We start from the raw sequence: 57,671 nt of genomic DNA, 5'->3' as shown, positions 1-57,671 counted from the left end.
ATTTAAATAAAATACTTAATTAAGCTAAAATGTTTTACCCTTTTCGTTAGAAATCATATAGTAGATCAGGGGAAATTTACCATTAAAAACGTAAACGGTCGTGAACAGAATAAATGAAGTTCATTTAAAAATATTATTATTAAATGTCTAGCTAGAGCACCTTAACAAAGGCGCTTTTGCTTTTATATTAGGAGGAAATTGATGATTCAGTCGCTGCCTTTTCCGATAACAAAAGAAGATTCCTTTTACGATAAGCTTTCTGAGTGGATAGGAGATGTCTTTTATGACATTTTACCAGAGAAAGGCTTTGAATTAAGAGATGAACAAATATTTATGGCTTTCCAACTGGAGAAAGCTTTTAAAGAAAAACAAGTAATGTTTGCTGAAGCAGGAGTAGGAACTGGTAAGACACTAGCTTACTTGCTGTATGCCATTTGTTATGCGCGCTATACGAATAAACCAGCGATCATTTCTTGTGCTGACGAAACGCTCATCGAGCAGCTAGTGAAAGAAGAAGGAGATATTCAGAAGCTTAAAGAAGCACTCGGATTAACTGTTGATGTACGTTTAGCAAAATACCATGATCAATATTTATGTCTTAAAAAGTTGGAGCATGCCGTTAATATAGTGGATTCGGAAGGGATTGATCAGGTTTATGATTCCTTGCCAAAATTCGTACATGGCAATGAGTCTATGTCGGCATATACAGCTTACGGCGATCGAAAGCAATACCCGTATTTAAATGATGAAGAATGGTCACAGATAGGCTGGGACCAACTGCAAAATTGTTTTACATGTGATGTACGGCACCGCTGTGGTCAGACACTTTCACGTGACCATTATCGTAAATCCAGCGATTTAATTATTTGTTCCCATGATTTCTTTATGGAGCATATTTGGACAAAGGAAAAGCGAAAACGAGAAGGGCAGCTACCATTATTACCTGAATACAGCTGTGTCGTTTTTGATGAAGGTCATTTATTGGAGTATTCTGCTCAAAAAGCACTCACGTATAAAATTGGTGAGGCGACGTTAGCAACTGTACTAGAGGCACTAGTTGCAAATGAAGTTCGTGAAGAAACGCTTTATATGATAGAAGATTTAATCGATATGAGTGAAAATTTCTTTGCCGTCCTACATGAACAATCAATACCTGTTACTGGTTCAAATCGCTCTGAAATACCAACGTCAACTGAAATTCATTCATTAGCAGTAAAGCTCCATAAAAAAGTGGAAGAACTTGAAGAAAGTCTCGTATTTGAAGCAGAGCTTTATACAATTAATGAATATGACTTGAAGGTGACGGAAGAGTATTTAGAGCAATTGAACTATTCCTTATCATTATTTCTTAAAAATAAACAGGCGATTACGTGGTTTGAGCAAACTGAAAATAGTAAAACATTGGTCATTATGCCTAGACTTGTTCAAGAAATTTTGTCAGAAGAAGTGTTCACGAAGAAAATTCCGTATATTTTCTCATCAGCAACCCTTTCAAATGACGGTTCATTTAATTATATAGCTGACAGTTTAGGAATCAGTGAGTCTAGTCATTTTTCAGTTTCATCACCGTTTGAATATGATGAAGTGATGGATATTAAGTTGCCTGTTTTTGCAACAGATGATGCTGATGCAAAACTAGCGTATACAATTAACAGCATCAAAGAAACAGAGGGTAGGACATTAGTACTTTTCAAATCAAAAGAAGAACTCCAGTGGTTTAAAAGACAGGCTGTATCAACTCCTTATTCGTTCTATTTTGAAGGAGATATAGAAATCAGTGAGCTAGTAAAGAAATTTCAAGAGGAAGAAACTTCTGTTCTGTTTTCTTACCATTTGTGGGAAGGATTAGATATACCAGGCGATTCACTACGGAATGTCATTATCTTTTCGTTACCTTTCCCGCCGCATGATCCTGTTTTCCAGGCGAAACGTGAAGCTTGTGCTGATCCATTTGAACAAGTAGATTTACCGTATATGCTGTTACGTTTGAGACAAGGAATAGGACGATTAATTCGGACAAATGAAGATTCAGGTACGGTTCATATTCTTACTGAGAAAAATCTTTCAAAATCAACTCTTGATAAAATTGTCGCTGTTTTACCGACATCATTAAAGTGAATTCATATAAAACGCCATCATTTTACTATGAAGGATATACCATGAAGCACGCTATACTCACATAATCTCAATGGTGGTGGTGCGGAGCTGGAATTTTGGATGCTTTCTAGATTAAAAAACCTTGGCTAATTTTTGAATAAAATAGGGGATTTTTACAATATCCAGTCGATTAAAAGAAGAAGTGAAATTTTTCTGTTCAAATTGAATTACAACTGATATAATTTTATTACAATAATAATTTCCAGCTACACTCATATAATTGCAGGGATAGGGCTTGCTAGTTTCTACCGGATTACCGTAAATGATCTGACTATGAGTGAGTCACATATACTTGTTGCTAATCATGCAAGCCGGTTCTATTTCTATTTTCGCTTGCCTATGGTAAAAGCTCAAGAGTCGTTGTCTCACTCTATTGTTCAGAGTCAGGGGATGATTCTTGGGCTTTTTATATTCTGAAATTACATGGGTAATGAGTGAAGAAGAGCTTAACGAATTGGAGGAGCAAAGACATGCAATTATTAAAAACGAAAATTCTAGAAGAGGGACAAGCTTTATCCGATAACATTTTGAAAGTTGATTCTTTTTTAAACCATAGAATGGATCCCGTTCTGATGCACGAGATGGGTAAAGAATTCAAACGGAGATTTCAAGATGAAAAAATCGATGTTGTTCTTACTATTGAATCATCTGGGATTGGGCCTGGTGTGATGGCAGCTCTTGAACTTGAAGTTCCAATGATTTTTGCTAGAAAACGGAAATCAGTGACGTTAACCGATGATCTCGTTACAGCTAATGTATATTCGTTTACAAAAAAAGAAGCAAATGAAATTGCTATCTCTAATAAGTTTATTAATAGTGGGGACAGAGTACTGATCATTGATGATTTTCTGGCGAATGGGCAGGCGGCTTTAGGATTAATGGAAATTTGCCATAAAGTAAATGCAACTGTAGTAGGAATTGGGATTGTAATTGAAAAAGCATTTCAAGATGGTGGAGAAAAATTGAGAGAACAAGGCGTACGGGTTGAGTCACTTGCAAGAATTGAAGCACTTAGTCTTGGTGAAATTACATTTGTAGAAGAGCGTGAGGGAGCAATCCATGAGTAATCATCCGCTTAAAACGGCGTCACTAGGAATTCAGCATGTTTTAGCCATGTATGCTGGCGCTGTAATTGTGCCTCTTATTGTTGGTGGAGCGTTAGGTTTAAGCGTAGAACAATTAACATACCTTGTTTCGATTGATATCTTCATGTGTGGAATTGCGACCATATTACAAGTTTGGACAAATCGCTTTTTTGGAATCGGCCTTCCTGTAGTGCTAGGCTGTACTTTTACGGCAGTTGGCCCAATGATTGCAATCGGCGGACAATACGGTATTACATCCATCTATGGTTCTATTCTTATCTCGGGTCTCGTCGTGATGATGATAGGGAAATCATTCGGGAAACTCGCCCGTTTCTTTCCGCCGATTGTGACTGGTTCTGTTGTTTTGATTATAGGGATCACACTTATCCCCGTTGCGATGAATAACCTAGCTGGAGGACAAGGAGCTAAAGATTTTGGCTCGTTAGAAAATATCGTACTTGGATTTGGTACACTTCTATTGATTATCATTTTGTATAAATTTTTTACTGGATTCTTACGATCTATTTCTATATTAATAGGATTGTTAGTAGGAACAGTAGTTGCTTCGTTTTTTGGGAAAGTTGATTTTTCACCAGTAGCAGATGCATCTATTTTTCATATGCCACATTTGTTTTATTTCGGGATACCAACTTTTGATATTCCAGCTATTTTAACAATGGTTTTAGTCGCGATTGTCAGTTTAGTTGAGTCAACTGGTGTTTATTACGCATTAGGTGATATTACAAATCGAACTATCAGAAAAGAAGATTTAACGAAAGGATATCGTGCTGAAGGGTTAGCGATTGTGTTAGGTGGCCTGTTCAACGCTTTTCCTTATACTGCTTTCTCGCAAAACGTAGGGCTAGTTCAGTTATCTGGTGCTAAAAGCAAGAATGTTATCTATACTGTAGGGGTCATGTTAGTTGTGATTGGACTAGTTCCAAAAATGGGAGCTCTAACCACAATAATTCCTACAGCCGTTCTAGGTGGAGCCATGATTGCCATGTTTGGGATGGTTATTGCATCTGGAATTAAAATGCTGAGCCAAGTTGATTTTGCTAGACAGGAGAATTTATTGGTTATTGCTTGCTCTGTGGGAATGGGGCTTGGTGTAACTGTTGTCCCTGATATTTTCTTGAAATTACCGGAAAGTTTACAGATCCTTACAAGCAATGGAATCGTAGCAGGAAGTCTATCGGCTATTTTCCTTAATATTTTATTCAATATGATTCCATCAAAACGAAATATCAATAATTCTGTGGTACTTGAACAAAAGGCTTCTTAACCTACAGTCTAAATAATGAAGAAGAGGAGGGTGTCTTACAAAAGTTATTTTTAGGGCAGCCTCCTTTTTCACGCATTTACAGGCAATATCAGTTTCGTTTCCATTCCACTTTATTTCAATTAAAATAAAGTGAAGTGGAAACAATTACCACTCTCATTCATATCTTATAAGAATAAGTATACGAAAGAGAGTGGAGTATGTGGAAAAGAAATACTGCAAATACTGCAGAACATTGTTAACCATAGAATCAATTTGCGAAAAATGTGGGAGAAATGAGTTTCAAGACATCATCATTGAAGTTCAAAAGCAAAATCGCAGATTTAATTCAGAAAATCAGCTTTAGTTTCTTGGCACTATTTTTCACACGTGAGTGACACCGTCTGTTGCTTGCTTTTTTTGTATTGGCTATGTTAAAGCCCATTGTTGATTTTGGCATTTTGTTGATTGGAGTGGAAGGCGTGAGACTGCTTCGTGAAATACGAGTCAAAGGGAGATTGCACAGGCAAACATCGCCGAGGACGCTCCCGTACCGCCCCACGGAAAGCGAGTGCCTCTCGCTGCAATCAACAGGCAAGTTTAACAGAGTCTTTGTATTAAAAAACAGACGAAATTAAAATTCGTTTGTAATCATTCATTCTTTTAAAGGAAGTATTATGATTCAATCATTAATAGAATGTGAATCGATCTATCAGCCTCAATCGTTATTGGTAAATGTATGGCTTTTTCAATGCCGTACATTTTTGTTTCACCAACTAACACAGTTGGCGGGGAGATGTCCATAATGATATTGTCAACTGTTAGTTGGGTAGATAAATTTCCAGCAATCATGTTTCCAAACTCCGCAGCAAAGGATTCAAGCATTTCTCCTTCTAACGTCATTCCGAACATCCTTTCACCAATTAGACTAATTGCGTCTGAATTTCCTTCGATTATTAACCTGCCACGGACATCGCCTGTCATTCCAATTATGACACAAATGCCCTGTTGTAAAAATGGTTCAGTAACTAATAGTGGTTTGTTCATCTCGAGATTGAGCGGGATAATCGACTTTACTGCTTGAATAGTCCCATTTAAAACGGACGTAATCTGTGTGGTAACACTCATCTTTTTTCCTCCATAACACAATATAATTCATGATACCATTCTGATAGGTATTTGGAACTGAAAATTTTACAAAAAGCAAGAATTTTGAATAATAATAAAGGATTATGTCGTATTTTTAGTTCTAAAGAATGATTGTTTTTTAAATAATGATACCCAACGCTAGGAATAGAGAAAGAATATTTGGGAATGATAACCATCATCCTTGGAGGTGGAAATATTGCCATATATTCTATCAACATCACATATCCAACTTCCTTATTTATTTGCTCAAGAAAAATTAATGGAATTTTCACGTGAAATATTTGGTTCTTCTTTTAAAGACATTGATCGATTATTGAGAGCTTTTAAAAATGGACAAGTTGATAGCCGTTATTTTATTAAAGACCTAGAATGGTTTAAACGAGATCACTCATTCGAAGAAAGAAACAATGCTTTTATTGAAGGTGCTGTGACATATGGAACTAAAGCCATTCAAAGCTGTTTATCTAATGGAACTTTTTTAAAACACGAAGTAGCCGTACAAGAAATTGAAGCGATTTTTTTCGTAACAAGTTCAGGCATAGCAACACCAACTATAGACGCGAGAATTATGAATAGACTCCCCTTTTCTCCTTATACGAAGAGAATACCACTATGGGGATTAGGATGTGCTGGGGGGGCGTCAGGGCTGTCTCGTGCTTTCGAATATTGCAAGGCATTTCCAAAAGCAAAAGTGCTTGTTTTATCTGTTGAGCTATGCAGCCTGTCTTTTCAGAGAAATGATCGGTCGAAAAGCAATTTAATTGGCACATCCTTGTTTTCGGATGGAGTAGCCTGTACGTTTATTTGCGGTGATGAAGTTGCACGTAAAAATATTAGTAAAGTAAAACGAGTTCCCAAAATACTGTCTACACAGTCCACATTAATGCCAGATTCATTAGATGTCATGGGCTGGGACGTAAGAAATGAAGGTCTTCATGTTATTTTTTCAAAAGATATACCGACGATTATTAGCAATTGGTTGAAACCGAATGTAGAGGTTTTTCTCGATAAAAACGATATGAAGCAAAGTAATATTCGTCATTTCATTGCCCACCCAGGTGGTAAGAAAGTAATTGATGCGTATTGTGAATCATTAGGTTTTCATGAAGAGATGGTGAAGATTTCAATGGAAGTGCTAAGAGAGTATGGCAATATGTCTTCTGCTACTATTCTATACGTGCTGGAGAAATTTATGGAACAAGATATAAGCGAAGGGGAATATGGGCTTGCGGCTGCACTAGGTCCTGGCTTTAGTTCAGAATTACTATTATTGAGGTGGGAAGAATGACATTTCTGATATTGATAACCCTGCTCGCGGTACAGAGACTGAGCGAACTTGTGCTGGCGAGATATAACGAAGATCGTTTAAAGGCGAAAGGGGGACTTGAGTTCGGCAGTTCACATTATCCTTGGATTGTGCTTATGCATTTGGGGTTCTTTTCATCATTCATTGCAGAGGTCAATCTTTTTGATAAAGATGTCTCGGTATTATGGCCTTTTTGGCTGTCGATTTTTTTATTAGTTCAAATCGGCAGAGTCTGGGTCATCACGTCGCTTGGACCTTACTGGAATACAAAAATCATCGTTCTCCCAGATGCTGAGGTTATTGTAAAAGGACCATATAAATATGTGAAACATCCTAATTATATCATTGTAGCAACAGAGATTCTTGTCATTTCACTTTTATATAATGCTTATTTCACTGCCGCACTGTTCACATGTCTAAATGCATGGGCAATGTCAGTTAGAATTCCAATCGAAGAACGTGCATTGAAGAATTTAACAAGTTATTCCGCCGTTTTCCTAAAAGATAAAAAATAATTTAAAATCTTATTGAAAATGATTATCGTTCGTGATAGTATTGCTTTAATAAGATGAAAATGATTATGATTATCAATTGAGACAACTATAAATTTTAATAAACTTTATTTTTTAAGGATGGTGTATAAGATGGTATGGTTTTTTGTTTTGCTAACAGTTGTTACATATAGCTTTGTAATGAAATATGTGTTAAGTCGTATTGGTAGCCCTCAGAAGGCACAAAAAAATCTAGCACAGAAACATATCGTAACAAAGAATAACCAAGCGTACATCCCAACACCGACAACCAGGTAATATACTTGGTTGTTTTTTGTTGTTTAGGATATGAGATATTATTTTATTGATATATCTTATGCTCTTTTGTTCTTAATCCTCTATTTAACACTTATCCAAATATATGAATAATGAACGAAATCGTTTACAATAAGAGACATGCGTAAATCGCAATTTCCATTTGATGATACATAGAATAAAGTGAAACTTTCATCAGGGGAATGTAGGTCCCCCCTGATGCTTAGTCCCGTTCTAGTGTCGCTAAATCGCAAGCTAACGCTTCTTTAAAGCGACACTACGAACTAAGGTTCAACGAATTCAGACTAAGTGGCGCGTCCTGCGGCAACGTCTGAGTGACCCACATCTTGTGGGTTTAAATCAAACCTATGCTCTAGCATCGGTCAGTTTCACTGTATCTCACCAAACAGGGATTTACAGGCTGAATATCCACGCACTATGCGATTTAAAATAAAAGTGTGGAAATTAAAGCTAATTAAATCGGGATAATTTGAGTTATAAAAACGATGTTTAAGGGGAAGAGATGAATGGCGTACACTGATACAAGACAGACTTACAACATAACGGACTTAATGAATCTATACGAAAAACTTTCTGAAGAGGGAGATCAAACAAATGCAGAGAAAATAAAAGAACTAATCCTAAAATCTCATAAAGAAGAGTTTGTGATAGCGTTCTGCGGTCATTTCTCAGCCGGAAAATCAAGTATGATTAATTTTTTATTAAATCAACATTTGTTGCCTTCAAGCCCAATTCCAACAAGTGCAAATACGGTGAAAGTCCAAAAAGGTGAAGACTTTGCAAAAATTCATTTTCGTAAACGTAAACCTATAATATTTCCTGCTCCATATGATTACACTGCCGTTAAGACATTTGCAAAAGATGGTGACGCTGTATCTTCCATTACTATTAGCTCGCAGGATTTTCCTTTACCTAATACTTGTGTGATTATGGATACGCCTGGTATCGATTCAACAGATGACGCTCACCGAATTTCAACTGAATCCGCTCTTCATTTAGCGGATGTCGTTTTTTATGTGATGGATTATAATCATGTTCAATCAGAAGTGAACTTCCTTTTTACTAGAGAACTGACTGAAGCGGGTAAGTCTTTTTATCTTATCGTCAATATGATCGATAAACATGATGAAAACGAACTCAGTTTTGAAGCATTTAAACAGTCTGCTCGTGAGGCTTTTGCAGCTTGGGACGTAATATTCGATGGCATGTTTTTCACATCCATCCGCGATTTGACGCATTCTCAAAATGAAATTGAAAACGTCCGGCAATTTATTGACACATTAGTTCAAAATAAAGAAAAAAATCGAGAGCATTCACTTTGTGTATCTACAAAAAGGGTCATCAATCAGCATCTTAGCTGGTTAAAGAATAAATATGAAGAGGCACATTCAGTAGAACTTGAGTCGTTATATAGCCTTACTGATACCGAAAGATTAGCGATCACAGATGATGTAAATCGGCTTCTTGAGGAAAAATATCAATTGGTCCGTAATATAGAACGCGTGAAAGAAAACTTTGAAAAAGCAACACAATCCATTGTCAAAAATGCTATTCTTATGCCTGCAGCAACTCGTGACTTAGCCAATCAATTTCTCGAATCCACACAGAAAGACTTTAAAATGGGTCTGTTTTTTACAAAGAAAAAAACAGACCTTGAGCGTCTAGAACGTAAAAAAGTGTTTCTAGCGGATATACAGGAAAAAGTTAAAACACAGATGGATTGGCATATTAAAGAGCTCGCTGTCCAAACTGTAGCAGCCTCTGGTCTACATGATGTGCTCATGGAACAAACTGCTCAGAGCCTACAAGTAGAGGTTCCAGAAACTTTATTAACCAGCTTACTTAAGGGGCAAGTCCAAATTACGGGTGAATATGTACTAAATTATACAGATGAACTTTCTGAAACAATAAAGAGAGATGCAAGAAGATCATGTGATCAATTTATGGATCAACTTACTCAAAAAATAATGGAACAGAACGAACAGCGAACTCAGGAATTAGAGAATGAATTGAAGCAGTTTTCGTCGTATCTATATGCGTTAGAGTTAGTCAACATGATGGAACGAGAGCTCCAAGAAGAAAAAGACCAACTTGCTGACATACTTGCAGGTAAAGCAAACGAACAAACTCAGGTAGAGCAAATACTGACAGCTTGGCTGAAAGAAGAAAATGATGTAGAAAGAAAAATCATCGTTCAAGAGAAAAGCAAACAGCAGAATCGGGCTGAAAAGAAGAAAGAAACTGAAGAAGTTTCTATAGATCAGGTAGAATTGCAAACAGTAACCAAGCAAATGAGCGCAAAAGATAAACTACACCAAACGGCTGTCAGTTTATCTGAAGTTGCAGATTTGATTTATCCTTTAAAAGGGTTTCAATCTTTATATAGTGAATTAAAGGAAAAATCCAAACGACTTGAAAATCAAACGTTTACTGTTGCCCTATTTGGTGCTTTCAGTGCAGGGAAATCGTCCTTTGCCAACGCATTAATGGGTGAAAGTGTACTTCCTGTTTCACCAAATCCAACGACAGCTGCGATCAATAAAATAATGGCAGCAGATCCTGTACATAAGCATGGGACTGCTGCTGTCAAGCTTAAAACAGAAGCGATGCTCCTTGAAGATGTGAACGTTGCACTTACTGTCTTTTCAGAAAAAGCAGCCAACTTGGAGGAAGCACATCAGCTATCTGAAGATATTATCCAAAGAAGTAGTAATTCTGAAACAGGTAAAACACAATTATCTTTTTTACGCGCTTTCCACGCGGGGCTTCCACTATACAAAAGTGAGCTTGGTACGACATTGACTGTTGATTTGGATGGCTTCCGTCAGTTTGCTGCCCAAGAGACGAAATCGTGTCTTGTTGATTTAATTGAATTATATTATGACTGTGATTTAACAAGGCAAGGCATGGTATTAGTTGATACACCTGGTGCAGATTCGATTAATGCCCGACATACCGGAGCAGCGTTTGAATACATTAAGAACTCTGATGCGATTCTTTTTGTTACCTACTATAATCATCCATTTTCAAAAGCAGACCGTGAGTTTCTCATCCAACTTGGCCGTGTGAAAGACTCTTTTGCAATGGATAAAATGTTCTTTATTGTTAATGCGGCTGATTTAGCAAATTCAAAAGAAGAGGTCATAGAAGTCAAAGACTATGTAGAAACTGAATTGGCGAGTTTTGGCATCCGTTTTCCGAAGCTTTTTGCACTTAGTAGTAAAGGGGCTTTAGGAGAAAAGCAAAAACAAAGTTCGTTTTCACATGCTTTTCTTCCAGACAGTGGCATCGCCCAATTTGAGGCGCAGTTTAATGCGTTTATAGAGCATGACTTAACGGATCTTGCTTTGCAGTCGGCTAAAGCTGGCATGGTTCGGACTGAGGAGCTAATGATGGATGTAGTAACTACATCCAAGCAGGATAAAGAAACGAAGCAAAAGGCACTGCTCGCTTTAAAAGAGGATCTTCAAAAAATTAAACAAATTGTGCAGGATATGAACGGTGAAACCGATAAACAACGTTTGAAAAAAGAAATCGATGAGCTCACCTTTTATAGCAAACAACGCGTGTTTTTCCGATTTGCTGATTTTTTCAAAGAATGTTTTAACCCTGCTGTGATAAAAGATGATGGTCAGGATAATAAAGTCGTCTTGAAGCAATCCTTAAACAGTTTATTAGAATCAATCGGTTTTGACTTTGCTCAAGAAATGCGTGCAACTGCTTTAAGAGCAGAATTATTTGTAACAAAGCTAGTATTAGAAAAGCAAAGCTCGATATTGGAACAAGTCCAAAAAGTAAAGAAAAACATTGCTTTAAAACCATATGAACCACAAAATGGTCCGATTATTACTTTTGACAAAGCGTTTACTGAATTAACAGCAACTGAATTTAAAAAAGAACTTTCATTATTTAAGAACCCGAAAGCATTTTTTGAGAAAAATGAAAAAGTCAAAATGAGTGATGCGTTAAAAGAAAGTCTTGATAAACCAGCTCTTGATTATGTAATTGAAAAAAGTGAGCAATTATACGAAAGCTACCAAGAACATCTTATGCAACAATTGGTTTCGTTGCAAAAAAATAGTGAAGCTGAACTAGCTGAAATTTTTGCAGGATTACAAGCAGCTCTTGAAGAAACGATTGATATTCCCCACTATGAACAACTTGCAGAAGAGATTAAGCTTTTAAATCAAAAATAAAGAACATGTAATGGTCTTTTCTTGTGTCCTTTTACTCTATTTAGCTTTATACAAGTAAAAATTTTTGGGGTTGTAAAGGTCAGAATTAGTACAAATTTACTTCATTAATAAATTTAAGCTTAAGAAAGTTGCGAGGGTCTGACCCTCGGAACTAATTAAAGGAGAATACGAAAAATGTCTTATTTAATTGAGCCAAACGAATTATTGAAAACATTACAAAATGAAGAGGTTAGAATTGTTGATTGTCGGTTTAATCTCGGTGATCCTTCGTGCGGTAAAGACCTTTATGACCAAGAGCATATTGCTGGCGCTGTGTATTTCCATCTTGAGGAAGACTTGTCTGGCAAAGTTGGAAACCATGGTGGCAGGCACCCACTCCCTAATCTAGCTGAATTTAAACAAAAGCTTGAAGAAGTAGGAGTATCGAATAACACAAGAGTGGTCGCTTATGATGGTGGGGAAGGAGCTTTTGCCTCAAGATTTGTATGGTTGCTTTCCTATTTAGGACATAAACATGTGCAAATTCTAAATGGTGGCTACTATGCATGGAAACAAGCAGGGGGAAAAGTGGACAAAGAAATTCCACATTATAATCGACAAACTTTTCATGTCTGTATTGATCCAACCATTCTTGCTACCTATGATGAAGTGAAAGAATATGTAATTCTCCAGCCAAAAGATGTCACTCTACTTGATTCACGAGAAGAAAGACGTTATTTAGGAATAGAAGAGCCTATTGACCATGTTGCAGGACATATTCCATTTGCACGAAATAAAATGTGGAATGAAGGTATAAAAGATGGTTCATTTATATCAGCTGAAAAACAAAGAGAAAGATTTGCTGAATTAAGTAATTCACAGAAAGTAATTGTGTACTGTGGTTCAGGAGTAACGGCTGCACCAAATTTTATTGCGCTTAAAGAAGCTGGGTTTGATCAAGTTAAGCTTTATGTTGGGAGTTTTAGTGATTGGATATCATATGAGGAAAATGAAGTTGTTACGAAAAGCTGAGATTTCCATATATCCCGCATTATTGGGCAGTAAGACCCCTATCTCAAGCTTATAAGAGGTACAATGAAGATAGGTGGTGGGACAAACTGCCCGTATAAGCCAGATTGGTGAGATACAGTGAAACTTACTTTTGTGGTCTTCAAAGAAGTTAACGCCCACAGGATGTGGATCACTCAGAGGAAAGAAAAGGGCGTGACGTACATAGTCTGAGTTCGTTGAACCTTAGTTCTAGTGTCGCTTTACCTTCGCTACGTGGAGGTATAGCGACACTAGAACGGGACAAACAATCAGTAAGGGATGTAGCAAGCCTACTACTGATGGAAGTTTCACTTTAAGATTACCAAACGATGAAACTAGTAATTATATTGAAATAATAGTAGAGTAGTGTATGAGGTGATTGTTTTGGATATAAAAGAAAGAGAACAGCTGCCATCCTTTTTACTTGTTGATGGAATGGCACTTTTATTTAGAGCATTTTATGCAACAGCAGTAACGGGGCAATTTATGATTAATTCAAAAGGTGTTCCAACGAATGCAGTTCAAGGATTTCTTAAACATATGCTTATGGCCATTGATCATTTTTCACCAAGCCATGTAGCAGTTTGTTGGGATATGGGAAGTAAAACCTTCCGTAACGATTTGTTTCCAGATTATAAGGCAAATCGATCGGAAGCACCAATTGAGATGGTACCGCAGTTTGAGTTGGCAAAGGAAGCTGTTGAAGCATTTAACATTCCTAACATTGGGGTTGCTGGATATGAGGCAGACGATTGCATTGGGACCATTGCGAAGTTAGCTATGAATGAAAGTCATGTATCGATTTTGACAGGTGATCAGGACATGTTGCAGTTGATTGATGATCGCATTTCAGTTGTACTGCTAAAAAAAGGATATGGCAACTACGAAGTCCATAATGGCGCTAGCTTTTTCGAATGGAAGGGTATTACACCAAAGCAAATGATTGATTTAAAAGCATTGATGGGGGATACTGCGGATAATTATCCAGGAGTAAAAGGGATTGGCGAGAAGACGGCATTGAAGTTGCTCATTCAATATGAAAATATTGAAGGGATTCTTAATAACATTGCATTACTTACAAAAGCGCAACAAACAAAAATTCAAGCTGCAGTTGACATGCTTCATTTATCAAGACAGCTTGCAGAAATCAAATGTGATGTCCCTGTATCATGTGCTCTTGAAACGAGCGTTTATAGGTTTGACCACGAAAAAGTTAGAAGGCTTGCAGAAGACCATGAGTTCAAAACAATACAACGAATTATCTAAAAAAAACCGCAATCTTAGCCTGTGCTGGATTGCGGTTTTTTATCTGTTAACGGGGTGTAAAATCTCCCACCTCAAGGCTTAGAGGAATCGAGGAAGCGTAGGTGCGGGATAACTGCTAGTAAAATCACGATTGATGAGATGCAGTGAAACTTATCGATACGCGAACAGAAGTTAAGTTTGGCTCCAAGGCGATGTGGGTCACTCAGACGAAAGACTAAAGGATGCGGCGTACTTAGGCTGAGTTCGTTGAACCATAGTTCGTACTGTCGATTGATCGAAGCGAAAGCGAAGAACTTAGCTACAGTAGAAAGGGAATAACAAGCAGTGGGGGATGAAGAATCCCCCTCTGCTTGAAGTTTCATCTTATTAAGAGATTATTTATGATTTTCATTCTTTGCTTTTTGTTCTAATTGTGATTTTGGACTTGTGTCGCCCTTGCCTCCACCAGAGTAACCTTGAGGATTTACGCCATGACCACGGTTGCGATTTTTGCTCAATGAAAACACCTCCTAGCTCTACTATTTCCAAAAACCTCGATAATAATTTGGCAACTTTTGTCGAAAAATGGATAGGCAAAAAGGTTGAATTAAGGTAATATGTAGAATGGATAAGGATGGAGTGGATGTTTGTGGGGAAAACGGTGGAGGAATATGTTTGTTTTCTAGAAGAAAAAGGCTTCTCATTTGGCGAAGATGCCATTGGCTTTATTTATTTTGGACAGCGTTATACAGAAGCAAGCGATTTCCTTGTTAATACAGCTATCGAAATAACTTTAAAAGCACAAAAAAGTTTCGACGGTAGCTTTTATATTTCATTGCTGGAAACCTTGAAGAGAAATAAGATAAATAGTCGCTCTAAAGCGGAACGATTTGCCCGTGAACAAGGATTGTTAAATTAGAATGGTAAAAATAAATAGAAATAATAGCGAAGCCGCCCTATTCAAGTTGGGCGGCTAATTTTTTTCGTGGAGGTAGCTCGGCACAGATCATACCAGTGAGAATGAACAAACAGCCAATTAGAGACACCGTAGTAAGACTTTCGCCGATTATAACAAATGATGTCAGTGCAGCAAATACAGGCTCCATTGCAAAAATCAGTGCAACTCTCGTTGGAGAGGTATAACTTTGAAAATAGGTCTGGGCAAAGAATGCAAAAGCTGTTGCAAAAAAAGCAGTAACTAGTAAAGCGCTCCAAACATCAGGTTTTAGTATGATGGCTGGATTCATTAGAACAGAAAAATCTTCGAATAAAAGGGCAGAAACAAAAGAAAGTATGGCTACTGCCGAGACTTGGATAATCGTTAATGGCAGGGCTGGATGAGACTTTGCATATTTTGCGGTCATAATGATTTGCATAGCAAAACTGATGGCGCAGAAAAATACGAGCACATCTCCCAAGACAATTGAAGAGCCTTTTGCAGCCGTTAAAAAGTATAATCCAAAAGTCGCTAATAGAACTCCTAGAATAGTTGGCAGTCGTAATTTTTGCTTCAATAACAGCAAAGAAAATAGCGGGACGAGTACGACACTTAAGCCTGTGATAAAACCTGCTTTGGCAGGCGTAGTCGTTAATAAACCAACCGTTTGAAAGGCATAGCCCAAAAATAACCAGATGCCGATTTTAATACCAGAAAAAAATAAAGATCTTGTCCAAATCGCATCGGTTTTTTTAAAATAAAAAATTCGAAAACCAATGATTAACACAATAGCTGCAATAAAAAAACGAATTGCATTAAATAAATGTGGTTCTAAGAAACCAATCGCATTTTGAACCATAACGAATGTTGAACCCCAAATGAAAACGACAAATAATAAAGTTAAATCAGCTACTGCCGCTTTTGTCATGACTCTGTACCCCCACTATTCATTCGAACAGCTCGTCTTGCTAACTCATCAGCTGACTTATTCTCGCTACTTGGAATCCATTTTAGAAAAAATAACTCCAATTTACTAGATAAATGGAGGATCTGATCTAATAATGGAGAATACCTTTTATTTTTTACAAAGCCTTTTTCAACGGCTTGATTAATGAGTTGCGAATCTGTACGAAATGAAACGACCTTATATTGGTTGCTCAAACAGATTTCCAACGCCTTAATCAATGCCCAGTATTCCGCTTCGTGATTTTCCATGTTTCCAAGAGGAATGCTATGCCGTTCAACCGTTCCATTATTATTAATAAAAATACCAGCGCCGCTCGGTCCAGGGTTTCCCGCACTAGCACCATCGATATGAACTTCAATCATGATGATAAACACTTCCTTACAGAATAATTTGCTGATGATATGTAAACTACTTAAGTAATGCACCCGATATTTCTTCTATTATAAGCATGAACCGATGAATTTCTGCGTAAAATATGAGAAAATAATATCGCTTTGGATGATGATACATCAGTTATTATAGTCTTTAATAAATGAATTTTGTATAAATTATTATAAAAGTTTACAAGGGGGGAATGATTTGAAGGTCACTATGCTATGGCAGTATCATTCGGCTAAGAAACCATCTGCCATATTTACCTCTGATTGGATCTCTGCTGAAGAAGCACTAATTATTACTGACGATCTTGAAAAAATAGGCCGCTTGAAGGAAATAGAGTTTAAAGATGAAAAAGGAACCTCTTGGTCAAAGAAGGAACTGAAAAAGTTATTGGCTGAAATCGAATATGAACCGCAAGATGTCACGGTCTACTTCGATGGTGGTTATCAGAAGGATTCAAAGATGACCGGCATTGGAGTCGCTATTTATTATAAACAAGGCAAAAAAAGCTTTCGAATTCGTATGAACAGTTTATTAGAGGAGCTAGAATCGAATAATGAAGCTGAATATGCCGCTTTTTATGAAGCTGTAAATCAGTTAGAGATACTTGACGTACACCACCAGGTGGTTACATTTCGAGGTGATTCCCAAGTTGTCCTAAATCAACTATCTGGTGAATGGCCTTGTTTTGAAAAAGTATTGAATGCATGGGGAGACCGTATTGAAGTAAAGTTGAAGAAACTTGGCATCACGCCGAATTACGAGCCAATTGTTCGTAAAAAGAATAGTGAAGCAGATCATCTCGCTTCACAAGCCCTGCGTGGAGAAGAAATATTTAGTCAACTACAGGTTGAAGGATAGGATCTATTGTTTTAAAAGTAAAGAAGGAGTAGACAAGATGAAAAGGAATGAATTATATAATGATGTGCAAGAAATTTTAGAACATCAGTGCAAAGGATGTTTTGTCCATAAACAATTTAAAAAAGAAAAAGGTAGAAGATTTGCTCATAAATTTTGTATTTCTCAGTGTACAGTTGGCGAGCAACTGCGAAAAGTAGGAAACAAGCTTCTAACATAAATGTGGTGGTACTACTTTCTCATTATCTATTGACAATTATCTAATTTTTTTGCATACTTAATAAAAACTTGAACGAAGATAGAGGATTAGTAAATGTCATTTATTGTGTCAGAGAGCGGGAGGGTGCTGAGAATCCCGTCACAATGAACCATTGAACCTGCTTCTGGAGTCCTGGGAGAACCCCGGGCGTATCCTTGGCGTTAACAAGAAAAGTGGGATGCAAAATAAAGCATTCAACAAAGGTGGTACCACGGAAACTAACCCTTTTCGTCCTTTCTTAGAGGATGAGAAGGGTTTTTTTATGCATAAATGATAATTTATGGAGGCAATTCTCATGCAAAAAAAGCGGATCGTTGTGAAAATCGGCAGCAGTTCTTTAACAAATAATAAAGGGCAAATTGATCAGGAAAAAATATCGGATCATACAGCAGCCATTGCTAAGTTGAAGGAAGCTGGACATGAGGTATTATTAGTATCTTCTGGAGCTGTTGCGGCTGGTTTTCGCAAGTTGGGCTATTCTTCACGCCCCGTTACTTTAAAAGGAAAGCAAGCTGCAGCTGCTGTAGGTCAAAGTGTACTTATCCAGTCGTATAACGAACAGTTTAGTGAATATGGAATCATACCTGCACAAATTTTATTAACAAGAACTGATTTTTCCAATAAAAGTCGTTATCGCAATGCTTCTGAAACTTTAACGGAATTACTTAGTAGAGGAATTTTGCCGATTATTAATGAAAATGATACCGTTTCAATCGAAGAACTTACCTTTGGAGATAATGACATGCTATCTGCTCTAGTAAGCGGACTAGTACATGCGGATCAACTTGTCATCTTGACAGATATTAATGGATTATATGACGCGAATCCGAATAAACAAGATGATGCCAAACGAATTGATTATCTGGAAAAAGTGACCGCTGAGTTCATGATGCTTGGAGGAGAATCAGATTCAAAGGTTGGCACTGGTGGAATGAAGTCCAAGCTCCATGCTGCTAAGACGGCTCTATCATTAGGGGTAAAGGTCTTTATAGGAACTGGTGAAGGCAGTGATAAACTAAAAAGTATTATTGATGGAAACGGAGATGGCACCTATATTGGCAAAGGTGCGCTCCCTACAATTGCGAGAAGCAAACAATGGATTTCTTTTCATTCCCATGTTTCAGGTGCTTTATTTGTTGATGAAGGCGCAGAAGAAGCGTTAGTTAAAAAAGGTAGTAGTCTGCTTCCAGCTGGTATTTATAAAATGATTGGCAGCTTTGATAAAGGCGATGTAGTTGAGGTATATGGATCATTAGGCTTACTTGGAAAAGGCGAAGTGCTCTATTCGGAAAACGAATTAAAAGCAGTCATGGGTAAAAGAAGTAATGAGATCGTTTTTCCAGCTATCGAAGTGATTCATCGAGATAAATGGGTAAAAATTAAGGAGGAAAAATAATGGGTGAAATTGCTGAAAAAGGAATTCGAGCCAAAGCCGCGAGTTATCAAATGGTCAATGTATCAACGATTGAAAAAAATGAAGCGTTAGCAATGATTGCTAAACAGTTAATCGCTGAACAATCCTATATAATGATGGAGAATAAGAAAGATTTGGAAGTAGGAAGTGAAAATGGCTTAACTACTGCGGTGCTTGACCGCATAATGTTAGATGAAAAGCGCATTATGGCAATGGCAGAGGCGATTCAATTGTTGATTGAACTTCCTGACCCAATTGGCGAAACATTAGAAACGATAGAAAAAGAGAATGGTCTGTTAATAAAAAAAGAACGAGTTCCTCTTGGTGTTATCGGAATGATCTATGAAGCTAGACCGAATGTAACGATTGATGCAGCAACTCTTTCTTTAAAAACGGGAAATGCGGTCATTTTACGTGGAAGCTCTTCAGCACAGCATTCTAATCAAGCGATCATAAAGGTCATACATCAGGCATTGAAAAATACGAAACTACCAGTAGATGCTGTACAATTAATAGAAGACACAAGCAGAGAAACAGCAAAAGAGCTTTTCCATGCAAGTGAATATTTAGATGTGTTAATACCTAGGGGCAGTAAAAATCTGATTGACACAGTTGTAAGAGAATCAACAGTACCTGTGCTCGAAACTGGTGCAGGAAACTGTCATATTTATCTTGATGAAAGCGCGGATTTCGCGATGGCAACAGAGATCATTGTAAATGCAAAAACTCAGCGTCCATCAGTATGTAATGCTGTGGAAAGCCTTGTTATTCAAGAAAAATGGTTAGAGCTTCATGGGAAAGAATTGTTGAAATTGTTACATGATACTGGTATCAGATTATTTGGTGATAATAAAGTTCTAGCGCATTATCCTGAAGTTAACCAAGCGACAGAAGCGGATTGGTCTACTGAATACTTAGACTTATCACTCAGCGTTAAAACGGTTGCCAATGTATTAGAAGCTGTCCAGCATATTAATACTTATGGCACAAAACATTCAGAAGCAATTCTTACAAATGATAAAGTCGCAGCAAAGTTCTTTTTAACAAATGTTGATGCGGCTGCTGTGTATCATAATGCATCTACTCGCTTTACAGACGGGTTTGAATTTGGCTACGGTGCTGAAATCGGAATTAGTACTCAAAAGCTTCATGCTAGAGGGCCGATGGGGCTGCCAGCACTGACTTCAACAAAATATTTCATATATGGTCAGGGGCAAATAAGATCCTGATAACATAAGCTCTATAATACTGGTCCGATTAATCAAACCATGATTAATTTATCAATTAAGAGGGTATTCAATTGGTATAGATCAGTAAAGGAGACTCACATATGGATAATCGAGTAATAGGCGTATATGAAACAGAAGAACAAGCGGTACAAGCAATTAAAACTCTTAAAGAAAAGGGATATTCAGATAATGAGATTTCAATCGTAGCTAAACATATCGATAAAATCAAAGACCATGGAGAAGAGATAGTACCCAAAGCAAGCCGCGGTATGATTGCAGGTGCAACAACGGGAGGGGCAATTGGTCTTACAGGTCTGTTTATCGGGTTAAGTGCGTTGGCGATTCCTGGATTCGGCCCTATTCTAGCTATTGGTCCAATATTTACTACACTTGCTGGTGCGGTAGCTGGTGCGGCAAGCGGTGCTGGAGGATTGCTACCTGCTCTAAATGCTCATGGTATCTCGGAAAAAGAAGCTAAGATGTATCAGAACGATTTAGAAACTGGAAGGATTTTAGTGATGGTTCATAAGGAAGAGAAACGTAACTAATCTAACATGATTGTTGATGCTAAAAAATCAAAAAAGTTTTAAGCGACTAACATGTTTGGACGCTGAAATCGGTTCTGGCAGAAACTAAACAACCTGAGTTCTTATCCAAATAGGACTCAGGTTGTTTCAATTTCTTCTTTTAATCACTGTTAAAGCAAAATGGGTGGAACAAAGAAAGAAGCTATCCTTGTCTAGTCTTTTATCCCACTCTTAACGGACAGTAAGACCGCTACCTCGAGATTCTGAGTATGCTAAAAGAAGAGAGGTGGGGAATCAAACTGCCCGTAAAGGGTGAGATTCAGTGAAACTTACCTTTGTGGTATTCAAAGGTAAGTTTGCGCCCGCAGTATATGGGTCACGTAGACGATAGACTAATGGACGCGGCGTACTTAGTCTGTGATTCATTAATCCTTAGATCGTACTGTCGATTGATCGAAGCGAATGCGAAGATCTTAGCAATAGTAGAACGGGACAAACAATCAGTGGGGGATGAAGCCCCAGACAGATTGAAGTTTCACTTTATTCCAATTATACGAATCCTTTTGTAGTCAGCGATCCAATGATCATCTATATATATAATTGGTTTTAAATGAATCTCAACTTGTGTGATAATATCCTCTTTTTTATTTTGATCTATCCCTTCAAACATCTCACTTCCGAACATATTCATCCAGTTCTTTAATCCATCATCTCCATCTAGTCGAGTTGGTCTAGCAAAGTGCTCGGCAAAGGTTACTTTAAATCCTGCTTCTTCCATTAAAGTTGAATACTCAGCAATGCTCGGGAAATACCATGGAAAATTTGCCGTTTGATAACTTATTCCACTTTCTTTGAATTGATTAATCATCTCATCGGTTATTGTTTTAACGTTTCCTTTACCTCCGAATTCTGCGATAAACCTACCGTCTTCTCTTAAACTGTTATAAATGCAATTTAGTGCTTGTTTAGGCTGTTTTACCCAATGAAGTGTGGCATTAGAGAAAACCGCATCAAATTCGTTCTTGTATTCTAAGTTTGTTGCATCTTGCACAAAAAACTTAAGCGTTGGGTACTTATTTTTTGCTTGCATTACCATATTTTTTGATTGATCTACACCAACAACATCCACTTTGTAATCATGTAATTTCTTTACCAAATCTCCTGTTCCGCAACCGAGGTCTAGAATCTTCTCACCTGCTTTTGGAGCTAATAATTCAATTAAACGATTCCCATATTCTGTTACAAATGAATGTTTACGATCATATAAATTGGCATTCCAACTGTCCTGGGCACTTGGCACTTTCCCCATAGTTACTCGCTCCTTTTAATTGGCTGTATATTTCTGTTAAATAGATTATACTTTAGAGAATAAATAATGGATATTAACGAAAAATGAGGAAATTAATAACGAACTGTTATTACGGGGGGGGGGGGAGAAATCCATGGAGATTAAATGGCTCAAAACATTTATCATTGCAGCAAAGTACGAAAATTTTCGCAAAACTTCGGAAGAACTTTTTCTAACACAGCCCGCTATAACGAAACATATAAAGAGACTAGAAGAGAACCTGAACATTGAATTATTCGATCGAAATGGAAAAAAAATTTCACTTACTTCAGCGGGTCTACATTATCTTCCATACGCAAGAGAAATAGTCGAAAAATACGAAAAAGGATTAGCCGATTTTGAATCATGGAAACAAGGATACAATCATAAGCTAATAATTGCGACAGCACCACAAATAGCCTCATCTGTATTGCCTGCCATATTACGTCGCTTTATGGATGAAAACCCAAATATAGAAGTATTTATTAACGTACTTAAATCATATGAAATTGGTGAGGAAATTAGTGTGGGAAGAGCAGATTTAGGTTTAACGAGAATCAAGCCGATCCAAACAAATATACAGAGCCATATTGTACACGAAGAGCCTGTCATTTTAGTAGGACCTAATGAAGATAAAGTGAAATTAGAAGATGAAAAAATCCTATTCGAAAAATACAGGGTCATCACTCATAATCATCCTGACTATTGGCGGAATTTGTTGAATGAAATTAAACGTCTTTATCCAACTGTTCGAACTATGCAAGTGAATCAAATAGAAATTACGAAACAATTTATCGAACAAGGACTTGGCATTTCATATTTACCATTTACAATGGTTAGGGATGAATTAAGAATGAATAAACTAATTCAAATAAAATCAGAACATATTCATCTACCTACATCCTCAACTTATGTCTTAACAAAAGTTGAAACAAATGAAGCGAATAAATTTATTCGATTTTTCAAAGGGGAAATGTCAAAGTTTTAGTCCGTTTTTTAAGTATTATATTCTTATCTCAAAAAAGTTTAATAATGATATAATATTGTCCCTTTTGAGCTTTATTAAGAAAGGTGTTTTGTCTTAAAACTACGTTTATAGGTTTAACAGGCTGTAATCTCTCCACATACAGAAGTTGCACTTTATCTGACATTTTGTATAATCTTAACTTTGTTTAAATAGGGAACTACTTGACAATAAAAATAAAATTTATTATTCTTTTACAAAAGTGATGAAAAAAATTCGTATAACTCCAATGATACGGTTTGGAGGTCTCTACCAGGAACCGATAATTCCTGATTACGAAGAAGGTACATGTACGTGTATTTTCTTCGTAATCAGGAATTTTTTTTTACCTTTTACTTCTCAAATAACAAAAAATGTGGAGGTTATTATGAAATTATCAGTGTTACCTAAAATTGAGCTTCATTGCCATTTAGATGGTAGTCTTAGACCTGAAACGGTCATTGATATAGCAAAGAGAGAAGGCATCAGCATTCCTTCTTTTGATCTTGAAGAAATACAGAGAGAACTCACGGCTCCAATAGAATGTGAATCTCTTGATGAATATTTGAAAAAATTCGCACTTCCTAATTTAGTCATGCAATCACAAGAAAATTTAAGAAGAATTTCCTTTGAGCTTTTGGAAGATGCTGCACAGGAAAATGTAAAATATATGGAGGTTCGATTTGCACCTTTACTCCACACAAAAAAAGGATTAGATGTAGAAGTAATCATACAAAGTGTCTTAGATGGAATGAAGGATGCCGAAGATCAATACGATATAAAAGGAAACTTAATACTTTCATGTATGAGAACGATGTCGGTAGATCATGCTTTTGAAGTCGTAGAAAAGGGTAAAAAATTCCTTGGAAAGGGAGTTGTTGCTATCGATTTATGTGCATCTGAAGAGGAAGGGTTTTGCAGAATTTTTGAAGCTCCGATTCGATTAGCTAAAGAATATGGCTATAGAGTAACAATCCATGCTGGTGAAACTGGAATAGGCACAAATGTACTAGAGGCTGTTAAACTTTTGGGCGCTGAAAGGATTGGACATGGCGTATTTATTAAAGATTGTGATGAAGCATATCATATAGTTAAGGAACAACAAGTTGTGCTTGAAATGTGCCCAACAAGTAATGTCCAAACAAAAGCAGTGAATAATTTTCGTGAACATCCAATCTATAATTTTCACAAAGATGGAATAAAAGTAACGATTAATACGGATAACAGAACAGTATCAGCTACAAATATGCTGAATGAATGCAATTTAATATTTAACGAATTTAATATGAGTCTTGAAGATTATAAACAAATTTATTTAAATAGTGTTGAAGCATGCTTTGCAGAATTAGAGACAAAGGAAATGCTGAAAAAGTATATATAATGGAGAAGATTAAACTGCCAGAACCAAGTAAATAGGGGTTCTGGCAGCTAAAAACCGAATTTCCCATTACTTATATGGAGTTAAGTACATAGAAAGAATCAAATAATTACACTTATTTAGAAAGCTCCTGAATTAGTTCTGAAAGTCTTATTAATCCTTTTTTTAGTTGGCCGGGCGATGCATAACTATAAGACAATCGAAGATGCTGTTGATCGTTTCGATCGTATACATTTCCAGGATTCAATAAAATCCCTTCATTCAAGGCTTTTTCAAATAATTTTCGGATTGAAATTTGTTTCTGAATCGAAAGCCAAATATAAAAACCGCCTTCAGGCATATTCCAAGTTGCTAAATCATGAAAATGTTTATGTAGTAATGCAATAGTAAAGTCTCTACGACATTTTAATTCTGCTCTAATCTTCTTGATGTGTTCATCATAAAAACCACTTGATAGCCACTCAGCTACGGCAAATTGAGATAATGAACTTGAGCCATAATCGGTTTGCATTTTAATATCTGATAAACGGTCGATTACAGGTTCTGGTCCTACAATCCAACCTATCCTTAAACCAGGGCCAACGGTTTTAGACATACTCCCCATATATAAGACAAGCCCCTGGTTATCTATAGCTTTTAATGGAATTGGTGGCGAACGTTCGAACCATAAATCCCCATAAACATCATCCTCGATAATCGGTAACCGGTCTTTTTTACAAACATTTAATAAATCTATTCGTCTATTTGCAGACATTAAAACACCTGTTGGGTTATGAAAAGATGGGATGGTATAGAGTAAAGCTCCGTTATGCTGCCTTTTGAACCTACCTATCGAATCCGTTAAAATCCCATCTTGATCCATAGGAATGCCAAGTAAGTTCATTCCTGCTGATTGAAAGACATGTACAGAGTTTAGGTAGGAAGGGGTTTCGAGAAGAATAGTTGACCCACGGTGTAATAAGCCTAAAGAGATTAATTGCAATGCTTGTAGCCCCCCTGAAACTATCAATATCGAAGAAGGAGACGCTATGATTCCCTTGGCTTTTAAATATTCACTTAATAATTCTCTTAAATGGATACTCCCTTTTGGTTCAGAATATCCTAAAGAAAATATTTTTGAACGACTTTGAAACATTTGTTGCATTTTTTCAGCAGGCAACAATTCGTGAGAAAGCTCTCCAGTGCCGAGTCGAATGATTTTGGGGTTCGATTCAGCTTTATTGATTTCTTGAATCATTTGTATGTTTGGCTGATAAGAACCGGACTTCACGTAACTATTCCAATCAGGTGGTGGAGTAGAAGCCAGAATACTCCAAGTATTATTTACAACAATTGTTCCTTTTCCTACTTTTGACTCGATTAATCCATCGGCAGTTAACTCTCCTAGAGCATAGACAATCGTACTGCGATTCACTTGAAATTTTTTTGCTAGATCCCGTTGTGTTGGGATTCTAGTTCCGACTGACCACTCGCCGTTCATGATTTTACTTTGAATATATTCGTATATTTGTTGGTGAAGTGGCGTCTGAGACGATTTATTTAATGCCCATTCATCAGTCATAAAAAATACACACCTCGCTTTATCCTAACTAACTCATTTAATTGCGGAACCTAGCCCCCTTAGGTCACTAGCTGTAATATCTGTAGCAAACTACCCGATGCTGTATTCCTTCTTATGGTTTTGGATGTTATAGCGTCTACGTTGCTCGGAAGACGTGAGTGATCCTAGTAGACGTTCCTTAAAGCAGTCGTCTCGCTATTCGAAGTAAAAGCCCGATAGATGAGATACAGTGAAACGTACCTTTGTGGTTTTCAAAGCTAAGTTTGTGTCCAAAGGATATTGGTTACTCAGATGAAAGACTATAGGAAGCGGCGCACTTAGTCTTCAGGTTCCTAGTGTCGCTTTACCTATGCTGTGCGAAGGTATTAGCGACATTAGAACGGGACAAACGAACAGTGGGATGAAGAAAATCCCACTGTTTGAAGTTTCAATTTATCTATCCATTATAATCGATTGGTTGGATATGATTCCAACCAATTGGTTGGAGACCTATTGAAATTTTTCTTATACAATGAAATCAATAATAAAGCAGGAGGAATAAAAATGTTAGAAGCAATACTTCATGGTTTTATCTTAGCGTTCGGATTAATTTTACCATTAGGAGTTCAAAATGTGTTTGTGTTTAACCAAGGAGCGGTCCAGCCTCAATTTTTGAGGGCATTACCAGTTATTGTTACAGCAGCCATTTGTGACACTCTATTAATTTCTTTAGCCGTTTTAGGAGTTTCTGTTGTTGTTCTTGAATATTACTGGTTAAAAACAATTCTTCTTACATCAGGTTGTTGTTTTTTAATTTATATGGGTTTTATTACATGGCGGAGTACACCAATTGTTAAGGAGCAGAATAAAAACGTTACGTTCACTCCTAAAAAACAAATCGCATTCGCTATGTCTGTATCGTTGTTAAATCCACATGCGATTTTGGATACAATTGGCGTGATTGGCACAAGTTCATTAAACTATATTGGGATTGAAAAAGTCGCATTCACTGTTGTATGCATACTGGTTTCCTGGGCATGGTTTGTTAGTTTGGGGATTATAGGAAGAATAACAGGGAAATTGGATCAATCGGGTCGCTTTTTGGCCATTCTCAATAAAATTTCAGCAAGTGTTATGTGGGGAACAGCAGTCTATATAGGATCTATTTTGGTAAAATAAATGTATTATATAAAGTGAAACTTCAATCAGTGCTGGGGGTTACTACCCCGTTAATTAGGAATAAATGATTTCCATTAACGAATGGATAATTCTACGATTCATCCATATACGAAAAGCGATTTTTGCGGTAAAGTTATTTGTAGTAGGATCTTGTTCAAAAAGGAGGGTGCACTGAAGTTGCCATCCGTGTTAATTATCGCCGAGAAGCCTGATCAAGGGGCAACTCTGGCTAAGCAATTTAAAACGAAAAAAAATCAAGGGTATATAGAAATTTTACCAAATGAGCTTTTTCCAGAAGGAGCTTATGTATCATGGGCGATTGGCCATCTAACAGAACTGATTTCACCTGAAAAATATAAGTCAGAATGGAAAAAATGGTCGCTTGATACGCTACCGATGATTCCTGAGAAGTTTCAATATGAAGTGACGAGATCGAAATATAAGCAATTTCAAGTAGTCAAAACGTTACTGCAAAAAGCTGAAGTGAAGGAAATCATCCATGCAGGAGATGCTGGTCGTGAAGGTGAATTAATCGTCCGTAATATAATCCAACTTAGTGGTTCAAAAAAACCAATGAAACGGCTTTGGATTTCATCACTTACACCAAAATCTATCTATGAAGGGTTCCAGCATTTATTAGCGGAACAAGAGACAAGGCCTTTGTTTCATGAAGCGTATACAAGAGCATGTGCAGACTGGACAGTTGGGATGAATGCTTCAAGAGTTTATAGTATACTCCTAAAGAAAAAAGGAATGAGCGACGTATTTTCAGCAGGCCGAGTTCAAACACCAACACTTGCTTTAATTGTGAAAAGGGAAAAAGAAATTGAACAATTTGTATCGAAGCCTTTTTGGGAAGTCATAGCTGACTTTAATATCGAAGGTGGAAAATATCAAGGGAAATGGCAGAAGAATCAGGAGACTCGGATTGACAATCAAGAGATGGCTGAGAAAATCGCTGCCTTTTGTAAAGGGAAAGATGCAAAAGTCACAGAAATGGCAACAGATCGCAAAGAATTTCTGCCACCGCTACTTTTCAATTTGTCTGCATTACAGGCAACCGCAAATAAAATGTATAAATTTCCGCCCAAAAAAACGCTTGATGTTTTACAAAGCCTCTATCAGAAAGGCATCGTATCCTATCCCAGATCAGACTCTAATTACGTAACAAAAGGAGAAGCGGAAACCTTTCCAGAAATCATGGACAAATTGAGTAGATTTGCCGACTATTCGAAGTATTTTCCACTGCCACAGCCATCAATTCTCCATAACAAACGCTTTGTCAATGAAAAAAAAGTGACCGATCATTACGCAATTATTCCAACCGAACAGGTGACTGATCCAGCACGCTTGTCGGATGATGAACGAAAAATGTACGATTTAGTCGTCAAAAGACTGATCGCTGCTCATTATGACAAAGCTATTTTTGATTATACGACTATAACGACAATGGTTGATCAACGGGCTGAATTTGTTTCAAAGGGTAAACAGCAAATTCAAGAAGGTTGGCGAAAGGTCATTTTTAATAATGAGAAAGAAGACGAAGATATATTGCTTCCAAATGTCGAAAAAGAAGCTAGTGGTAAAGTAGTAAAGTGTAAAGTGAAAGAAGGAAAAACACAGCCACCAAAGCGTTATACAGAAGGTCAGCTCATTACACTTATGAAAACAGCAGGAAAGCATCTTGACAATGAGCAGCTTGAAAAAGTATTAATGAAAACAGAAGGTCTCGGAACTGAGGCAACAAGAGCTGGGATTATTACGATGCTGAAGGATCGTAAGTATATTACTGTGCAAAAAAATCAAGTCTTTGCGACAGATAAAGGGAAAGTATTAATTGAAGCGATTGGTGATAAAATCCTTGCATCACCAGAAATGACGGCCAAATGGGAACAGCGGCTTAGAGAAATTGGTGAAGGTAAAGCAGCTGCAGGAACATTTATGGAAGCCGTTAAGAAATTATCATCTAAAATCATATCTGATGCAATAGAGGCTTCAAATGAATGGGATTTCTCTCAATTTGATACAGAATCGATTCAACGAAAATCTACAAAAAGAAAGGGTTCTGCATCTTTGGGTAATTGTAAATTATGCGATGGAAAGGTAGTCGACAAAGGTAATTTCTACGGCTGCACAAATTATTCGACAACAAACTGCACATTTACCGTTTCGAAAAAAATACTTAACAAAAACATTACACAAGCAATCTTGAAAAAATTACTGAAAACAGGAGAAACAGATGTAATAGAAGGATTTGAAAAAGGAAACAAAACATTTCATGCAGCCTTGATTTGGGATGAACAATCAAAAAAAATTAGCTGGAAGTTTCCACAAGAAACGAATATCAATCAGTAAAGTCTTTCGTTTCATACTTGTTTAAGTAAGTTTAATATAGTAGAATTTTTTGTATATGTATAAAATTTTTCATACATTTTAGAGTTTAACCTTATACATATCTCATTTACCATCGTCTAGAGTGTGTCTTTTTGGTTTATACGTTATGGTAGAATAATTAATTGATGGTAGCCGAGACCTGAGACGATTGCAAAAATGATAAGAAAGTATAAGGTTTTTAATGAGTTTTGGTGTTTAGCGAAATCATCCTACATGACAATCCATTCTGGTGAGGAAAAGTCTACTCCTCATCTTAGTTAGCTTGTCTAATTTTAGAGTACACAGGATGCACTAACTTCGGCAACGACTCCTGGAAGAAATGGATTTAAGTCGAAGTTCCTTTATTGGCGCTATTCACTTTTCTTATGAATGGGAGGATTAATAAATGCCTACACCGAGCATGGAGGATTATATCGAGCAAATCTACTTATTAATAGAAGAAAAAGGATATGCTCGGGTTTCTGATATAGCGGAAAACCTGTCTGTTCATCCTTCCTCAGTTACGAAAATGGTACAAAAACTTGATCAAGAAAAATATCTAGTTTATGAAAAATATCGCGGACTTGTGCTTACTGCAAATGGAAAAAAAGTAGGGAAAAGGCTCGTATATCGTCATGACCTGTTAGAACAATTGTTACAGATTATCGGAGTAAAGGAAGAAAACATTTATCAAGATGTTGAAGGGATTGAACATCATTTAAGTTGGGATTCCATCGACCGAATTGGTGATTTAGTTGAGTATTTTCAAGAAGATCCACAACGAATGGAACAACTAAAAGCCATCCAAAAGAAAAATGAAGACGCAGAAAAATAAAAATAATTTAGGAGGTCTGACCTCGTACTTTACATACAGTATATTTATGTTTACTACTTATACTGTTATCGTATTGGCGAAGTCAGGCCACTTTCTGTTTTAATGACCTTATTATCAGTAGGCTATGTTAAAGTTCATTGTTGATTTTGGCACTATGTTGATCGGAAAGCGAAAGCCTTTCGTTCTAATCAACAGGCAAGTTTAACAGAGCCAATAAGTAAATGTTCGAATAAACTGAAACCTTTTTTACCCCTTAACGTAAGAATAAGTAGCTAAATTACAAACTAGCGTGTATTATTTTCAGCAACATTATTAGAAACACTTAAAGAGATGAGGTGGAAGCGTGACAATACATAATTGGCTTGATGATGCTTGTAAACAATGGGATCAATTTGCGCTTGATTGGTCAAAAAATTCACTAGAGATGTGGGAAACGGGAAGTAGACAGAGTATTATCCCTTTTTTTATAGAGTATGTTCCATCTGGGGCGAAAGTAGCTGATTTAGGTTGTGGCGATGGTTATGGGTCAATGAAGCTTGCTAGCTTAGGTTATCATGTTACTGGTCTTGATTTATCATCTGAAATGATTGAAATCGCTCATGCAAAGACGCAAGGAATGGATCATATCTCTTTTGTTCAAGGTGATTTAGCAAAACTACCTTTCCGGAATCAAGAATATGATGCTGTATTGGCAATAAACTCGCTAGAATGGACAGAAAATCCACTGCTTGCCCTAAAAGAGATGCATCGTGTTGTAAAGCAAGGTGGATATGGCTGCATAGGAATATTAGGGCCGACAGCTATGCCTAGAAAGAAGCATAGCTATCCAAAAATCCTTGGGAAAGATGTAATTATGAATACTTTGCAATCATGGGATTTAGAAAAATTAGCCTCGGACAATGGTTGGGAAATCATAGCAGATAAAGGTATTCCGAAGCGTGGTGTGGATTATACCAAACTTAATTATTTAGCAAAAGATTTACAGCAATCGCTTTCATTCACATGGTTATTTATGTTAAGAAAAAAATAATGGAGTTGATTAAGTTGGAAAAATTCAGAATCAATCAATTCATTGACGAAACCAAACAAGAAGATAAAGGGCAAGGATTGTTTGAATTGGAAACACCGAGAATACTTGAAATTAATCTTGAAAGCCAAATTTGGGCAAAGATGGGATCGATGATTTCTTACCGTGGCAATATTAAGTTTGAACGTGAAGGTATTCTTGAACATGGAATTGGGAAGCTATTTAAGAAGGCTTTTACAGGCGAGGGTGCACCCCTTATGAAAGCGACAGGGCAGGGGAAGCTATACGTTGCCGATCAAGGCAAGAAAATCTCAATATTAAATTTATATAATGAATCGGTAACAGTAAACGGCAATGACTTACTTGCATTTGAACCTAGTATCGATTGGGATATTAAGCTCATGCGAAAGGTTGCTGGATTATTGTCAGGAGGGCTTTTTAACGTGACGCTGAAAGGGACAGGAATGGTAGCCTTTACGTCTCATTATGAACCTCTAACTCTATTAGTTGAACCGGGAAATCCGGTATACACCGATCCAAATGCAACCGTTGCTTGGTCTGGTCACCTTGTTCCTGAGTTTGTTACAGATGTTTCATTGAAATCCTTTTTTGGTCGTGCGAGTGGTGAATCCATTCAAATGAAATTCCAAGGGAATGGCTTTGTAGTTGTACAGCCTTTCGAGGAAGTGTATCTTTCTCAACAAAGCTAAAAAGTGGGTTGGATATGATCCCGCAATAATGGGCAGTAAGTTATCAACATGAGGCTTAGAGAAATCGTAGAAGCATAGGTGAGGGAAAGGAAAACCCGAATGATGGAAGTTTCACTTTATTTTACTCTTTCTATGGTATAATGAATATAGAGAGGGAGTGTGACCGGTGTCCAATAAGAATAAGTTCCAACCAGGCGAAATTGTCAATCTTGGAGAGACTGGTGAAGAAGTAACGATCATGAAGTTTCAATATGTTCCGAAAATGAAAAAGTATACGTATGTAATCAAAGAAAAGCCGTCGACTTTTTATTTTGAGGAAGAACTTACAAAAATATGATGCAATGGATAGGAGACCAACTTAATACAAGTTGGTCTCTTTTAGCATGTGATTATTGGAGACGATAATCTTAATCCCATTCAAAAGGTGTCTCTTGATAGACATAATAATTGAGCCAATTTGAAAACAAAAGACTACTATGGCTTTTCCAACGATGAAGTGGTTTCTTTTCTGGATTGTCGTCTGGATAATAATTCTCAGGGATATCTGTTAAAACACCTTTGGCCTGATCACGTTTATATTCTTGCCCTAATGTACCAGCATCATATTCAAGATGACCTGTAATCATAATCCTTTTACCATCTCTTGATGCTAGTAACAAGATTCCAGCTTGGTCTGATTGGGCAAGTACAATCAGTTTTTCATTGCTTAATAATTGTTCTGAATCAATGTCCGTGTACCTCGAATGTGGTGCTAAAAATTGATCATCAAAACCGCGGACAAGCCGTTCGTTTGGCTGAAGAACATCATGTGTAAAAATACCAAAACATTTTTTTGGTAACTCGTATTTGTTTATTCCATAATGATGATATAGAGCAGATTGTGCACCCCAGCATATATGTAAGGTCGATGTAACATGCTGAGTTGTCCAATCCATAATCGCCTGAAGTTCTTCCCAATAATCCACTTCCTCAAATTCAAGCTTTTCAACGGGAGCACCAGTAATGATCATCCCATCAAATTTATTGTTTTTCACTTCTGAAAAAGTCTTATAAAATTGATCTAAATGTAGCTTACTAGTGTTTTTTGCTTCATGTGAGGTTAATCGTAAAAATGAAACATTTACTTGAATTGGTGTGTTCCCTAAAAAGCGCAAGAGTTGGGCTTCCGTTTTTTCTTTCTCCGGCATTAAATTCAAGATAAGTATATTTAATGGACGGATGTCCTGCTTAGTTGCCAGCTCTTCTTCCATTACAAAAATATTCTCCTGTTCGAGAATCTGTTTGGCGGGTAATAAACCGGGAATTTTAATAGGCAATATATATCCTCCTCCACTATTTTTTTGAAATTAGAAAATTCTAATAAAACTTATTATATAGAAGTTTCAGTTAGAAGGCACCATTTTTTGACTGAAATTAGCATAATGATAGAATATTGCTTGTACAAAGTTTTAAAGTCATTCCTGCAATAAGTGTCCCTATGATAAAATATGAGGCTAAGATAAAATAAATGAAGAGGTGTGTTATGGTATTTGATCCTACTGCATTTGATAATATGAAAGTTATAGTTGAAGGAGCAGTTTATGATCGAGATTTAGATGGTGATATCCTTGTAACGAATCGAATGGATTTAGTAAACCTTGCAGATTTATCACGTGAGTTTGTAATTGAAATGAAGTTGAAACATACATGTGCTAAAAGAAAGATCAGTGCAGGAATTACACTTATATCAAAATTAGAAAACCTGAGTGCTGAATTACTACCAAAATCTAACTATGAATCTGCTTCAGGCTCAATCCTCAAAGTGATGGTTGCAATCCAAGATAAGTTGGATGAAATTCAAACTAAACAAGTAATGAATGTCCTTACTCATATTTGGGGAGAAACTCGTCTCATTGAAAAAACGGATTCCGAAACGATAAATAACCAGGAAAAGCAAGTTTTCTATACAACAAAATATACTATTTCTTTTGGAAGATTAATTAAAGAAGAACAGATAGACGATCTTGTGGAAATTATTGATTATGTAATTGAAACGTTAGAGAAATTAGAACCTATATTCAAGTGAATTGTAAAAAATGGGAAAGTTAACATGAAATGATATACAATATATTTACTAGTTAAAGGGAGTGACATTGTATGTCTATATATCAATTTGACGTTAAAAAAATAAATGGCGAATATATTTCTATGGAGCAATTTAAAGAGAAAGTAGTAGTCATTGTTAATACTGCTAGTAAATGCGGCTTTGCAACACAATATAGTGAACTGCAGGCGTTATACGAACAATATCATGATGATGGCTTGGTCATACTTGGCTTCCCATGTAATCAATTTCTTTCACAAGAGCCTGGCGATAATCTTCAAATTGATTCGTATTGTAAATTGAATCATAGTATCACATTCCCGATGTTTGCTAAAATTGATGTGAATGGTAAAAACGCCCATCCTTTGTTTCAATATTTAACCGAACATGCTCCAGGAATGCTCGGTTCAAAGGGGATAAAATGGAATTTCACAAAATTTTTATTAGATCGTAACGGTAATATTGTCAGCAGATACGCTCCTCAAACGAAGCCTAAAGAATTAGAAGAAGATATTAAGTCGCTGCTCTTTTGAAACTGAATAATAGGAAATTCAAAATAGCCTGATTCTCAATCCGTCTGCTCAATATGCTGATACAGATTTCTGAGAATCAGGCTTTTTTAGAATGCCAAATTTTTTATAAAGGTAAATGATTATTCCTGATCCATCATATAATTAGAAACAATTATATACATTTGGAGGGCATTCAAATGACTAAACGCATAGCCTGGGTAATGGACAGTACCGGTTACTTGGATGACGATTTACAGAAAAATGATGATATCTATATCGTTCCGATGGTTGTCATAATGGAAGGAAAAGAATATCGAGATGGAATTGATATTATCCCTAAAGAACTTTATCGTTTGATGGAAGAAGAGAAGGTGGCAGTTACAACGTCTCAGCCTTCTGTTGGAACCTTTATAGAATTGTATCAGTCACTTGAAGAACGGTATGATTGTATCATTTCTGTTCATTTATCGGGAAGCTTAAGCGGAACGGTTGATTCAAGTAGGCAAGCAGCTGCAATGGTTTCAATTCCTGTGTATGTATACGATACCCTTGTTATTTCTTATCCAATGACGATGGTTTTAAAAAAAATCATGAGTTACACTGAAAGAGGAATGGAGATCACGGATGCTTTACAGGAAGCTGAGAAATATAGTAAGAGTAATGAGACGTATGTATTGATTGGATCACTCGAACAACTCCATAGAAGTGGCCGGTTATCAGGTACTCAATATTTGCTCGGCAGTATGTTGAATTTCAAACCGATTATTTCGATAGAAAATGGCATACTTGCTACCATCGCAAAAGTGAGAAGTGAGAAAAAGGCAGAAGAGCGGATTTTTGATCTATTTAAAAAAGCATATACTTCAAAAGAAGTGAAGGAGTGCTGCTTGTTATTTGGTGCTTCGCTTACACAGACTGATAAATGGCGTAAAGTCATTCATGAAATCGATTCAAGCATCATCATCCATGCCTACCCAATAGGGAGTTCTGTAGGTGTCCATGCAGGACCAAAGACTCTTGGATTATCTTGGTTTAATGAAGAATGACCAAAGTGTTCTAGCATGATACAATATGAAAGAAAGTACAGGGAGTGCATGATGAATAAAAGCCTAATAGAAGAAGCGGAAATTTTTGTGAAGAGTAGACTTGGAAATGACATAACAGGTCATGATTGGTTCCATATAGACAGAGTAAGAAAAATGGCCATACATATTGCCTGTGAAGAGCATAAGGGTCATTTACCTACAATTGAGTTAGCTGCCTTATTGCATGATATACCTGATCGTAAATTACATGAATCAAAAGCAGATGGCTGGCGTATAATGAATGATTGGTTTCTTCATTCTAACATGGATAATGAGACCGTTGATAAGATCACAGCCATTATCGATTCAATTTCTTTTAGTAAAGGACAAATCGCACTTCCTTCTATTGAAGCTAAAATTGTGCAAGATGCCGATCGTTTGGACGCAATTGGCGCAATTGGAGTTGCAAGAACATTCGCATATGGTGGAAGTGTAGGGAATCCAATCTATCATCCAGATTTAGATACAATTGAGGCAAAGCAATCAACGATCCAGCATTTTTATGATAAATTATTAAAGATAGCGGATCAATTACATACAAACACAGCAAAAGAATTAGCCAAAAAGCGACATCAGTATATGCAGGAGTTTTTACAGCAATTTTATATAGAATGGGATGTACGATTATGAAAGTTTTTGCAATGGAAAACGTAACAAAAATGCAAGGTGAAAAATTAGTCTTTGAAAACCTTTCTTTTTCAATTTCTGAAGGCAATAAAATTGGAATCATCGGTGTAAATGGAACAGGAAAATCAACACTATTAAATATTATTGCTGGAATTGAGGAAGCTGACACTGGGGAAAAGGATCATCCGAACGATTACTCTATTTCATATTTATCTCAGGATCCAGATTTTCCAAATGACATGACAATAATTGATTTTCTTTATGCAAGTGACTACCCTGTTTTTAAAGTCATTAAAGAATATGAAAACACCCTACAAAAGTTGCAAAACGATCCGGATAATACCGACATACAGAACCGGTTATTAAAGCAACAGCAGGAAATGGATGCATTAAATGCATGGGATACAAGCGCTGACGCTAGAGCGATATTAACAAAACTTGGACTCCCTGATTTTTCAAGGAAAATAGCTGAGCTGTCAGGTGGACAAAAAAAGCGGGCGGCTTTAGCGAAAACGCTAATTGAAACAACCGATTTGCTCATCCTTGATGAACCAACGAATCACCTTGATTATGACAGTATTAAATGGTTGCAGGAATATTTAGTGAAATCAAAGCGAGCCGTTCTCTTTGTAACTCATGACCGATATTTCCTTGATACGGTTTCGGATAAAATTTGGGAGCTTAGTGGTGGTAGCCTATTTGAATACAAAGGTAATTATGGTGATTTTCTAGAGGCAAAAGCAATCCGAGAAGAAAATGAAGCAATTGAACAAAACAAAAAGGAAAGCTTATTTAAAAAGGAATTAGCCTGGATAAGAAAAGGTGCAAAAGCGAGAACGACAAAGCAAAAAGCAAGAATCCAGCGTTTTGAAACGCTAGAATCGGATGTGCAAAATAAATCGCAACAAGGGTCACTTGATATTGAATTAAGCGGGGCACGCCTAGGGAAAAAAGTGTTGGAGCTAGAGTCCATCTCGAAGTCATATGGCAACCACACTATCCTACATAACTTCTCCTATTTATTTAAACGAGGAGATAGAATTGGCATCGTCGGTCAAAATGGAACAGGAAAATCGACTTTGCTAAATATTTTGGCCGGTAGAGTGAAAATCGATTCTGGTGTGATTGAAACAGGACAAACTGTGAAAATCGGCTACTATACACAGGAAAGTGAAGATATGGATGAAAGCATGCGGATGATCGAGTATATTCGCGAAACAGCTGAATCGATTGCCTTGAAAGATGGTAGCTATATTTCTGCCGCTCAAATGCTCGAGCGATTTCTCTTTCCTCTACATACACATGGAACGCCAATCCGCAAGCTTTCAGGTGGAGAAAAGCGTCGACTTTACTTATTGAAGATTTTAATGTCAGCTCCAAATGTACTCCTTTTGGATGAGCCAACCAATGATCTTGATACTCAGACATTGACTGTACTTGAGGATTATTTAGAGACATTCCCTGGAGTGGTCGTTACTGTTTCGCATGATCGTTACTTTCTTGATAAAGCATGCTCACAACTTTTTGTTTTCAAAGGAAAAGCTGTTGTCAGTCATTATTACGGTAGCTATTCTGAGTTTTTAGAAGAAAAAGTAACAGTTGAGCCTATGCAAGAGAAACCTGTTGTTCAAGTACAACAACGTCCTGATAAAAAGAAAAAGAAATTGACCTATGCTGAAACGAAAGAATGGGAAGAAATTGAAGAGAAAATGGAAAAAGCCGAGGAACGTTTAACAAGCATCACTGCAGAAATGGCAACGGCTGGAAGTGATTTTGAAAAACTCCGAATCTTAATGGAAGAGGAGACAGAAGTTAAAGAAAAGCTTGATTATATGCTTGAACGTTGGGAATACTTAGCGGAAAAATTAGAGGAATAAGCAGGTCACGTATGAGCATTAATTCACTCCGAACCGCCTAAACCATAGATTATGATAAACTATAGTCATATCCTAAAAATATGTGTAAAGGAGCGAACGTATGAATATTATATCGATTGAACCTACACCAAGTCCAAACACAATGAAAATTAACTTGGCCGAAGAGCTACCAGCTGGTATAAGCAATAACTATAAAAAAGAGGAAGCTGAAAAAGCGCCATCTTTAATCAGAGAAATTTTATATATCGATGGTGTGAAGGGTGTTTATCATGTTGCCGATTTTTTAGCCATTGAACGAAATGGTAAATTTGATTGGCAAGAAATCTTGATTAAAGTTCGCCAAGTATTCGGTGAAGATACAAGAAATGAAGAAGTGGGATCGACTATTCTCGATCATTATGGAGAAGTCAATGTTTCGATTTTGCATTTCAAAGGATTACCATATCAAATCAAGCTAAACGACGGAAATAGTGAAAAGCGCTATGCTCTTCCGGATTCTTTTGCCCAAGCTGTTCAAGCAGCACAGAAACAAGATGATAATGTTGTTTTGCTAAGAAAATGGAAAGACTATGGTGTCAGATACGGAGATATGGATGCAATTGGTGCAGAAGTATCTGAGGAACTTATAGCTGCGTATCCGCCAGAACGGATAAATGAACTTGTAGCTGCGGCTAAGCAAGAGAACGACAATAAAAAAGAACTAGTAAAACGGACTAAAATTAAGCTTACCGCAGAAATGCTTGAGGATGAAAATTGGGAAAAACGCTATCAGGCACTTGAGCAAATGGAAGATCCGACAATTGAGGATATGCCATTGTTAAAAAAAGCTTTGTCAGACAGTAAAGTTTCTGTACGTAGAGAAGCGGTCGTATTACTAGGAATGATTGAAGATCGAAAAGTATTACCTGCACTATATATGGGCTTAAATGATAAAAATCCTGCTGTGAGAAGAACGGCTGGTGATTGCTTATCTGATCTCGGATTTGCGGAAGCGATGACGGAAATGGCATCTGCCTTAAAAGATAAAAGTAAAATTGTTAGATGGCGTGCTGCAATGTTCCTCTATGAATCTGGTGATAAAAGCGTATTATCTGCTTTAAAAGAAGCGGAAAAAGATTCAGAATTCGAAGTGGCTTTGCAAATAAAAATGGCTATTGACCGAATTGAAAATGGGGAAGAAGCGAAAGGGTCCGTTTGGAAGCAAATGACAGATGCGCGACTTACGGAAGTAGAAAATAGCGAAAAATAAGGGTAAGCAGAGGATGTTTTAGAGGGTCAGACCTCACACACTATAGATGTTTATTGTGTCATATACACGTCAAATAAACAATATAGTCGATGTGGGATCTGACCTTTTTGTATGAAGGATATGTGGACGGGGCTTCGTGACTTACTAATATAGCCAATCTACTTAGCGGGTATACTTAATTTTTATAAAGAATGCATCCAAAATCGGCTACGCACCGCCACGATTGTGATTAGGTGTGTGTAGTGTGCTACAGGCTGGAACCTTCATAGTAAATGGTGGAGTTTTGTATGGAATAGCCATATTTCGATATTATTTGAGTTTTTTTCATTTTCTTTTCTTGGCTTTTATGTTAGAATTTTTGGATAATAATAAATAATCTTATTTATTCACATAACATAATAAATTGGGGGTCTTTCAGCAATGTCTACGCCAAAAATGAGAAGTGACATGATTACACAAGGTATCGACCGAGCTCCACACCGTAGTTTGTTACGTGCAGCCGGCGTTAAAGAAGAAGATTTCGGAAAGCCGTTTATCGCAGTTTGTAACTCTTATATCGATATTGTTCCAGGTCATGTACATTTGCAGGAATTTGGAAAAATTGTAAAGGAAGCGATTCGCGAAGCGGGCGGCGTACCTTTTGAATTCAATACAATCGGGGTTGATGATGGAATTGCAATGGGGCATATTGGTATGCGCTATTCATTGCCAAGTCGTGAGATTATTGCTGATTCAATTGAAACTGTTGTTTCTGCGCATTGGTTCGATGGAATGGTTTGTATTCCTAACTGTGACAAAATTACGCCTGGGATGATGATGGCGGCACTTCGTGTCAATATTCCAACAATGTTTGTTAGCGGTGGACCAATGAAAGCTGGTGTGGATAAAGATGGTAACCCACTTAACTTAAACTCTGTTTTTGAAGGGGTTGGAGCTTACCAAGCTGGTAAAATTGATGAAGCAAAATTACAAGAGATTGAGCAATTTGCTTGTCCTACATGTGGTTCTTGTTCTGGTATGTTTACTGCAAACTCCATGAACTGCTTGGCAGAAGGTCTTGGTCTTGCCCTACCTGGTAATGGTACAATTTTAGCTGTAGCTCCCGAACGTAAAGAGTTTGTTAAACGCTCAGCTACGCAATTAATGGAGCTTATCAAAAAGGATATTAAACCACGTGATATCGTAACAATCGATGCAATTGATAATGCATTTGCGTTGGACATGGCGATGGGTGGTTCAACAAACACAGTACTTCATACACTTGCATTAGCACATGAAGCTGGAATTGAGTATTCATTAGAACGTATCAATGAAATTGCAAGTCGTGTACCTCATCTTGCAAAAATCGCTCCTGCATCAGATTATCACATTGAAGATGTTCATAACGCAGGAGGCGTTAGTGCCATCATCAATGAGATTCTTAAAAAGCCGGGTGCAATCAATGGTGATTGCCTAACTGTATCTGGTAAAACATTACGTGAAAATGTTGCTGGGGCGGAAATCTTGGACAAAAATGTTATTCGTCCATTAGACAATCCTTATTCTGAGCGAGGCGGCCTTGCTGTATTATTCGGTAACTTAGCGCCAAATGGTTCAGTTATTAAAGTTGGAGCTGTCGATCCAGCAGTAGGCGGCTATCATAGAGGTCCAGCAATCTGCTTCGATTCTCAAGAAGATGCCCTTTCTGGAATCATCACTGGTAAAGTAAAAGAGGGACATGTTGTCGTGATCCGTTATGAAGGACCTAAAGGTGGGCCAGGAATGCCTGAGATGTTAGCACCTACTTCGCAAATTGTCGGTAGAGGTCTTGGCGCTAAAGTTGGTCTTATTACTGATGGTCGTTTCTCAGGTGCATCAAGAGGAATTTCAATTGGGCATATTTCTCCAGAAGCTGCAGAAGGTGGTCCAATTGCATTTGTAGAAAACGGCGATATTATCGAATTAGATTTAAATAATCGTACAATCCAATTAGAAATTTCAGATGAAGAATTTGAAAAACGTAAAGCAAATTGGCGAGGTTTTGAACCAAAAGTAAAAACTGGTTATTTAGCACGCTACTCTAAGCTCGTTACAAGTGCTAACACAGGTGGCGTATTAAAAATCTAAGCAGATGAAGTTAATCTACACTTGTTAAAGAAGGGTCGGAGTTCACACTCTAAATTAGAAGAAAGTGTTTAGACACGAATTTTCTAATAAGAGTTGGGCCTGGCCCTTTTTAATTTGGAATTGTAAAATTCAAACCTATTCAAGAAGTAGTGGAACAGTAGGTTAACTATTTTGAAAAAATGAGCGGATTATCTAACTTAAACGTATTATAGACGATTCACTTTTTTGCATATTTGTTAATATGTATAGTATTCTTATGGTGTATCGGAAAATAAAGGAGGCAACTACCTATGTCAATGGCATATGAAGAATATATGAAACAAATGGTAAAACCAATGCGAGCAGAGCTTGTTCAAGCGGGGTTTACGGAAATTACTACTGCTGAGGAAGTAGACAACTTTATGAATACAGTAAAAGATGAAACAACTCTTGTTGTAGTGAATTCGGTATGCGGATGTGCAGCAGGAATAGCCCGCCCAGCAGCAACTCAAGCAGTATTAAATTCGGCTAACAAACCAGATCATATCGTTACAGTGTTTGCAGGCCAAGATAAAGACGCTACTGCAAAAATGCGTGAATATTTCACAGGATATGAACCATCATCCCCGTCTATGGCTTTATTAAAAGGAAAAGAAGTGATTCACTTCATTCCACGTCATGATATAGAAGGGTTTCCGATGGAAGCGGTAATGGAGAATCTTCTCACAGCATTTGAAGAAATGAAATAAGCTAGTATTAAGCATGTAGAGACTTAACTCTAAAGGGCTTGTCCTTTTAGATAAGTCTCTACTGCTATTTAGTTGACTAAAAGGAGAGCAATCATGTTTGTCACAACAGCTGGACGCACTGATGAAATACATACTGAACGAGCTAAAAGTATTGCCACTCAATTTTCACTGCCGTTTTACAAGAGGAATAAACGGTCTTTAACTAGAATGCATCAAGATTATGGGATGGACTGTTTGGTTGTCGGGAAAAACAAACTAGAACTTCATACAATTTCTGGGGGTTCACCTTTCTTTTTTCATCCGAATATTGCAATGGTTCGTATCAAACGAATGATGAACGGCGAAGATGATCCGTATATAACAGCTGCTAGAATTGAAAAAGGGTCTTCTATTCTCGACTGTACACTCGGATTAGGTTCAGATGCCATTATTGCGAGTTACGTCTCAGGTGCTTGTGGGGAAATTAGAGCGATTGAAGAAAATTCGATCATCTCCTTTATTGTTAAAGAAGGACTATTGCAGTGGGAAAGTGGGATCGAACTTATGGATGCTGCGATGAAAAGAATTCAGATTGAAACAGGTAATCATCATGAGGTTTTAAAAAAGCTTCCAGATAACAGCTTCGATGTGGTGTACTTTGATCCGATGTTTGAAGAGCGTATTGAAGAATCAGAAGGTATAAATGGGTTGGCACAATTTGCATCCTATAATGATTTACAACTAGAAACAATTGAGCAGGCAAAGCGCGTTGCGAATAATCGAGTCGTGCTAAAGGATCATTTCAGAAGCAAACGATTTGAGAAATTGGGGTTCACAACAATCAAAAGGAAAACCTCATTATTTCATTATGGGTACATTCAATTATAAAAGAAACTCGTCGTTGCTCTTTAAGACGAGTTTCTTCAAGTTTGAATTTCAGTCAATTTAAAAAGCAAGAGAATACTTAAAAAGGACCTGACCTAGTATATCGTGTTAATAATACATTAATAACATTGTATGTAGAGTTATAGCGACTACTTATCCTCTAGGATCAGGCTATTAAAATAACAAAAACCACTTCTTTTTTCAGATTAGAACAAAAGAAGAAATGGAATAGTTTTATACATAGTCTTCCCGTTAATCAATCGGCAATCGCTTCATAAATGAAATAAACAAGTGAAATTACGACGAGTATCAAAAGTGCTGACGCTTCCATAGGTGAATTCCTCCTTTACAAAACAATGGATTACAATATATAGTTCTACATCAGGTATGCAAAATCCTTCATTTTCTTTTACACAATAAAAAAATGGTCTTTCTTTATTATAGACAAACATGCCATCAAAATGAAATTTAGCATACATTTTTTTCGTAATTTCCTAAGAAATCCCGTATACTAGAAATTAGATTATACAAATGGCTAGTCATGTATGCCGATAACTGAAAATTGACGTGAATAGCTAATAAAGGCAGGAAATAATACTTTTTGTAACTTCATTGATACGTGAAGGAGGAGGGAAATCATCATGAAGAAATCGAAATGGTTGAAGAAAAGCTTAGTTGTATTAGTAACTGTTCTAACATTCGGAATGGTTTCTCCTTCTGATATATCCTGGCTTACTGAAGCACATCCGAATAAACACCCAAAGAAAAATATTTTTGAAGAAACGGAAAGTACAAGCTATTCCTTAATCGAATCAGCTGATGACTCGATATCAACAAGTATATTTGACCGAAGTGAGTTTCTTGAATCGATCATGACAAAGGCCGAGGAACATGCCTTTACGAAATTCGGTGAAAAGATTGGTCCGAAGATTGAAGATGAATTTAAATTTGCTGTTTTACCAAAAATTGAAGAGGCCATCACACAAATGGCAGTAAACTTCCCTGATGAAGAGCTTGTTCAGTTAACTATATCTAAAGGACCTTCTTCAGGACGAAGTGAGAAGATTTTTCACCTTTATAACGAAAATACTGGAAATGATATTATTCGTTTTCATGTTAGACAAGAGAATCCACCGCAAGAAGGATATTGGTTCAATTTTCATTATCATACGTATCATGATGAATTCGCTACACACTATGCTTTAGGTAAAATTTATTGGGATAAAAATACACCTCCGAAATGGTCGGAGCAAACTTATTTTTCTTGAAGATGCTTATCCCATAATAGCGGGCAGTAAAACCCCCACCGATTTAAGATTAACTTTAATTTTGCTAGAATGAATATAAACATTTGAAATATGAATTTTATAGGCGTATGCTATCTATATGGTCAAACTGAATGCGCTGCTATTAGCGCATTTTTCATTTTTAAAAGAATGATGTAAATGTTTTTTTAGGATGTTTTGAACGAGCGAATACGTCCAACTCCCTAATTTAAGCCGATCATTCTTATTTGAATAGATCACTCATGATTCAGTTTGGTTTCGAAGTTCCTGAAGCTTAGGTTTTTTTAATAAATGAGGAACTTTTATTCTACAAGAAAGCCGGGATAATATGTTAACAAGCATTATGAACACGTACGCTCAATTTTTTGATTGGGAAATGTGGGCAAAAGTATTGTCAGACCCAGTGAGCTGGGGGTTAATTGGAACACTGATTTTACTTGAAGGTTTGTTGTCAGCAGATAATGCATTAGTTCTCGCTGTTATGGTTCGTCATCTACCTACTAAACAAAGAAAAAAGGCACTTTTCTATGGATTACTTGGTGCATATGCATTCCGTTTCATTGCGATTGGACTCGGTGTTTATTTAATTCATCTATGGTGGGTAAAAGTATTGGGAGCAACATATCTTGCATGGCTCGCCATAAAGTATTTTATTGATAAAACGAAACAAAATGAGAATGGTGAAGAAGAATCAAAAGGAATGTCTAAAGAAAGTATTCTTATTAGGATGTTTGGAAATTTATGGGGAACGGTCGTTGCTGTTGAATTAATGGATATCGCGTTTTCGGTGGATAGTGTTCTCGCTGCATTTGGTGTCAGTGAAAAAGTATGGGTGTTGTTGATTGGTGGTATGCTTGGAGTGTTAATGATGCGTGGCATTGCGGGTGTATTCCTTAAGCTAATTGATAAAGTACCTGAACTGGAGACGGCTGCATATGTTTTGATTGCCATTATCTCCATTAAAATGTATCTTTCTGTTATTCAGATTGAGATTCCACATGCAATGTTTTTCTCCATGATAGTCATCACATTTGCGATTACCTTTGTTATTCATTACCGTAATTTACGACATATAAAAGATTAAGTGAAAAAGGCTGTCCAAAAGGGTCAGACCTTACAATTATTAGACCGTTTATTGAATTAATCACACGACCAAATAAACGTTCTTAAGTAAATTGTGGGGTTCTGATCGTTTTCTTTTGGTGACAGCCTTTTCTCGTTTTGAAGGAAATAGAGTAGTTTTTAACTATCAGGGAATTTTCGTTTAATGATTTGAAACACAATGAAAAAGAAGATCAAGAAAAATAATGGGATAAAAATGGACCATAAAAATGATTGGATTAAAGGGTGTAAAAGAAGTCCTAAAAAGATTGAAAATATGACAAGGTCAAGATATATGAAAACCTCAAGATTAAATACATCAAGCACTTCATCTGCAAGTTCAGGGTGAAGTCTTAATAGCTCCTGCTTATTAACACGTCTCAATATAATCACCTAGCATTCATCCAGTTACTTCTTGTATATGTTCAAAGCTACTGAAGTGTTACTTATAAATTCTTCGAAAATCTTCTCCTTCATACTACGTACCACTTTTTTCACCACTTAACCGGCAGTAAAACCCTACAAAAAGCTGATCAGGAACTAAGAAGAGAGGTAGGGGACAAACTGCCTGAAAAGATCCAATTGGTTCAACAATTAGATGGGAATGAAGAACCCGTACTGATTGTAATTTCAAGTTCATTTCCAAATATTTTCGACAGTTTAAAGGATTCATAGTATGTTATACTTCAATAATATAATGTGATAGTTTTTGAAACTAGTATAACGAATGGTGGTTCTATATATGAAAAGAACATTTTCTATAATCTTATGCCTCCTTCTATTCTTCATTCTTTCTTCATTTAGCTTTGTTGAAACTGAAGGTTTAAGTGTTGGTGCATTTCCAAAAGGCCATAGCCTAAAATTAACAAAAGTATGGCAGGAAAATACAAATTTAGAACGTCTTTTTTTATTCCCTGAACAATCCTTTAATGTAGGAGAAGCGGTTAACAGTGTTGAACAAATTAGTAAACTTCCTCCCGCTACAATTCAAAAGTTAGTAGATAAAAATGTTAAAATTAAGTTATTCACAGGTCGCTTGACAGATGATCCACATACGATGCACTTAAGAGGGGTAAAGCCAAGAGGTTATACAAATAATCAGACAACTTGGGATGATGTGCCTGGAATGGGAGGAAATCGTATTGTCTTTGTGAAAATTGGTGCAACGGAATCGGGAAACGGACACGGTTCGATTAATCTTGAGCTTCACGAATTAGCGCATACGATCGATACATTCGCGTATAATGGAATTCGTGATAATAATCTATTTTTAATAATTTGGGAGCAAGAAGTAAGCGGACTTTTTCCTGACAAAGCTTATTATTCTACATATCCAGAAGAATATTTTGCCGAAACATATGCGATGTTCTATGCGAATTCGGTTTCTAATAAAGTGCTAAAAGAAAAGGCGCCACGTACTTATTCATTTATTAAACAGCTTAATTAATATGAAAAACTAAAACTACGAAATAAATTAAACACTACGCTTATTAAATTAATTCTTTTGGGATAATTGGTTTGTAAGTAGAAAATTGTAGTATTATAAAAAGGGAATTAAGGGGTTATTACCTATATAAATAGTGTGTGACTGAAAAAGGTGGTTTAATTTAATGAAGCAATATTTGGATTTGTGTAAACATGTGCTTGAAAACGGAACAAAGAAAAGCGATAGAACGGGGACAGGTACAATTAGTACCTTTGGCTATCAGATGAGATTTGATCTACAAGAAGGTTTTCCTGTCCTTACGACTAAAAAACTAAGCTTAAAGGCAATCATTCATGAATTACTGTGGTTTTTACAAGGTGATACGAATGTTAAGTATTTACAAGATAATGGTGTTCGTATTTGGAATGAATGGGCGGATGACAAAGGTGAGCTCGGTCCTATTTATGGCCATCAGTGGCGTTCATGGGGAACAGCTGATGGCAGACAAATTGATCAAATTTCACAATTGATTGAGCAGATTAAAAAAAATCCTGATTCACGTCGATTGATAATTAATGCTTGGAATGTTGGCGAAATAGAAAAAATGGCCTTACCGCCGTGTCATGCGATGTTTCAGTTTTATGTTCGGGATGGAAAATTATCATGTCAGCTATACCAACGATCTGCTGACGTATTCTTAGGTGTGCCATTCAATATCGCATCATATGCTCTATTAACAATGATGATTGCGCAAGTTTGTGACTTAGAGTATGGAGAATTTATTCATACATTTGGAGATGTTCATATTTATGACAATCACGTTGAACAGATTAATCTCCAGCTAACTAGAGAACCATATCCATTACCAGTTATGAAAATTAATCAAAAAGTAAAAAGTATTTTCGATTTTAAATATGAAGATTTTGAATTGGAAAACTATGAAGCACATCCACATATTAAAGGGGAAGTGAGTGTATGATATCTTTTATTTTGGCAATGGATGACAATCGATTAATTGGTAAGGACAATACACTGCCTTGGTATTTACCGGCGGATCTCCAATATTTTAAAAAGGTGACGATGGGACATCCGATTTTGATGGGGAGAAAAACGTATGAGTCTATTGGCAAACCTTTGCCTGGTAGAGAGAACATCATCTTGACCCGGAATACGGATTATCAAAAAGAGGGTGTAACCGTTATTTCTAATTTGAAAGAAGCTGTTGCATATGCGGATACTTCGGATAAAGAAGTGTTCGTAATTGGCGGAGCAGAAATCTTTCAGCAATTACTTGCAAACTGCAAGCGGTTATATATAACTGAAATTCATCATTCATTTGCTGGTGATACGTATTTCCCTGAATTAAATATGTCAAAATGGCAGTTGATTTCTAGAACAACTGGTATCATCGATGAAAAGAACAAGTATCCTCATGAATTTGTGGTATTAGAACGAATCGAGAACTAGGCAGAATCGGAGTACTTCATTTATAGAAAAATGTAGTACTCGCTGTCTTAATTCATATCGATGATTGAAGTATCGGATTAATAATGAGTCATTCATCTCAATTTTTTGGAGTTTTCTATTAGATGCAAATAAGGTGAAATATCTGAAAAATCTGTTGATTTATTTTTAATTAGTGATATAATTGACAAATTATCTAGTGAATTGAAAAGAGGGTATTACATGAGCCAAATAACATCAACAAGAAAATGGGTCCAAGTTGAAGATATCTTAGTTGCTTACCAGGAGCTTAAAGATATCGTTGCACATACGCCGCTGCAAAGGAACGAAAGATTATCTGAGAAGTATGGATGTAATGTTTACTTAAAGCGAGAAGATTTACAGCATGTTCGCTCTTTTAAGCTTAGGGGAGCATATTATAAAATGAAAAAGCTGTCTGAAGAAGAAACAAGGAATGGAGTTGTCTGTGCAAGCGCGGGCAATCATGCGCAAGGGGTTGCATTTGCGTGTAGTCAGTTGGGGATTTCAGGGAAAATCTACATGCCTGCGACAACTCCTCGGCAAAAAGTTGACCAAGTTCAGCTATTTGGTAAAGACAAAATTGAAATTGTATTAGTAGGCGATTCATTTGATGACGCTTTTTATGAAGCGGAGAGATGCATGGAAGCAGAAAACAGGACTTTTATCCATCCTTTCGATGACGAATTGGTCATCGCTGGTCAAGGGACAGTAGCCATTGAAATTTTAAATGATTGTGATGAAAAGATTGATTATGTACTTGCGGGAATAGGCGGAGGAGGCCTAGTATCTGGGATATCGACATATTTCAAATCAGTATCACCAGAAACATCTTGCATTGGTGTCGAACCAGAAGGTGCTGCTTCTATGAAACAATCTTTATTAAAAGGTGAAGTAGAGGCATTACTAGATATTGACACGTTTGTGGATGGAGCAGCAGTTAAATGTGTAGGACAAAAAACGTTTGATCTCTGTCAGGAACATGTGGATGATATCATTAAGGTCCCTGAAGGAAAAGTTTGCACAACTATTCTTGACTTATATAATGAACATGCGATTATTGCCGAACCTGCAGGAGCGTTGACTGTTGCAGCACTTGATTTTTATCGGGATGAAATCAAAGGGAAAACCATCGTTTGTGTCATTAGTGGGGGCAATAATGATATTGGTCGTATGCAAGAAATAAAAGAAAAATCGCTTTTATATGAAGGATTACTTTATTATTTCATAGTTAATTTCCCTCAACGAGCTGGAGCTTTACGTGAATTTCTAGATGAAGTACTCGGTCCTAATGATGATATTTCTAGATTTGAATATACGAAAAAAAATAACAAAGAACAGGGACCTGCTCTCGTTGGAATCGAGCTGAAAAATAGGCAGGATTATGGCCCCTTGATTGAGCGCATGAGCAAAAAAGGATTTCCATATGTGGAAGTAAATAAAGACAGTAATTTATTTTCTTTGCTGATTTAATATTTATAGAACGAGATGCAAAATAGGGTCAGACCCACTCATCACACAGTTTATCGTGTTACTTACACTTTACTAGAACTGTATTTAGTTGATTGGGTTCTGATCCTTTAGTTATGCACACCCACTTTTTTTAATAAAACTGGAATTAATTACAGGGATAAGGTAAAATTACAAGGGATAAATCGACTTTTTTGGGGCATGTTAAAAGTATTCTAAGCAAGTTATGTCAATTAATAAGTGAGATACTATTTAATTCGAATGGGTTGTTTTATTGAAGAATGAACAGGAGGGGTGTTACTATGTTTTCAAATATAGGGGTACCAGGATTAATTTTGATTTTAGTGCTCGCACTTATCATTTTTGGTCCGAAGAAATTACCTGAAATTGGACGGGCGTTCGGTCAAACTTTACGTGAGTTTAAAAGTTCAACCCGTGAATTGACAAATGATGTCTTTGAAGAAAAAGATGAAAAAAAGAATAATTCTGTAAAATAAGTATCTGAATGTAAGAGTAAGATGTCATATAACGGAAGCGTCAGACTATATAACTACAATATATAGTTCAAACTATGTAAATGTAACACTAAAGAGTGAAACATAAATCAGTGGGGTTTCATCACCCACTGATTGATAGTTCCGTTCTAGTGTCACTATTACCTCCGTTTCTTCGATTCCTCATGCCTTGAGGTGGATGTCTTACTGACAATTAAGGCGGGATAAAATCACTGTCGATGTGAATTCTTACAATAAACAGGAATAATGAAGAAAATTCGATAATCTTCGTATTTTTTATAGAGAGCGTGATAGATTTGGTAGATCAAGAACAAAACGTAATTGCCCATTTAGAAGAGCTACGTAAACGTTTAATTATTACAGTAATTTCCTTTATCCTCTTTTTTATTGTAGGATTTATCTACGTTGAAGATATATATCAATGGCTTGTTAAAGATTTTGATGAAAAACTAATGGTATTGGGACCTAGTGATATCCTTTGGATTTATTTCATGCTTGCAACTGTTGTTTCGGTAGCAGCAACAATACCAGTGTTTGCTTTTCAATTATGGTTATTTGTAAAACCTGCGTTATTGCCAAGAGAAATAAAAGTAACATTATCTTATATCCCAGCACTTTTTCTGTTATTTGTTGGTGGACTAGCATTTGGGTATCTCATTATTTTCCCAATGGTATTGGATTTCTTACTCGGTTTAAGTAATGGAATGTTTGTAACCAATTTTACCGCTGATAAATATTTTCAATTTCTACTTAATATGACTTTACCGTTTGGGATTCTTTTCGAACTTCCTGTTGTGACGATGTTTTTAACTTCAATTGGAATAGTTAATCCATATGTTTTGCAAAAGCTGAGAAAATACGCCTATTTTGTCTTGGTCGTTATTGCGATATGTATTACCCCACCAGATTTTGTCTCAGATTTTCTTGTGACGATACCATTGTTGCTGTTATATGAAATCAGTATCTCATTATCAAAATTTGTGTACAAACGGAAGCAAAAGAGAGATGCGTTCTTACAAGAGGAATTACCGGAAGAAGAAGGTTTAGATTGATAACAATAACAAATATTTCACTAATATACGCATAAAATTATACGATGCTGTCTTATGTTTGGATGAAGTAGTAGGGGAAGATCTAGCCTACGATTCAATTCAATCAAGGGCAGCATTTTTTTTAATCATGTTCCCCGTTGGCTATAAATGTGTCCAACTTTCAAACTTTGTCAAAATTGCTCGAAATATTGAGTATTATGTTTGAATGATTGTTTTAACCATGTATAATTAAGAGAATTGTTGAGATTGGGATGTGTAGTGATGGGGAATGTGAAGATTGTAACAGATTCGACTGTTGATATGACGCAAGAGGAAATTAAACGATATGGAATTGAAATGGTACCGTTATCGGTTTCAATAGATGACAGGATCTATTTAGATAAGATCGAATTGGAGCAAGAAGAGTTTTTAATAAAAATGAAGGATGCTAAGGAGCTTCCGAAAAGCTCGCAGCCATCGACAGGCGCTTTTTTAGAAGTATTTGATAGACTTGGAGAAGATGGAAGCGAAATTATTGCTATTCATATGACAGGTGGCATGAGTGGTACTGTCCAATCTGCTGAAAGTGCAGCGATAATGTCTCAATCTAATGTTACTGTATTTGATTCAAAATACATTTCAAAGGCATTATCATTTCAAGTAATTGAAGCTGCTAAAATGGCAAAAGAAGGCAAAAGTGTTACTGAAATTTTGGAAAGAATTAATGAAATTCAATCTCAATCAAGATTGATTATTTCTATTGATACATTAGAGAATTTAGTGAAAGGCGGACGAATTGGTAAAGTGTCTGCTATGATTGGATCGTTACTTAATATTAAACCAATTGCAATTTTAGAGGGTGGCGTACTTCATCCTGTCTCAAAAGCAAGGAGTCAATCTCAAATTGTTAAATTTGTCTTGAATAAATATAAAGAAGATTTAAAGGATAAGAGAATTATGGGAATTGCCATTGTTCATGTGAATGGATATGAAATCGCTTCAAAGATTAGAACGGCATTAGCCGAAATCAGCGGTTTATCCGAGATAAAAATTGAAGGTACATCGTCTGTTGTAAGTACCCACACGGGAGAAGGGGCTATGGGAGTGATGTATCATTGGGAATAAATAATGAAAATACTGTAAAAGTAGTTAGATGTTACTTTTTGTGAAAAGGCTCATAAAATTTATAACTTGAATGCAAATTTCTTTATACAGCTTACACCCTCTGTTAAAATAATATAATTATCATATACAAATAAAGGCGGTAAAAAAATGAAAAGGTGGCAAAACATAATATTGTTCGTTGGAATTATGTCTGTTTTGTTATTATCCGCATGCGGTTCACAAGGGATTAAAAACGGGTATAATTGGGATCTTGAGGAGTTTACTTTCACGGATCATAATAACAAAGAGTTTTCAAAAAGTGACTTAAAGGGCAAAGTTTGGCTTGCTGATTTCGTGTTTACGAACTGTACAACGGTTTGTTTACCTATGACGAGTAATTTGGCTGAATTTCAAACGATGCTTAAGGAGAATGGCATCTCCAATGTAGAAATTGTTTCTTTCTCTGTAGATCCTGAGTTAGATACACCAGCTGCGTTGAAAGAGTATGGACAGCGATTTAATGCTGATTTATCCTCATGGCATTTCCTAACGGGCTATACGCAGCAGGAAATTGAAGAGTTTGCTAAAAAGAATTTTAAAACAATTGTTCAAAAACCAGCCAATAATGATCAAGTTATCCATGGCACAAAGTTTTATTTAATTAATAAAGAAGGACAAATTGTCAAAGATTATTCAGGCGTGAGTGATGTTCCGTTTGAAGAAATACTGAATGATATTAAAATTTTACAAAAATGATGTGGATGTCCCTAAAAGATCTGACCACGCACTAATTTATTGTTTACAGTGTTTCATACACTAAACGGTTTATAGTAGGCGTTGGTTTGGGGCTTTTGCAAAGGGATATTCTTTTTTGTTGTAAGGTATCTCAAATTATGGAATTACGATTTTTATTAAGTGTACGTGATATAATAGTGAAAGACCTTTTTTTAGGACGGTGATACATATGAAGAAAAAAATATCCTGTCTATTGATTGGACTGTTAATTCTTACTTCATGTTCAAACATTCGAACAGTTTCAAATCATCCATCACAACAAGAAAACGAACTTGGGTTAAAAAAAAAGGATGCGATTCCTGCCACTTTTTTTCCTGATCCAATAGAAATCGTATCTTTAGGGGATTCTTTGACACAAGGTGTAGGCGACACTACTGACAAAGGTGGTTATTTACCCTATTTACGACAACTGCTAGAAAAAGAACCAACGATTACGTCTGTGAATTTTGTAAATCATGGCGTAAAAGGCAATCGAACTGACCAGTTATTGAAGCGCATGAAAGAAAAAACTGTGATTGCCAATATTAAAAAGGCAGATGCAATTGTAATTACGATCGGTGGCAATGATATCATGCGGGTATTCCGCCAAAATATAATCGATTTGAAAATGGAGCAATTTGAAAAAGCAAGAATAGGGTATGAAAAAAGATTGGAACAAATTTTAAAAAAAGTTCGCTCAAACAATGAGCATGCGCAAATTTATTTAGTAGGTGTATACAATCCTTTTACCAAAGTATTAAGTGCCTTTCAAGAATTGGATATAATCATGGACCAATGGAATCGCAGCGGACGAACAATTGTTGAGGGATATGATAACGCGTATTTCATTGAAATTGGTGATTTATTTGAGAATACGGCAGAGAATTTATTATTTACAGAGGACCATTTTCATCCAAATAATCGAGGGTATGAGTTGATTGCAGACAGAATCTATCAAGAAATGCATATTGAAACTTTAGGAAGAGATTCCATTGAGACGAGTACAAAAGGGGATGAAGAATAATTAATGTCTAAAGCAAGTTGGAAATACTTATTTTTAAGTTTATTGGCCATAAATATTATTGTGCTAGTAACTGTCATTATCCTAATTAATTTACCTGCAAAAGATGAGGAAATAGCAAAAATAGATCGTAAAGATCAAGGTGTTTCATTTGTCATTAATACGAATCGAGATGATTTAAATACGTTAATTTCTCAATATATTGAGAAAGAAGGATTGGCTGGACCTGTCCATTATGATGTCCATTTATCAGACGTTGTTGAACTTTACGGAACCATGCCATTTTTTGGGAGAGATATAGAATTAAAGCTGACATTTGTTCCAGAAGCTCAAAGTAACGGCGATGTTGTGCTAAAACAAGAGTCGATTTCAGTTGGCCAACTCAATTTACCTGTTTCCTATGTATTGACTTTCATTAATCGTCAATATAAAACACCAGAATGGGTCACGATACAGCCGGATAAGGAACAGATATATGTATCGTTACAAAATATGGAGTTGAAAAGTGATGTTCATGTGAAAGCAAAAGAATTTGATTTAAAAAATGATAAAATTTCCTTTGTATTAACAGTCCCTTCGTTACAACCTTAAAAGGGTCAGATCTTACATTCTACACATCGTTGGACGTGACAGTTACACATCATGTAAACGATAAATAGTAGATGTAGGATCTGACCCTTTTATTATGTGTTAGGCAACAGAGTTGAATATAATTGATACGAAAGCAATGTTAAGGTAAAACGAATAAAGCTTCCAACCCAGGCTCTGCATCCTGTAAACCGATTATATAGATGGTATAGGCCCTATTGTCACTGAATGCAGCATGAGGAATGGAAAGCACGCTTTGTTTCGTACCAGAAACTCTAGTTTCAAGGTCAATACTCATAGGTGTAATTCCCAGATAATTTGTTGCTTTTCTGTACGGTACATTTTGAAATACTACATCTCCATCTTTTACCGCTAAATCGAGAGCAGGGCTATCTGAAGCCAAATGGATCAGCCGAACTTTGGATTCGCTATTAGGAACAGATGGAAGGTCTTCATGAGCGATGAGTCGCATCGACTTATCCAGACCACTTACAGCTAATGTATATAACTTTCCTGGCTCAACTTGAATTTTCTGACTTAGAATGGTTGAAGAAAGCTGACCAGTTGGATAGATATCTATTTGATATTTCCCCGCAATTAATGGTAAATAGTCACTAATTGTTTTATATGGACTGTTCTGCAATATTCTTGTTTCATTTACATACACATCGACATTTCCTGCATTTGTTGCTGCGTGAAGAATTCTTACTCTGCTTGGACTCTTTCTATATAAATCTTCTGCACGCATCACCTCAAAAGCATTATTCAAAGCTGTTAAATGTTTGTGGTAATAATAAACATGCAAGTTTGGGTCAATGTATTTATAATGGCTGGCTAATAAATCATACTTCTGAGCTTTTATAAAATAGTTTTTTCGACTTTTTTTAGAATTCGACATGGTTTATTCTCCTTTTTTCAAAGCTTTCGTAAACAGCATATGCAATTCTAATTAGGCTGGTGTCACAAAAAAGGGAAGAATTAAAATATGAAAATCACATAATACGTCCATTCTCACAAATTCACATGAGTTATGAAAATGAATGATGAAGTAGAAAAAACTTGTAGTAATAAGTGGTTTTGGTGCATCAAAGTAATGATACTTTTCGATTCTTAGTCTTCGATTTCAACAGATGGAAACGGAGAATGGTCGTCTCACTAAAGCTTGTTTCTTGATAAAGACGATAGAAATGGTAATACTAGTATGGTAGCAATTACGATCTTATAAAAAGTAAAGAACTCACCTTACTTGAGGGAAAAAGAAGTAGTAGAAGATGAATAATAAGAAAAAATATATTAAAAAGAGAAATGGATAATGTGTTGATTGTGAGTAAAACAGCTTTTCATTTTACACAGCTGGCAAAAAGCGTTAAAATTTATTGAATACGATTTTTACGCATACTAACAGATTAACTTGATCTACATGCTGAATGGAGGTTAGTGTTGGTGAATCATTTACAAAGAGCTACATTTGCAGGAGGATGCTTTTGGTGCATGGTTAAACCATTTGCTGAACAGCCCGGGATTGAATCTGTTCTATCCGGGTACACGGGCGGTCATACAGAAAATCCAACTTATAAAGAAGTTTGTTCTGAAACAACTGGACATTATGAGGCTGTACAGATTACATACGACCCGAACGTGTATCCATACGAGCAATTAGTTGAATTATTTTGGCAGCAAATTGATCCAACAGACGCTGGCGGACAATTTTTCGACCGCGGTGGTTCCTACCAAACTGCAATTTTTTATCATACAGAGCAACAAAAGCAAATAGCTGAAGCTTCTAAGGAAAAATTACAAAATAGCGGAAGATTTAAACAGCCAATTGTTACACCTATTTTACCGGCTAAACCGTTTTATCTTGCCGAAGAATATCACCAAGATTATTATAAGAAAAACCCAGCTCATTATAATCGTTACCGAATCGGATCAGGGCGGCAAACATTTATTGAACAGAATTGGGGGCAGTAAAATGACTAATCAAAATCATGATTTAAAACAAAAATTAACGCCTATACAATACGAAGTCACGCAAAATAATGGCACTGAGCCACCTTTTAGAAATGAATATTGGGATAATAAAGCGGAAGGGTTATATGTAGATATCGTCTCTGGAAAACCTTTATTTACTTCGAAGGAAAAATACGACTCAGGCTGCGGCTGGCCAAGCTTTACAAAGCCACTATTAAACCAGGAAATCATTGAGAAGGTTGATACGAGCTATGGAATGCGAAGAACAGAAGTAAGAAGTAAAACAGGGGATTCACATCTCGGTCACGTATTTGATGACGGACCGGGACCTGAAGGATTAAGATATTGCATTAATTCAGCTTCCCTCAGATTCATACCAGTTGCTGATCTTGATAAAGAAGGCTATGGGCAATATAAAGACTTATTTCGATAATTAATTTGATGATACAAAACTATCGCATTTAGTATTATAATAAGATGTTCGACCATGTAAGATAGGGAAGGAGATTTATATGTTTAAGAAATTATTTGGGAAGAAAACGGAGGAGTCCGTTCCAGTTAATAAAGAAATCGTT

The 57,671-nt window shown here is 36.5% G+C and carries 56 protein-coding genes, 2 riboswitches and 1 other annotated feature (1 of these 59 only partly in view); of the genes, 47 read left to right on the top strand and 9 right to left on the bottom strand.

The genetic code is table 11. The annotated features are described in order from the left end of the window. Positions 1–201 precede the first annotated feature (201 nt). From HNP81_RS14695 to HNP81_RS14685, 3 genes are all read left to right on the top strand, one after another. Positions 202–2,118, top strand: a complete 1,917-nt coding sequence (locus tag HNP81_RS14695; protein ID WP_028391508.1) for an ATP-dependent DNA helicase — start codon at positions 202–204, stop codon at positions 2,116–2,118. Between the two features lie 231 nt (positions 2,119–2,349). After that, positions 2,350–2,451, top strand: a riboswitch (purine riboswitch). 176 nt (positions 2,452–2,627) lie between these two features. Then, on the top strand, positions 2,628–3,224 hold the full coding sequence (locus HNP81_RS14690) for a xanthine phosphoribosyltransferase (protein WP_028391507.1): 597 nt from the start codon (positions 2,628–2,630) through the stop codon (positions 3,222–3,224). Then, on the top strand, positions 3,217–4,527 hold the full coding sequence (locus HNP81_RS14685) for a nucleobase:cation symporter-2 family protein (protein WP_028391506.1): 1,311 nt from the start codon (positions 3,217–3,219) through the stop codon (positions 4,525–4,527). Before HNP81_RS14690 ends, HNP81_RS14685 begins: the two co-directional genes overlap by 8 nt. A 651-nt stretch (positions 4,528–5,178) precedes the next feature. On the opposite strand, the gene HNP81_RS14680 is transcribed toward HNP81_RS14685, so the two are convergent. Next, the gene (locus tag HNP81_RS14680) at positions 5,179–5,631 is read right to left on the bottom strand and encodes a chemotaxis protein CheX (RefSeq protein WP_182503134.1); all 453 of its coding nucleotides are present in this window, start codon (positions 5,629–5,631) and stop codon (positions 5,179–5,181) included. A gap of 217 nt (positions 5,632–5,848) precedes the next feature. Here HNP81_RS14680 and HNP81_RS14675 point away from each other — a divergent pair, with 217 nt between their 5' ends. The 6 genes from HNP81_RS14675 (at position 5,849) to HNP81_RS14650 (ending at position 14,276) form a co-directional block, all read left to right on the top strand. Beyond that, positions 5,849–6,940 carry a type III polyketide synthase gene (locus HNP81_RS14675; RefSeq protein WP_246399373.1) on the top strand — a complete coding sequence of 364 codons (1,092 nt, stop codon included), beginning with the start codon at positions 5,849–5,851 and terminating at the stop codon, positions 6,938–6,940. Then, a complete protein-coding gene (locus HNP81_RS14670; protein WP_028391502.1) occupies positions 6,937–7,473 on the top strand; it encodes an isoprenylcysteine carboxyl methyltransferase family protein in 537 nt (178 codons plus the stop codon). The genes HNP81_RS14675 and HNP81_RS14670 overlap by 4 nt, the downstream gene beginning before the upstream one ends. A 129-nt stretch (positions 7,474–7,602) precedes the next feature. Then, entirely contained in the window at positions 7,603–7,767 is a 165-nt protein-coding gene (locus tag HNP81_RS14665; protein ID WP_182503133.1) for a hypothetical protein, read from the top strand. 524 nt (positions 7,768–8,291) lie between these two features. Next, a complete protein-coding gene (locus HNP81_RS14660) occupies positions 8,292–11,981 on the top strand; it encodes a dynamin family protein (RefSeq protein WP_182503132.1) in 3,690 nt (1,229 codons plus the stop codon). A 174-nt stretch (positions 11,982–12,155) separates the two neighbouring features. Next, the gene (locus tag HNP81_RS14655) at positions 12,156–12,992 is read left to right on the top strand and encodes a sulfurtransferase (protein WP_028391500.1); all 837 of its coding nucleotides are present in this window, start codon (positions 12,156–12,158) and stop codon (positions 12,990–12,992) included. A gap of 402 nt (positions 12,993–13,394) precedes the next feature. Beyond that, a complete protein-coding gene (locus tag HNP81_RS14650; protein ID WP_281384507.1) occupies positions 13,395–14,276 on the top strand; it encodes a 5'-3' exonuclease in 882 nt (293 codons plus the stop codon). A 374-nt stretch (positions 14,277–14,650) separates the two neighbouring features. Here the strand turns inward: HNP81_RS14650 and HNP81_RS24340 are convergent, their stop codons facing one another. Next, complete coding sequence (locus HNP81_RS24340; protein ID WP_268745208.1) at positions 14,651–14,773, bottom strand: hypothetical protein; 123 nt, start codon at positions 14,771–14,773, stop codon at positions 14,651–14,653. 125 nt (positions 14,774–14,898) lie between these two features. Here HNP81_RS24340 and HNP81_RS14645 point away from each other — a divergent pair, with 125 nt between their 5' ends. Then, positions 14,899–15,174: a DUF6123 family protein gene (locus HNP81_RS14645; protein WP_028391498.1), complete on the top strand. Its 276-nt coding sequence runs from the start codon at positions 14,899–14,901 to the stop codon at positions 15,172–15,174. 37 nt (positions 15,175–15,211) lie between these two features. On the opposite strand, the gene HNP81_RS14640 is transcribed toward HNP81_RS14645, so the two are convergent. Together HNP81_RS14640 and HNP81_RS14635 are read right to left on the bottom strand one after the other, a co-directional pair. Continuing rightward, a complete protein-coding gene (locus HNP81_RS14640; protein WP_028391497.1) occupies positions 15,212–16,120 on the bottom strand; it encodes a DMT family transporter in 909 nt (302 codons plus the stop codon). Then, positions 16,117–16,521: a reverse transcriptase-like protein gene (locus tag HNP81_RS14635; protein ID WP_028391496.1), complete on the bottom strand. Its 405-nt coding sequence runs from the start codon at positions 16,519–16,521 to the stop codon at positions 16,117–16,119. The genes HNP81_RS14640 and HNP81_RS14635 overlap by 4 nt, the downstream gene beginning before the upstream one ends. Positions 16,522–16,738: 217 nt before the next feature. Between HNP81_RS14635 and HNP81_RS14630 the strand changes: the two genes are divergently transcribed. The 5 genes from HNP81_RS14630 (at position 16,739) to HNP81_RS14610 (ending at position 20,845) form a co-directional block, all read left to right on the top strand. Next, positions 16,739–17,398 (top strand): ribonuclease H family protein, encoded by a 660-nt coding sequence (locus HNP81_RS14630; RefSeq protein ID WP_182503131.1) that lies wholly within the window; start codon positions 16,739–16,741, stop codon positions 17,396–17,398. Positions 17,399–17,435: 37 nt separating this feature from the next. Then, a complete protein-coding gene (locus HNP81_RS14625) occupies positions 17,436–17,615 on the top strand; it encodes a zinc-finger domain-containing protein (protein WP_028391494.1) in 180 nt (59 codons plus the stop codon). A gap of 66 nt (positions 17,616–17,681) precedes the next feature. Next, positions 17,682–17,893: a binding site (T-box leader), on the top strand. A 56-nt stretch (positions 17,894–17,949) separates the two neighbouring features. Beyond that, on the top strand, positions 17,950–19,050 hold the full coding sequence (gene proB, locus HNP81_RS14620) for a glutamate 5-kinase (protein WP_182503130.1): 1,101 nt from the start codon (positions 17,950–17,952) through the stop codon (positions 19,048–19,050). Next, positions 19,050–20,297, top strand: a complete 1,248-nt coding sequence (locus tag HNP81_RS14615) for a glutamate-5-semialdehyde dehydrogenase (protein ID WP_182503129.1) — start codon at positions 19,050–19,052, stop codon at positions 20,295–20,297. The genes proB and HNP81_RS14615 overlap by 1 nt, the downstream gene beginning before the upstream one ends. Positions 20,298–20,398: 101 nt before the next feature. Further along, complete coding sequence (locus HNP81_RS14610; protein ID WP_182503128.1) at positions 20,399–20,845, top strand: general stress protein; 447 nt, start codon at positions 20,399–20,401, stop codon at positions 20,843–20,845. A gap of 514 nt (positions 20,846–21,359) precedes the next feature. Here the strand turns inward: HNP81_RS14610 and HNP81_RS14605 are convergent. Further along, positions 21,360–22,133 carry a class I SAM-dependent methyltransferase gene (locus HNP81_RS14605; protein WP_182503127.1) on the bottom strand — a complete coding sequence of 258 codons (774 nt, stop codon included), beginning with the start codon at positions 22,131–22,133 and terminating at the stop codon, positions 21,360–21,362. Positions 22,134–22,266: 133 nt separating this feature from the next. Here HNP81_RS14605 and HNP81_RS14600 point away from each other — a divergent pair, with 133 nt between their 5' ends. Together HNP81_RS14600 and add are read left to right on the top strand one after the other, a co-directional pair. After that, a complete protein-coding gene (locus HNP81_RS14600; protein WP_182503126.1) occupies positions 22,267–23,139 on the top strand; it encodes a LysR family transcriptional regulator in 873 nt (290 codons plus the stop codon). A 232-nt stretch (positions 23,140–23,371) separates the two neighbouring features. Beyond that, positions 23,372–23,471, top strand: a riboswitch (purine riboswitch). 71 nt (positions 23,472–23,542) lie between these two features. After that, the gene (add, locus tag HNP81_RS14595) at positions 23,543–24,535 is read left to right on the top strand and encodes an adenosine deaminase (RefSeq protein WP_182503125.1); all 993 of its coding nucleotides are present in this window, start codon (positions 23,543–23,545) and stop codon (positions 24,533–24,535) included. A 112-nt stretch (positions 24,536–24,647) separates the two neighbouring features. Here add and HNP81_RS14590 read toward each other — a convergent pair whose 3' ends face one another. Continuing rightward, on the bottom strand, positions 24,648–26,093 hold the full coding sequence (locus HNP81_RS14590) for an aminotransferase-like domain-containing protein (RefSeq protein ID WP_182503124.1): 1,446 nt from the start codon (positions 26,091–26,093) through the stop codon (positions 24,648–24,650). 543 nt (positions 26,094–26,636) lie between these two features. On the opposite strand from HNP81_RS14590, the gene HNP81_RS14585 reads away from it, so the two are divergent. The 6 genes from HNP81_RS14585 to HNP81_RS14560 all read left to right on the top strand — a co-directional run bounded on the left by HNP81_RS14585 (position 26,637) and on the right by HNP81_RS14560 (position 32,533). Then, entirely contained in the window at positions 26,637–27,251 is a 615-nt protein-coding gene (locus tag HNP81_RS14585; RefSeq protein ID WP_182503123.1) for a LysE/ArgO family amino acid transporter, read from the top strand. A gap of 186 nt (positions 27,252–27,437) precedes the next feature. Continuing rightward, positions 27,438–29,606: a DNA topoisomerase III gene (locus HNP81_RS14580; protein WP_034301545.1), complete on the top strand. Its 2,169-nt coding sequence runs from the start codon at positions 27,438–27,440 to the stop codon at positions 29,604–29,606. Positions 29,607–30,030: 424 nt separating this feature from the next. Then, positions 30,031–30,459, top strand: coding sequence for a transcriptional regulator MntR (mntR, locus tag HNP81_RS14575; protein ID WP_028391486.1), 429 nt, complete (start codon positions 30,031–30,033; stop codon positions 30,457–30,459). Positions 30,460–30,802: 343 nt separating this feature from the next. Further along, on the top strand, positions 30,803–31,489 hold the full coding sequence (locus HNP81_RS14570; RefSeq protein ID WP_028391485.1) for a class I SAM-dependent methyltransferase: 687 nt from the start codon (positions 30,803–30,805) through the stop codon (positions 31,487–31,489). Between the two features lie 14 nt (positions 31,490–31,503). Then, positions 31,504–32,196, top strand: a complete 693-nt coding sequence (locus HNP81_RS14565) for an AIM24 family protein (protein WP_028391484.1) — start codon at positions 31,504–31,506, stop codon at positions 32,194–32,196. Between the two features lie 166 nt (positions 32,197–32,362). After that, positions 32,363–32,533 carry a hypothetical protein gene (locus tag HNP81_RS14560; RefSeq protein WP_182503122.1) on the top strand — a complete coding sequence of 57 codons (171 nt, stop codon included), beginning with the start codon at positions 32,363–32,365 and terminating at the stop codon, positions 32,531–32,533. A 70-nt stretch (positions 32,534–32,603) separates the two neighbouring features. On the opposite strand, the gene metA is transcribed toward HNP81_RS14560, so the two are convergent. After that, positions 32,604–33,512: a homoserine O-acetyltransferase MetA gene (gene metA / locus HNP81_RS14555; RefSeq protein ID WP_182503121.1), complete on the bottom strand. Its 909-nt coding sequence runs from the start codon at positions 33,510–33,512 to the stop codon at positions 32,604–32,606. Between the two features lie 206 nt (positions 33,513–33,718). On the opposite strand from metA, the gene HNP81_RS14550 reads away from it, so the two are divergent. The 11 genes from HNP81_RS14550 to HNP81_RS14500 all read left to right on the top strand — a co-directional run bounded on the left by HNP81_RS14550 (position 33,719) and on the right by HNP81_RS14500 (position 45,697). After that, positions 33,719–34,261 carry a hypothetical protein gene (locus HNP81_RS14550; protein ID WP_182503120.1) on the top strand — a complete coding sequence of 181 codons (543 nt, stop codon included), beginning with the start codon at positions 33,719–33,721 and terminating at the stop codon, positions 34,259–34,261. Between the two features lie 71 nt (positions 34,262–34,332). Then, positions 34,333–34,812, top strand: coding sequence for a glutathione peroxidase (locus HNP81_RS14545; protein ID WP_028391481.1), 480 nt, complete (start codon positions 34,333–34,335; stop codon positions 34,810–34,812). 176 nt (positions 34,813–34,988) lie between these two features. Further along, positions 34,989–35,837 (top strand): fatty acid kinase binding subunit FakB, encoded by an 849-nt coding sequence (locus tag HNP81_RS14540; RefSeq protein ID WP_182503119.1) that lies wholly within the window; start codon positions 34,989–34,991, stop codon positions 35,835–35,837. 48 nt (positions 35,838–35,885) lie between these two features. Beyond that, complete coding sequence (locus HNP81_RS14535; RefSeq protein WP_312859688.1) at positions 35,886–36,506, top strand: HD domain-containing protein; 621 nt, start codon at positions 35,886–35,888, stop codon at positions 36,504–36,506. After that, positions 36,503–38,380, top strand: coding sequence for an ABC-F family ATP-binding cassette domain-containing protein (locus HNP81_RS14530; protein WP_028391478.1), 1,878 nt, complete (start codon positions 36,503–36,505; stop codon positions 38,378–38,380). Before HNP81_RS14535 ends, HNP81_RS14530 begins: the two co-directional genes overlap by 4 nt. Positions 38,381–38,480: 100 nt before the next feature. Beyond that, on the top strand, positions 38,481–39,629 hold the full coding sequence (locus HNP81_RS14525) for a conserved virulence factor C family protein (protein ID WP_182503118.1): 1,149 nt from the start codon (positions 38,481–38,483) through the stop codon (positions 39,627–39,629). A 435-nt stretch (positions 39,630–40,064) separates the two neighbouring features. Then, on the top strand, positions 40,065–41,735 hold the full coding sequence (gene ilvD / locus HNP81_RS14520; protein ID WP_028391476.1) for a dihydroxy-acid dehydratase: 1,671 nt from the start codon (positions 40,065–40,067) through the stop codon (positions 41,733–41,735). Between the two features lie 290 nt (positions 41,736–42,025). Next, positions 42,026–42,463: a BrxA/BrxB family bacilliredoxin gene (locus HNP81_RS14515; RefSeq protein ID WP_028391475.1), complete on the top strand. Its 438-nt coding sequence runs from the start codon at positions 42,026–42,028 to the stop codon at positions 42,461–42,463. Between the two features lie 93 nt (positions 42,464–42,556). Continuing rightward, positions 42,557–43,330: a class I SAM-dependent methyltransferase gene (locus tag HNP81_RS14510; protein WP_182503117.1), complete on the top strand. Its 774-nt coding sequence runs from the start codon at positions 42,557–42,559 to the stop codon at positions 43,328–43,330. Between the two features lie 638 nt (positions 43,331–43,968). Continuing rightward, positions 43,969–44,595: a YpjP family protein gene (locus HNP81_RS14505; RefSeq protein WP_182503116.1), complete on the top strand. Its 627-nt coding sequence runs from the start codon at positions 43,969–43,971 to the stop codon at positions 44,593–44,595. A 346-nt stretch (positions 44,596–44,941) separates the two neighbouring features. Further along, positions 44,942–45,697 (top strand): MeeY/MeeF family manganese export membrane protein, encoded by a 756-nt coding sequence (locus HNP81_RS14500; protein ID WP_034301032.1) that lies wholly within the window; start codon positions 44,942–44,944, stop codon positions 45,695–45,697. A gap of 158 nt (positions 45,698–45,855) precedes the next feature. Here the strand turns inward: HNP81_RS14500 and HNP81_RS14495 are convergent, their stop codons facing one another. Beyond that, the gene (locus HNP81_RS14495) at positions 45,856–46,098 is read right to left on the bottom strand and encodes a hypothetical protein (protein WP_182503115.1); all 243 of its coding nucleotides are present in this window, start codon (positions 46,096–46,098) and stop codon (positions 45,856–45,858) included. Positions 46,099–46,456: 358 nt separating this feature from the next. Here HNP81_RS14495 and HNP81_RS14490 point away from each other — a divergent pair, with 358 nt between their 5' ends. The 10 genes from HNP81_RS14490 to HNP81_RS14445 all read left to right on the top strand — a co-directional run bounded on the left by HNP81_RS14490 (position 46,457) and on the right by HNP81_RS14445 (position 55,128). Then, a complete protein-coding gene (locus tag HNP81_RS14490) occupies positions 46,457–47,161 on the top strand; it encodes an anthrax toxin lethal factor-related metalloendopeptidase (protein ID WP_182503114.1) in 705 nt (234 codons plus the stop codon). Positions 47,162–47,324: 163 nt separating this feature from the next. Further along, complete coding sequence (locus HNP81_RS14485; RefSeq protein WP_028391469.1) at positions 47,325–48,119, top strand: thymidylate synthase; 795 nt, start codon at positions 47,325–47,327, stop codon at positions 48,117–48,119. Beyond that, positions 48,116–48,607 carry a dihydrofolate reductase gene (locus HNP81_RS14480; RefSeq protein ID WP_182503113.1) on the top strand — a complete coding sequence of 164 codons (492 nt, stop codon included), beginning with the start codon at positions 48,116–48,118 and terminating at the stop codon, positions 48,605–48,607. The genes HNP81_RS14485 and HNP81_RS14480 overlap by 4 nt, the downstream gene beginning before the upstream one ends. 219 nt (positions 48,608–48,826) lie before the next feature. Next, positions 48,827–50,095: a threonine ammonia-lyase IlvA gene (gene ilvA, locus HNP81_RS14475; RefSeq protein ID WP_028391467.1), complete on the top strand. Its 1,269-nt coding sequence runs from the start codon at positions 48,827–48,829 to the stop codon at positions 50,093–50,095. A 299-nt stretch (positions 50,096–50,394) separates the two neighbouring features. Then, entirely contained in the window at positions 50,395–50,589 is a 195-nt protein-coding gene (locus tag HNP81_RS14470; protein WP_028391466.1) for a twin-arginine translocase TatA/TatE family subunit, read from the top strand. Between the two features lie 314 nt (positions 50,590–50,903). Further along, a complete protein-coding gene (gene tatC / locus HNP81_RS14465; protein WP_182503112.1) occupies positions 50,904–51,659 on the top strand; it encodes a twin-arginine translocase subunit TatC in 756 nt (251 codons plus the stop codon). A gap of 261 nt (positions 51,660–51,920) precedes the next feature. Then, the gene (locus HNP81_RS14460) at positions 51,921–52,763 is read left to right on the top strand and encodes a fatty acid kinase binding subunit FakB (RefSeq protein ID WP_028391464.1); all 843 of its coding nucleotides are present in this window, start codon (positions 51,921–51,923) and stop codon (positions 52,761–52,763) included. A gap of 147 nt (positions 52,764–52,910) precedes the next feature. Next, positions 52,911–53,498: an SCO family protein gene (locus HNP81_RS14455; protein WP_028391463.1), complete on the top strand. Its 588-nt coding sequence runs from the start codon at positions 52,911–52,913 to the stop codon at positions 53,496–53,498. Between the two features lie 208 nt (positions 53,499–53,706). After that, a complete protein-coding gene (locus tag HNP81_RS14450) occupies positions 53,707–54,540 on the top strand; it encodes an SGNH/GDSL hydrolase family protein (protein ID WP_028391462.1) in 834 nt (277 codons plus the stop codon). A 3-nt stretch (positions 54,541–54,543) separates the two neighbouring features. Next, positions 54,544–55,128, top strand: coding sequence for a YpmS family protein (locus HNP81_RS14445; RefSeq protein ID WP_028391461.1), 585 nt, complete (start codon positions 54,544–54,546; stop codon positions 55,126–55,128). Between the two features lie 139 nt (positions 55,129–55,267). On the opposite strand, the gene HNP81_RS14440 is transcribed toward HNP81_RS14445, so the two are convergent. Beyond that, positions 55,268–56,023: a DUF4397 domain-containing protein gene (locus HNP81_RS14440; RefSeq protein WP_034301028.1), complete on the bottom strand. Its 756-nt coding sequence runs from the start codon at positions 56,021–56,023 to the stop codon at positions 55,268–55,270. Between the two features lie 593 nt (positions 56,024–56,616). Here HNP81_RS14440 and msrA point away from each other — a divergent pair. The 3 genes from msrA to HNP81_RS14425 form a co-directional block, all read left to right on the top strand. Further along, positions 56,617–57,096 carry a peptide-methionine (S)-S-oxide reductase MsrA gene (gene msrA, locus HNP81_RS14435; protein ID WP_051405017.1) on the top strand — a complete coding sequence of 160 codons (480 nt, stop codon included), beginning with the start codon at positions 56,617–56,619 and terminating at the stop codon, positions 57,094–57,096. 1 nt (position 57,097) lies between these two features. After that, positions 57,098–57,529, top strand: a complete 432-nt coding sequence (gene msrB / locus HNP81_RS14430) for a peptide-methionine (R)-S-oxide reductase MsrB (RefSeq protein WP_028391458.1) — start codon at positions 57,098–57,100, stop codon at positions 57,527–57,529. 79 nt (positions 57,530–57,608) lie between these two features. Beyond that, positions 57,609–57,671, top strand: the beginning of a protein-coding gene (locus HNP81_RS14425) for a PTS sugar transporter subunit IIA (protein WP_028391457.1). The gene runs 450 nt beyond the window's last position; the window shows 63 of its 513 coding nt (coding positions 1–63); it begins with the start codon at positions 57,609–57,611; its stop codon lies beyond the right edge, outside the window.

The organism is Peribacillus huizhouensis (assembly GCF_014138605.1).
Lineage (GTDB): Bacteria > Bacillota > Bacilli > Bacillales > DSM-1321 > Peribacillus > Peribacillus huizhouensis.
This window is presented reverse-complemented; position numbering and strand designations above follow the sequence as displayed.

Excerpts from the sequence above, each read along its gene's own strand:
- HNP81_RS14635 (WP_028391496.1), bottom strand. The coding sequence starts at position 16,521 with ATGATTGAAGTTCATATCGATGGTGCTAGTGCGGGAAACCCTGGACCG.
- HNP81_RS14605 (WP_182503127.1), bottom strand. The coding sequence starts at position 22,133 with ATGGGGAAAGTGCCAAGTGCCCAGGACAGTTGGAATGCCAATTTATAT.
- ilvD (WP_028391476.1), top strand. The coding sequence starts at position 40,065 with ATGAGAAGTGACATGATTACACAAGGTATCGACCGAGCTCCACACCGT.
- HNP81_RS14535 (WP_312859688.1), top strand. The coding sequence starts at position 35,886 with ATGATGAATAAAAGCCTAATAGAAGAAGCGGAAATTTTTGTGAAGAGT.
- HNP81_RS14445 (WP_028391461.1), top strand. The coding sequence starts at position 54,544 with ATGTCTAAAGCAAGTTGGAAATACTTATTTTTAAGTTTATTGGCCATA.
- HNP81_RS14485 (WP_028391469.1), top strand. The coding sequence starts at position 47,325 with ATGAAGCAATATTTGGATTTGTGTAAACATGTGCTTGAAAACGGAACA.
- mntR (WP_028391486.1), top strand. The coding sequence starts at position 30,031 with ATGCCTACACCGAGCATGGAGGATTATATCGAGCAAATCTACTTATTA.
- HNP81_RS14665 (WP_182503133.1), top strand. The coding sequence starts at position 7,603 with ATGGTATGGTTTTTTGTTTTGCTAACAGTTGTTACATATAGCTTTGTA.
- HNP81_RS14470 (WP_028391466.1), top strand. The coding sequence starts at position 50,395 with ATGTTTTCAAATATAGGGGTACCAGGATTAATTTTGATTTTAGTGCTC.
- HNP81_RS14500 (WP_034301032.1), top strand. The coding sequence starts at position 44,942 with ATGTTAACAAGCATTATGAACACGTACGCTCAATTTTTTGATTGGGAA.
- HNP81_RS14480 (WP_182503113.1), top strand. The coding sequence starts at position 48,116 with ATGATATCTTTTATTTTGGCAATGGATGACAATCGATTAATTGGTAAG.
- HNP81_RS14690 (WP_028391507.1), top strand. The coding sequence starts at position 2,628 with ATGCAATTATTAAAAACGAAAATTCTAGAAGAGGGACAAGCTTTATCC.
- HNP81_RS14645 (WP_028391498.1), top strand. The coding sequence starts at position 14,899 with ATGTTTGTGGGGAAAACGGTGGAGGAATATGTTTGTTTTCTAGAAGAA.
- HNP81_RS14680 (WP_182503134.1), bottom strand. The coding sequence starts at position 5,631 with ATGAGTGTTACCACACAGATTACGTCCGTTTTAAATGGGACTATTCAA.
- ilvA (WP_028391467.1), top strand. The coding sequence starts at position 48,827 with ATGAGCCAAATAACATCAACAAGAAAATGGGTCCAAGTTGAAGATATC.
- HNP81_RS14525 (WP_182503118.1), top strand. The coding sequence starts at position 38,481 with ATGAATATTATATCGATTGAACCTACACCAAGTCCAAACACAATGAAA.
- msrB (WP_028391458.1), top strand. The coding sequence starts at position 57,098 with ATGACTAATCAAAATCATGATTTAAAACAAAAATTAACGCCTATACAA.
- HNP81_RS14685 (WP_028391506.1), top strand. The coding sequence starts at position 3,217 with ATGAGTAATCATCCGCTTAAAACGGCGTCACTAGGAATTCAGCATGTT.
- proB (WP_182503130.1), top strand. The coding sequence starts at position 17,950 with ATGCAAAAAAAGCGGATCGTTGTGAAAATCGGCAGCAGTTCTTTAACA.
- HNP81_RS14640 (WP_028391497.1), bottom strand. The coding sequence starts at position 16,120 with ATGACAAAAGCGGCAGTAGCTGATTTAACTTTATTATTTGTCGTTTTC.
- HNP81_RS14455 (WP_028391463.1), top strand. The coding sequence starts at position 52,911 with ATGAAAAGGTGGCAAAACATAATATTGTTCGTTGGAATTATGTCTGTT.
- HNP81_RS14510 (WP_182503117.1), top strand. The coding sequence starts at position 42,557 with ATGTTTGTCACAACAGCTGGACGCACTGATGAAATACATACTGAACGA.
- add (WP_182503125.1), top strand. The coding sequence starts at position 23,543 with ATGAAATTATCAGTGTTACCTAAAATTGAGCTTCATTGCCATTTAGAT.
- HNP81_RS14655 (WP_028391500.1), top strand. The coding sequence starts at position 12,156 with ATGTCTTATTTAATTGAGCCAAACGAATTATTGAAAACATTACAAAAT.
- HNP81_RS14695 (WP_028391508.1), top strand. The coding sequence starts at position 202 with ATGATTCAGTCGCTGCCTTTTCCGATAACAAAAGAAGATTCCTTTTAC.
- HNP81_RS14545 (WP_028391481.1), top strand. The coding sequence starts at position 34,333 with ATGTCTATATATCAATTTGACGTTAAAAAAATAAATGGCGAATATATT.
- HNP81_RS14600 (WP_182503126.1), top strand. The coding sequence starts at position 22,267 with ATGGAGATTAAATGGCTCAAAACATTTATCATTGCAGCAAAGTACGAA.
- HNP81_RS14505 (WP_182503116.1), top strand. The coding sequence starts at position 43,969 with ATGAAGAAATCGAAATGGTTGAAGAAAAGCTTAGTTGTATTAGTAACT.
- HNP81_RS14530 (WP_028391478.1), top strand. The coding sequence starts at position 36,503 with ATGAAAGTTTTTGCAATGGAAAACGTAACAAAAATGCAAGGTGAAAAA.
- HNP81_RS14460 (WP_028391464.1), top strand. The coding sequence starts at position 51,921 with ATGGGGAATGTGAAGATTGTAACAGATTCGACTGTTGATATGACGCAA.
- HNP81_RS14440 (WP_034301028.1), bottom strand. The coding sequence starts at position 56,023 with ATGTCGAATTCTAAAAAAAGTCGAAAAAACTATTTTATAAAAGCTCAG.
- HNP81_RS14610 (WP_182503128.1), top strand. The coding sequence starts at position 20,399 with ATGGATAATCGAGTAATAGGCGTATATGAAACAGAAGAACAAGCGGTA.
- HNP81_RS14585 (WP_182503123.1), top strand. The coding sequence starts at position 26,637 with ATGTTAGAAGCAATACTTCATGGTTTTATCTTAGCGTTCGGATTAATT.
- HNP81_RS14590 (WP_182503124.1), bottom strand. The coding sequence starts at position 26,093 with ATGACTGATGAATGGGCATTAAATAAATCGTCTCAGACGCCACTTCAC.
- HNP81_RS14625 (WP_028391494.1), top strand. The coding sequence starts at position 17,436 with ATGAAAAGGAATGAATTATATAATGATGTGCAAGAAATTTTAGAACAT.
- HNP81_RS14550 (WP_182503120.1), top strand. The coding sequence starts at position 33,719 with ATGGTATTTGATCCTACTGCATTTGATAATATGAAAGTTATAGTTGAA.
- msrA (WP_051405017.1), top strand. The coding sequence starts at position 56,617 with ATGGTTAAACCATTTGCTGAACAGCCCGGGATTGAATCTGTTCTATCC.
- HNP81_RS14490 (WP_182503114.1), top strand. The coding sequence starts at position 46,457 with ATGAAAAGAACATTTTCTATAATCTTATGCCTCCTTCTATTCTTCATT.
- HNP81_RS14540 (WP_182503119.1), top strand. The coding sequence starts at position 34,989 with ATGACTAAACGCATAGCCTGGGTAATGGACAGTACCGGTTACTTGGAT.
- HNP81_RS14515 (WP_028391475.1), top strand. The coding sequence starts at position 42,026 with ATGTCAATGGCATATGAAGAATATATGAAACAAATGGTAAAACCAATG.
- HNP81_RS14670 (WP_028391502.1), top strand. The coding sequence starts at position 6,937 with ATGACATTTCTGATATTGATAACCCTGCTCGCGGTACAGAGACTGAGC.
- HNP81_RS14615 (WP_182503129.1), top strand. The coding sequence starts at position 19,050 with ATGGGTGAAATTGCTGAAAAAGGAATTCGAGCCAAAGCCGCGAGTTAT.
- HNP81_RS14660 (WP_182503132.1), top strand. The coding sequence starts at position 8,292 with ATGGCGTACACTGATACAAGACAGACTTACAACATAACGGACTTAATG.
- HNP81_RS14450 (WP_028391462.1), top strand. The coding sequence starts at position 53,707 with ATGAAGAAAAAAATATCCTGTCTATTGATTGGACTGTTAATTCTTACT.